General features: G+C 47.6%; 61 protein-coding genes and 1 pseudogene (3 of these 62 running past the window's edge). 54 read left to right on the forward strand and 8 right to left on the reverse strand.

The features are described from left to right. The 11 genes from mgtE to ilvA all read left to right on the forward strand — a co-directional run. Positions 1 to 564, forward strand: partial view of a magnesium transporter gene (mgtE, locus tag HDCHBGLK_RS14655; protein WP_173695774.1) — the final stretch only. The gene continues 774 nt to the left of window position 1, outside the view; 564 of the gene's 1,338 nt are visible here — the last part of the coding sequence; its start codon lies beyond the left edge, outside the window; it ends in the stop codon at positions 562 to 564. 115 nt (positions 565 to 679) lie between these two features. After that, complete coding sequence (gene pta / locus HDCHBGLK_RS14660; protein WP_009248563.1) at positions 680 to 1,681, forward strand: phosphate acetyltransferase; 1,002 nt, start codon at positions 680 to 682, stop codon at positions 1,679 to 1,681. A gap of 37 nt (positions 1,682 to 1,718) precedes the next feature. Beyond that, on the forward strand, positions 1,719 to 2,909 hold the full coding sequence (locus tag HDCHBGLK_RS14665) for an acetate kinase (protein WP_004606187.1): 1,191 nt from the start codon (positions 1,719 to 1,721) through the stop codon (positions 2,907 to 2,909). A 66-nt stretch (positions 2,910 to 2,975) separates the two neighbouring features. Then, a complete protein-coding gene (locus HDCHBGLK_RS14670) occupies positions 2,976 to 3,503 on the forward strand; it encodes a YceD family protein (RefSeq protein WP_004606186.1) in 528 nt (175 codons plus the stop codon). A gap of 3 nt (positions 3,504 to 3,506) precedes the next feature. Next, on the forward strand, positions 3,507 to 3,686 hold the full coding sequence (gene rpmF / locus HDCHBGLK_RS14675; protein WP_004606185.1) for a 50S ribosomal protein L32: 180 nt from the start codon (positions 3,507 to 3,509) through the stop codon (positions 3,684 to 3,686). A gap of 160 nt (positions 3,687 to 3,846) precedes the next feature. Next, positions 3,847 to 4,869, forward strand: coding sequence for a phosphate acyltransferase PlsX (gene plsX, locus HDCHBGLK_RS14680; protein ID WP_009248562.1), 1,023 nt, complete (start codon positions 3,847 to 3,849; stop codon positions 4,867 to 4,869). Positions 4,870 to 4,903: 34 nt separating this feature from the next. Further along, the gene (gene acpP / locus HDCHBGLK_RS14685; protein WP_009248561.1) at positions 4,904 to 5,137 is read left to right on the forward strand and encodes an acyl carrier protein; all 234 of its coding nucleotides are present in this window, start codon (positions 4,904 to 4,906) and stop codon (positions 5,135 to 5,137) included. A 54-nt stretch (positions 5,138 to 5,191) separates the two neighbouring features. Further along, entirely contained in the window at positions 5,192 to 5,887 is a 696-nt protein-coding gene (rnc, locus tag HDCHBGLK_RS14690; protein ID WP_009248560.1) for a ribonuclease III, read from the forward strand. Between the two features lie 7 nt (positions 5,888 to 5,894). Then, positions 5,895 to 9,455 carry a chromosome segregation protein SMC gene (smc, locus tag HDCHBGLK_RS14695; protein ID WP_004606180.1) on the forward strand — a complete coding sequence of 1,187 codons (3,561 nt, stop codon included), beginning with the start codon at positions 5,895 to 5,897 and terminating at the stop codon, positions 9,453 to 9,455. A gap of 9 nt (positions 9,456 to 9,464) precedes the next feature. Continuing rightward, the gene (gene ftsY / locus HDCHBGLK_RS14700) at positions 9,465 to 10,409 is read left to right on the forward strand and encodes a signal recognition particle-docking protein FtsY (RefSeq protein WP_004606179.1); all 945 of its coding nucleotides are present in this window, start codon (positions 9,465 to 9,467) and stop codon (positions 10,407 to 10,409) included. A gap of 42 nt (positions 10,410 to 10,451) precedes the next feature. Further along, complete coding sequence (gene ilvA / locus HDCHBGLK_RS14705; RefSeq protein WP_004606178.1) at positions 10,452 to 11,666, forward strand: threonine ammonia-lyase; 1,215 nt, start codon at positions 10,452 to 10,454, stop codon at positions 11,664 to 11,666. Positions 11,667 to 12,012: 346 nt separating this feature from the next. Here ilvA and HDCHBGLK_RS14710 read toward each other — a convergent pair whose 3' ends face one another. Both HDCHBGLK_RS14710 and HDCHBGLK_RS20105 read right to left on the reverse strand, forming a co-directional pair. Next, complete coding sequence (locus tag HDCHBGLK_RS14710) at positions 12,013 to 13,440, reverse strand: MFS transporter (protein ID WP_004606177.1); 1,428 nt, start codon at positions 13,438 to 13,440, stop codon at positions 12,013 to 12,015. A gap of 31 nt (positions 13,441 to 13,471) precedes the next feature. Next, positions 13,472 to 13,692: pseudogene (locus HDCHBGLK_RS20105) on the reverse strand (hypothetical protein); the annotation flags it as partial. Positions 13,693 to 13,949: 257 nt separating this feature from the next. Between HDCHBGLK_RS20105 and HDCHBGLK_RS14720 the strand changes: the two are divergent. From HDCHBGLK_RS14720 to HDCHBGLK_RS14735, 4 genes are all read left to right on the forward strand, one after another. Further along, positions 13,950 to 15,269 (forward strand): hypothetical protein, encoded by a 1,320-nt coding sequence (locus tag HDCHBGLK_RS14720; protein WP_004606174.1) that lies wholly within the window; start codon positions 13,950 to 13,952, stop codon positions 15,267 to 15,269. 259 nt (positions 15,270 to 15,528) lie between these two features. Next, the gene (locus HDCHBGLK_RS14725) at positions 15,529 to 16,914 is read left to right on the forward strand and encodes a beta/alpha barrel domain-containing protein (protein WP_004606173.1); all 1,386 of its coding nucleotides are present in this window, start codon (positions 15,529 to 15,531) and stop codon (positions 16,912 to 16,914) included. Between the two features lie 16 nt (positions 16,915 to 16,930). Further along, on the forward strand, positions 16,931 to 17,584 hold the full coding sequence (locus tag HDCHBGLK_RS14730; RefSeq protein WP_004606172.1) for a GntR family transcriptional regulator: 654 nt from the start codon (positions 16,931 to 16,933) through the stop codon (positions 17,582 to 17,584). Positions 17,585 to 17,606: 22 nt separating this feature from the next. Further along, a complete protein-coding gene (locus HDCHBGLK_RS14735; RefSeq protein ID WP_004606171.1) occupies positions 17,607 to 18,803 on the forward strand; it encodes an NADP-dependent isocitrate dehydrogenase in 1,197 nt (398 codons plus the stop codon). A 117-nt stretch (positions 18,804 to 18,920) separates the two neighbouring features. On the opposite strand, the gene HDCHBGLK_RS14740 is transcribed toward HDCHBGLK_RS14735, so the two are convergent. Then, complete coding sequence (locus tag HDCHBGLK_RS14740; protein ID WP_004606170.1) at positions 18,921 to 19,124, reverse strand: helix-turn-helix transcriptional regulator; 204 nt, start codon at positions 19,122 to 19,124, stop codon at positions 18,921 to 18,923. Between the two features lie 157 nt (positions 19,125 to 19,281). Here HDCHBGLK_RS14740 and HDCHBGLK_RS19040 point away from each other — a divergent pair, with 157 nt between their 5' ends. From HDCHBGLK_RS19040 to HDCHBGLK_RS14750, 3 genes are read left to right on the forward strand one after another with little or no spacing between them, the layout of a single operon-like run. After that, entirely contained in the window at positions 19,282 to 19,458 is a 177-nt protein-coding gene (locus HDCHBGLK_RS19040) for a DUF6472 family protein (RefSeq protein WP_004606168.1), read from the forward strand. A 27-nt stretch (positions 19,459 to 19,485) separates the two neighbouring features. Further along, entirely contained in the window at positions 19,486 to 20,214 is a 729-nt protein-coding gene (locus tag HDCHBGLK_RS14745; protein WP_039909537.1) for a flavodoxin family protein, read from the forward strand. Further along, entirely contained in the window at positions 20,211 to 20,909 is a 699-nt protein-coding gene (locus HDCHBGLK_RS14750; RefSeq protein WP_004606166.1) for an alpha/beta fold hydrolase, read from the forward strand. Before HDCHBGLK_RS14745 ends, HDCHBGLK_RS14750 begins: the two co-directional genes overlap by 4 nt. A 17-nt stretch (positions 20,910 to 20,926) precedes the next feature. On the opposite strand, the gene abc-f is transcribed toward HDCHBGLK_RS14750, so the two are convergent. After that, positions 20,927 to 22,843 (reverse strand): ribosomal protection-like ABC-F family protein, encoded by a 1,917-nt coding sequence (gene abc-f / locus HDCHBGLK_RS14755; protein ID WP_039909536.1) that lies wholly within the window; start codon positions 22,841 to 22,843, stop codon positions 20,927 to 20,929. Between the two features lie 127 nt (positions 22,844 to 22,970). Between abc-f and HDCHBGLK_RS14760 the strand changes: the two genes are divergently transcribed. The 30 genes from HDCHBGLK_RS14760 to HDCHBGLK_RS14905 all read left to right on the forward strand — a co-directional run bounded on the left by HDCHBGLK_RS14760 (position 22,971) and on the right by HDCHBGLK_RS14905 (position 50,924). After that, positions 22,971 to 23,615: a redox-sensing transcriptional repressor Rex gene (locus HDCHBGLK_RS14760; RefSeq protein ID WP_004606164.1), complete on the forward strand. Its 645-nt coding sequence runs from the start codon at positions 22,971 to 22,973 to the stop codon at positions 23,613 to 23,615. A 90-nt stretch (positions 23,616 to 23,705) separates the two neighbouring features. Further along, on the forward strand, positions 23,706 to 25,223 hold the full coding sequence (locus tag HDCHBGLK_RS14765; protein ID WP_004606163.1) for a bifunctional ADP-dependent NAD(P)H-hydrate dehydratase/NAD(P)H-hydrate epimerase: 1,518 nt from the start codon (positions 23,706 to 23,708) through the stop codon (positions 25,221 to 25,223). Beyond that, a complete protein-coding gene (gene alr / locus HDCHBGLK_RS14770) occupies positions 25,207 to 26,373 on the forward strand; it encodes an alanine racemase (protein WP_004606162.1) in 1,167 nt (388 codons plus the stop codon). The genes HDCHBGLK_RS14765 and alr overlap by 17 nt, the downstream gene beginning before the upstream one ends. An 85-nt stretch (positions 26,374 to 26,458) precedes the next feature. Continuing rightward, on the forward strand, positions 26,459 to 26,806 hold the full coding sequence (locus HDCHBGLK_RS14775; protein WP_004606161.1) for a type II toxin-antitoxin system PemK/MazF family toxin: 348 nt from the start codon (positions 26,459 to 26,461) through the stop codon (positions 26,804 to 26,806). Positions 26,807 to 26,830: 24 nt separating this feature from the next. Next, positions 26,831 to 27,625 carry a hemolysin family protein gene (locus HDCHBGLK_RS14780; protein ID WP_004606160.1) on the forward strand — a complete coding sequence of 265 codons (795 nt, stop codon included), beginning with the start codon at positions 26,831 to 26,833 and terminating at the stop codon, positions 27,623 to 27,625. 60 nt (positions 27,626 to 27,685) lie between these two features. Then, positions 27,686 to 28,417, forward strand: coding sequence for a YebC/PmpR family DNA-binding transcriptional regulator (locus HDCHBGLK_RS14785; RefSeq protein WP_004606159.1), 732 nt, complete (start codon positions 27,686 to 27,688; stop codon positions 28,415 to 28,417). Between the two features lie 30 nt (positions 28,418 to 28,447). Then, complete coding sequence (locus HDCHBGLK_RS14790) at positions 28,448 to 29,209, forward strand: CFI-box-CTERM domain-containing protein (protein WP_004606158.1); 762 nt, start codon at positions 28,448 to 28,450, stop codon at positions 29,207 to 29,209. A 19-nt stretch (positions 29,210 to 29,228) separates the two neighbouring features. Further along, on the forward strand, positions 29,229 to 30,509 hold the full coding sequence (locus HDCHBGLK_RS14795; RefSeq protein WP_004606157.1) for an O-acetylhomoserine aminocarboxypropyltransferase/cysteine synthase family protein: 1,281 nt from the start codon (positions 29,229 to 29,231) through the stop codon (positions 30,507 to 30,509). 51 nt (positions 30,510 to 30,560) lie between these two features. Then, positions 30,561 to 31,259 carry a ClpP family protease gene (locus tag HDCHBGLK_RS14800; protein WP_009248552.1) on the forward strand — a complete coding sequence of 233 codons (699 nt, stop codon included), beginning with the start codon at positions 30,561 to 30,563 and terminating at the stop codon, positions 31,257 to 31,259. Positions 31,260 to 31,322: 63 nt separating this feature from the next. Beyond that, a complete protein-coding gene (locus tag HDCHBGLK_RS14805; protein ID WP_004606155.1) occupies positions 31,323 to 33,713 on the forward strand; it encodes an FtsK/SpoIIIE family DNA translocase in 2,391 nt (796 codons plus the stop codon). A 27-nt stretch (positions 33,714 to 33,740) separates the two neighbouring features. Further along, positions 33,741 to 35,411 (forward strand): formate--tetrahydrofolate ligase, encoded by a 1,671-nt coding sequence (locus tag HDCHBGLK_RS14810; protein ID WP_004606154.1) that lies wholly within the window; start codon positions 33,741 to 33,743, stop codon positions 35,409 to 35,411. A 62-nt stretch (positions 35,412 to 35,473) separates the two neighbouring features. Continuing rightward, positions 35,474 to 36,799 carry a chitobiase/beta-hexosaminidase C-terminal domain-containing protein gene (locus HDCHBGLK_RS14815; RefSeq protein WP_009248549.1) on the forward strand — a complete coding sequence of 442 codons (1,326 nt, stop codon included), beginning with the start codon at positions 35,474 to 35,476 and terminating at the stop codon, positions 36,797 to 36,799. Positions 36,800 to 36,966: 167 nt separating this feature from the next. Then, entirely contained in the window at positions 36,967 to 37,854 is an 888-nt protein-coding gene (locus HDCHBGLK_RS14820; RefSeq protein ID WP_004606152.1) for a sulfide/dihydroorotate dehydrogenase-like FAD/NAD-binding protein, read from the forward strand. Continuing rightward, on the forward strand, positions 37,854 to 39,242 hold the full coding sequence (gltA, locus tag HDCHBGLK_RS14825) for an NADPH-dependent glutamate synthase (protein WP_004606151.1): 1,389 nt from the start codon (positions 37,854 to 37,856) through the stop codon (positions 39,240 to 39,242). Before HDCHBGLK_RS14820 ends, gltA begins: the two co-directional genes overlap by 1 nt. A 160-nt stretch (positions 39,243 to 39,402) precedes the next feature. Next, complete coding sequence (locus HDCHBGLK_RS14830; protein WP_009248547.1) at positions 39,403 to 40,179, forward strand: ZIP family metal transporter; 777 nt, start codon at positions 39,403 to 39,405, stop codon at positions 40,177 to 40,179. A gap of 215 nt (positions 40,180 to 40,394) precedes the next feature. After that, on the forward strand, positions 40,395 to 40,874 hold the full coding sequence (gene rlmH / locus HDCHBGLK_RS14835) for a 23S rRNA (pseudouridine(1915)-N(3))-methyltransferase RlmH (RefSeq protein WP_004606148.1): 480 nt from the start codon (positions 40,395 to 40,397) through the stop codon (positions 40,872 to 40,874). Between the two features lie 122 nt (positions 40,875 to 40,996). Next, positions 40,997 to 41,719, forward strand: a complete 723-nt coding sequence (locus HDCHBGLK_RS14840; protein ID WP_004606147.1) for a CAP domain-containing protein — start codon at positions 40,997 to 40,999, stop codon at positions 41,717 to 41,719. Positions 41,720 to 41,902: 183 nt separating this feature from the next. Continuing rightward, positions 41,903 to 42,817, forward strand: coding sequence for a S66 peptidase family protein (locus tag HDCHBGLK_RS14845; protein ID WP_009248544.1), 915 nt, complete (start codon positions 41,903 to 41,905; stop codon positions 42,815 to 42,817). A gap of 44 nt (positions 42,818 to 42,861) precedes the next feature. Beyond that, the gene (locus tag HDCHBGLK_RS14850) at positions 42,862 to 43,932 is read left to right on the forward strand and encodes an endonuclease/exonuclease/phosphatase family protein (protein WP_039909583.1); all 1,071 of its coding nucleotides are present in this window, start codon (positions 42,862 to 42,864) and stop codon (positions 43,930 to 43,932) included. Between the two features lie 180 nt (positions 43,933 to 44,112). Continuing rightward, complete coding sequence (locus HDCHBGLK_RS14855) at positions 44,113 to 44,436, forward strand: hypothetical protein (protein WP_004606144.1); 324 nt, start codon at positions 44,113 to 44,115, stop codon at positions 44,434 to 44,436. Positions 44,437 to 44,524: 88 nt separating this feature from the next. Then, positions 44,525 to 44,830, forward strand: coding sequence for a sporulation protein YqfC (gene yqfC / locus HDCHBGLK_RS14860; RefSeq protein ID WP_050755131.1), 306 nt, complete (start codon positions 44,525 to 44,527; stop codon positions 44,828 to 44,830). Between the two features lie 14 nt (positions 44,831 to 44,844). Further along, on the forward strand, positions 44,845 to 46,110 hold the full coding sequence (locus tag HDCHBGLK_RS14865) for a sporulation protein YqfD (protein ID WP_004606142.1): 1,266 nt from the start codon (positions 44,845 to 44,847) through the stop codon (positions 46,108 to 46,110). A 3-nt stretch (positions 46,111 to 46,113) separates the two neighbouring features. Beyond that, positions 46,114 to 47,106 carry a PhoH family protein gene (locus HDCHBGLK_RS14870; RefSeq protein WP_004606141.1) on the forward strand — a complete coding sequence of 331 codons (993 nt, stop codon included), beginning with the start codon at positions 46,114 to 46,116 and terminating at the stop codon, positions 47,104 to 47,106. Then, positions 47,103 to 47,597, forward strand: a complete 495-nt coding sequence (ybeY, locus tag HDCHBGLK_RS14875; RefSeq protein ID WP_004606140.1) for an rRNA maturation RNase YbeY — start codon at positions 47,103 to 47,105, stop codon at positions 47,595 to 47,597. Before HDCHBGLK_RS14870 ends, ybeY begins: the two co-directional genes overlap by 4 nt. Before the next feature lie 13 nt (positions 47,598 to 47,610). Continuing rightward, positions 47,611 to 49,281 (forward strand): putative polysaccharide biosynthesis protein, encoded by a 1,671-nt coding sequence (locus tag HDCHBGLK_RS14880; protein WP_004606139.1) that lies wholly within the window; start codon positions 47,611 to 47,613, stop codon positions 49,279 to 49,281. 79 nt (positions 49,282 to 49,360) lie between these two features. Further along, the gene (locus HDCHBGLK_RS14885) at positions 49,361 to 49,741 is read left to right on the forward strand and encodes a hypothetical protein (RefSeq protein ID WP_004606138.1); all 381 of its coding nucleotides are present in this window, start codon (positions 49,361 to 49,363) and stop codon (positions 49,739 to 49,741) included. A 75-nt stretch (positions 49,742 to 49,816) separates the two neighbouring features. After that, positions 49,817 to 50,038 carry a DUF896 domain-containing protein gene (locus HDCHBGLK_RS14890; RefSeq protein ID WP_004606137.1) on the forward strand — a complete coding sequence of 74 codons (222 nt, stop codon included), beginning with the start codon at positions 49,817 to 49,819 and terminating at the stop codon, positions 50,036 to 50,038. Beyond that, entirely contained in the window at positions 49,986 to 50,573 is a 588-nt protein-coding gene (locus HDCHBGLK_RS14895) for a 5-formyltetrahydrofolate cyclo-ligase (protein WP_009248537.1), read from the forward strand. Before HDCHBGLK_RS14890 ends, HDCHBGLK_RS14895 begins: the two co-directional genes overlap by 53 nt. A gap of 14 nt (positions 50,574 to 50,587) precedes the next feature. Continuing rightward, positions 50,588 to 50,770 (forward strand): DUF4250 domain-containing protein, encoded by a 183-nt coding sequence (locus tag HDCHBGLK_RS14900; RefSeq protein WP_039909535.1) that lies wholly within the window; start codon positions 50,588 to 50,590, stop codon positions 50,768 to 50,770. Continuing rightward, entirely contained in the window at positions 50,736 to 50,924 is a 189-nt protein-coding gene (locus tag HDCHBGLK_RS14905; RefSeq protein WP_039909534.1) for a hypothetical protein, read from the forward strand. Before HDCHBGLK_RS14900 ends, HDCHBGLK_RS14905 begins: the two co-directional genes overlap by 35 nt. A 203-nt stretch (positions 50,925 to 51,127) precedes the next feature. Here HDCHBGLK_RS14905 and HDCHBGLK_RS14910 read toward each other — a convergent pair whose 3' ends face one another. Together HDCHBGLK_RS14910 and HDCHBGLK_RS14915 are read right to left on the reverse strand one after the other, a co-directional pair. Further along, positions 51,128 to 52,885: a recombinase family protein gene (locus HDCHBGLK_RS14910; protein WP_004606133.1), complete on the reverse strand. Its 1,758-nt coding sequence runs from the start codon at positions 52,883 to 52,885 to the stop codon at positions 51,128 to 51,130. A 217-nt stretch (positions 52,886 to 53,102) separates the two neighbouring features. After that, on the reverse strand, positions 53,103 to 53,507 hold the full coding sequence (locus tag HDCHBGLK_RS14915) for a helix-turn-helix domain-containing protein (RefSeq protein ID WP_004606132.1): 405 nt from the start codon (positions 53,505 to 53,507) through the stop codon (positions 53,103 to 53,105). 179 nt (positions 53,508 to 53,686) lie between these two features. Between HDCHBGLK_RS14915 and HDCHBGLK_RS14920 the strand changes: the two genes are divergently transcribed. Beyond that, positions 53,687 to 53,905: a helix-turn-helix domain-containing protein gene (locus HDCHBGLK_RS14920; protein ID WP_130574617.1), complete on the forward strand. Its 219-nt coding sequence runs from the start codon at positions 53,687 to 53,689 to the stop codon at positions 53,903 to 53,905. Positions 53,906 to 53,931: 26 nt separating this feature from the next. Here HDCHBGLK_RS14920 and HDCHBGLK_RS14925 read toward each other — a convergent pair whose 3' ends face one another. Next, positions 53,932 to 54,342, reverse strand: coding sequence for a hypothetical protein (locus tag HDCHBGLK_RS14925; RefSeq protein WP_004606130.1), 411 nt, complete (start codon positions 54,340 to 54,342; stop codon positions 53,932 to 53,934). Positions 54,343 to 54,419: 77 nt separating this feature from the next. Here HDCHBGLK_RS14925 and HDCHBGLK_RS14930 point away from each other — a divergent pair, with 77 nt between their 5' ends. Further along, the gene (locus HDCHBGLK_RS14930) at positions 54,420 to 54,605 is read left to right on the forward strand and encodes a hypothetical protein (protein ID WP_004606129.1); all 186 of its coding nucleotides are present in this window, start codon (positions 54,420 to 54,422) and stop codon (positions 54,603 to 54,605) included. Between the two features lie 14 nt (positions 54,606 to 54,619). On the opposite strand, the gene HDCHBGLK_RS14935 is transcribed toward HDCHBGLK_RS14930, so the two are convergent. After that, complete coding sequence (locus HDCHBGLK_RS14935; RefSeq protein ID WP_039909533.1) at positions 54,620 to 54,799, reverse strand: hypothetical protein; 180 nt, start codon at positions 54,797 to 54,799, stop codon at positions 54,620 to 54,622. Between the two features lie 73 nt (positions 54,800 to 54,872). Between HDCHBGLK_RS14935 and HDCHBGLK_RS14940 the strand changes: the two genes are divergently transcribed. After that, positions 54,873 to 55,169, forward strand: coding sequence for a hypothetical protein (locus HDCHBGLK_RS14940; RefSeq protein ID WP_004606127.1), 297 nt, complete (start codon positions 54,873 to 54,875; stop codon positions 55,167 to 55,169). A 331-nt stretch (positions 55,170 to 55,500) separates the two neighbouring features. Beyond that, a complete protein-coding gene (gene dcm / locus HDCHBGLK_RS14945) occupies positions 55,501 to 56,697 on the forward strand; it encodes a DNA (cytosine-5-)-methyltransferase (RefSeq protein WP_130574618.1) in 1,197 nt (398 codons plus the stop codon). A gap of 10 nt (positions 56,698 to 56,707) precedes the next feature. After that, positions 56,708 to 56,888 carry the 5' portion of a hypothetical protein gene (locus tag HDCHBGLK_RS14950; RefSeq protein ID WP_004606124.1) on the forward strand. 2 nt of this gene lie beyond the right edge of the window, so only the first 181 of its 183 coding nucleotides appear in the window; the start codon lies at positions 56,708 to 56,710; its stop codon straddles the right edge of the window (only 1 of its three bases is visible, at position 56,888). Then, positions 56,877 to 56,888: the start of a hypothetical protein gene (locus tag HDCHBGLK_RS14955; protein ID WP_004606123.1), read on the forward strand. It continues 363 nt past the right edge of the window; only the first 12 of its 375 coding nucleotides appear in the window; its start codon is at positions 56,877 to 56,879; the stop codon falls past the right edge of the window. The genes HDCHBGLK_RS14950 and HDCHBGLK_RS14955 overlap by 14 nt, the downstream gene beginning before the upstream one ends.

Below are 56,888 nucleotides of genomic sequence, written 5' to 3' on the forward strand. Positions count from 1 at the left end.
GGTGTCAATCCGAATGAGGAGACTTACTTTGGCACGACGGTATTGGAGCATGTGAAGAGCCGCATTCCCTGGCTTCTGTTTCTGATGCTGTCCGCCACGGTGACGCAGATGATTATGAACAGTTATGAGGCGGCCCTTGCGGTCATGCCGCAGCTGGCCGGATTCATTCCCATGCTTACCGGTACCGGAGGCAATTGCGGCTCCCAGAGTTCCACGCTGGTCATCCGGGGTCTGGCGGTCGGTGAGATCGAGTTTAAGGATCTGTTCAAGGTCATCTGGAAGGAAGTGCGCATCGCGGTTTGCATCAGCCTGATTCTTTCCGTGGTTAACGGCCTTCGGATTCTGCTGATGGGACAAGGGGATGCAATGATGGCATTTACCATCGGGCTTACCATGGCTTGCACGGTAGTGATCGCCAAAGTGGTAGGCTGTACCCTGCCTCTTCTGGCAAAGAAGGTGGGACTGGATCCTGCTATCATGGCTACGCCGCTGATTTCTACCCTGGTAGACATCAGTACCATCAGCGTATACTTTGCCATTGTCAGCACGGCATTTGCCCTGTAGGAGATTGTATGCAAAAATAGACAGAAGATTCTATAAAGAGACCTTGTTTGCAAGGTCTCTTTGTATTATAATAGAAATACTGAGAAAATATGGAATGGAAAGGAGTCTATCAATCATGGGATTTATAGATGAAATCAAAGCAAAAGCAAAAACGAACAAAAAGACAATCGTACTTCCAGAGACAGAAGACATCAGGACTTATGAAGCTGCTGAAGCAGTACTGAAAGAGGGGACCGCCAACCTGATTCTGGTCGGAAGCGAAGAAGAGATCGCTAAGAACAAAGGTTCTTTCGATATTACCGGAGCAACGATTGTAGACCCTGCAACATATGAAAAAACGGATGCATACATCGCAAAACTGGTAGAACTCAGACAAAAGAAGGGAATGACAGAGGAGCAGGCAAGAGAACTGCTGCTTACCAACTACCTGTATTACGGAGTCATGATGGTTAAGATGAAGGATGCAGACGGCATGGTATCCGGAGCATGCCACTCGACAGCAGATACCTTAAGGCCATGCCTGCAGATCCTGAAGACGAAGCCGGGAACCAAACTGGTATCTGCATTCTTCGTAATGGTAGTACCGGACTGTGATATGGGCGCAGATGGAACATTTGTATTTGCGGATGCAGGCCTGGAGCAGAATCCAGATCCTGAGAAACTGGCAGCCATTGCCCTTTCTTCCGCAGAATCTTTCGGGCTTCTGACAGAGAAAGAGCCGATAGTCGCTCTGCTTTCACATTCTACAAAGGGAAGTGCAAAGCATGCGGATGTTGACAAAGTCGTAGAGGCAACCCGCATCGCCAAGGAGAATGCTCCGGAGGGACTGCTTCTTGACGGAGAATTCCAGCTGGATGCAGCCATCGTTCCATCCGTAGGAGCGTCCAAGGCTCCGGGAAGCCCGGTAGCAGGCAAGGCCAACGTACTTGTGTTCCCAGATCTGGATGCCGGAAATATCGGATACAAGCTGGTACAGAGACTTGCAAAGGCAGAAGCTTACGGACCTCTGACACAGGGAATCGCAGCGCCTGTCAATGACCTGTCCCGCGGATGCAGCGCAAAGGATATCGAAGGCGTAGTTGCGATCACGGCTGTTCAGGCAATGGCAGAAGAGTAAATAGAACGGAAAATAATAAAAGAGAGGTATAGAGCAAATGAATGTATTAGTTATTAACTGTGGAAGTTCATCTTTAAAATTCCAGCTGATCAACTCTGATTCTGAAGAAGTTCTTGCAAAGGGACTCTGCGAGAGAATCGGAATCGACGGAAGTCTTACTTACCAGCCGCAGGGCGGGGAGAAGGTGAAGACGGATAAGGCTATGCCGACCCACACAGAAGCAATCCAGTTCGTGATCGACGCTTTGACGGACGCTAAGACCGGAGTTGTAAAAAGTCTTGACGAGATTGGGGCAGTCGGACACCGCGTGGTACACGGCGGAGAGAAGTTTGCAAGTTCTGTAGTAATCACGGACGAGGTTATGAAGGCGATCGAAGAGTGCAATGACCTGGCTCCGCTTCACAACCCGGCAAATCTGATCGGAATCAATGCCTGCCAGAAATTAATGCCTGGCACGCCGATGGTAGCGGTATTTGATACGGCATTCCACCAGACAATGCCGGAGGAAGCGTATATGTACGGACTTCCTTACGAATACTATGAGAAATACAAGGTAAGACGCTATGGCTTCCATGGGACAAGCCACAGTTTCGTATCAAAGAGAGCGGCAGAACTTGCCGGAAAGCCATATGACCAGCTTAAAACGATCGTATGCCACCTCGGAAACGGCGCCAGCATCTGCGCTGTAAAGAACGGCAAATCCGTAGATACGTCCATGGGCCTTACGCCTTTGGAAGGCCTGGTAATGGGAACCCGCTCCGGAGATATTGATCCGGCCATCTTAGAGTTCATCGCTAAGAAAGAGAATCTTGATATTGCGGGGCTGATGAACATGCTCAATAAAAAGTCCGGAGTATATGGACTTTCCAATAATCTCTCCAGCGACTTCCGTGATCTGGATGCGGCTGCAAGCAAAGGCAACAAGCCGGCAGCCATCGCGCTGAAAGTATTTGCCTACCGTGTTGCAAAATACGTAGGAAGTTATGCGGCAGCCATGAACGGAGTAGACGTGATCGCGTTTACTGCCGGCGTTGGCGAGAATTCAGGCCCGGTACGCGCGGATATCATGAGTTATCTTGGATATCTTGGAATCCAGCTGGATGGGGCGGCTAATGATTCACGCGGAGAAGAAGTTACTATCTCAACGCCAGATTCAAAAGTACAGGTAATGGTAATTCCTACAAATGAGGAATTGGCAATTGCACGGGAAACAGTTGCATTAGTTTAGAAGATTGGTGTTGACAAAATCATTCTACATGATATAATAGTCTAGGTGTGAATAGGAGTATTAGTTATGATATTAGACCTATCCAATGTTCTGTCCGAACAACATAGCACAATTGAAGAGTCCGTTCCTATCGAGATGACAAGTTTCCGGTCAGAAGCAGGAACGTTTCCCATTATTTGGAAGTCTCCTTTGGCTCTGTGCATCGAATACGCAGGCGATCAGGAACTTAAGATAGCAGGAAAGGGCGAAGTTCGCGTGACGATTCCCTGTGACCGCTGTCTTGCAGATGTGGAAGTGGACATACCTCTTGATTTTAAAAGAAAGGTATGCTTAGACCTGGAGAATGTGGAGCGGATGGAGGAACTAGACGAAACCAATTATATTGACGGATATAACTTTGACGTAGACCAGTTAGTTTACAACGAGTTATTAGTAGGGTGGCCGACAAAAATTCTGTGTAGCGAAGATTGTAAAGGGATTTGCAATGTATGTGGTCAGAACCTGAATGAAGGTACCTGTAACTGCGAAGATACGGGCCTGGACCCTAGAATGTCAGTTATCCGCGATTTATTTAAGAATTTTAAGGAGGTGTAACCTATGTCAATTTGTCCAAAGAATAAATCTTCTAAAGCAAGAAGAGACAAAAGAAGAGCAAACTGGAAGATGAGTGCTCCAAACCTGGTAAAATGCAGCAAATGCGGCGAATTAATGATGCCTCACAGAGTCTGCAAGGCTTGTGGCTCATACAACAAAAAAGAAATCATTCCTCAGGACTAATGAGGAAGGCAAAATGCCCCGAACAGGCGCTATCTGTTCGGGGCATTTTTTGGTATTTTTCGGCAGTACTGCCTGTCAGTTCCTATTTTCTTTATAAAATCATTGATTTTTATAATAATGTCTAGTAGAATTAATCCTAGCAATGCTAGGAGGAATAGAAATGTCTGATATTACAAACATAGCACTGGATGCTATGGGCGGGGACAATGCCCCGGCAGAAATGATAAAAGGGGCTATGGACGCCATAGCAAAAGAACCTTTAATGAAGGTATTCCTGGTTGGACGGGAAGACGTCATTCAAAAGGAACTTGCAAATTATCAATATAATAAAGAACAGATCGAGGTGGTAAACGCTACCGAAGTGATTGAGACGGCAGAACCTCCGGTAAATGCCATCCGCAGGAAGAAAGATTCCTCCATTGTGGTAGGAATGAAGATGGTAAAGGAAGGTAAGGCCGATGCCTTTGTATCTGCCGGAAGTTCCGGCGCGATCCTGGTTGGCGGCCAGGTATTGATAGGAAGGATCAAGGGCGTGGAACGTCCGCCTCTTGCACCGTTGATCCCAACGGAGAAAGGGGTGACTCTGCTGATTGACTGCGGAGCCAATGTGGATGCCCGCCCGTCCCATCTGGTCCAGTTTGCAAAGATGGGATCCATCTATATGGAGCATGTGCTAGGCATTCAGAACCCCAGAGTAGGGATCGTCAATATCGGAGCGGAAGAAGAAAAGGGAAACGCTTTGGTAAAAGAGACATTTCCGCTTTTGAAAGAAGAAAAAGGAATTCATTTCATCGGAAGCGTGGAGGCAAGAGAGATTCCTCACGGGCAGGCGGATGTGGTAGTCTGCGAGGCTTTTGCAGGAAATATCATACTGAAACTATATGAAGGCGTAGGCGCAGTCCTGATCCAGAAGGTAAAAGAAGGGATGATGACAACCCTTCGCAGCAAGATAGGCGCCCTGCTGATCAAGCCGGCGCTTAAGGCGACGCTTAAGACTTTCGATGCCAGCGAGTATGGCGGAGCGCCGCTTCTTGGACTAAACGGCCTTGTAGTGAAGACGCATGGAAGCGCAAAGGCAAAAGAGGTAAGCAATACGCTGACCCAGTGCGTAACCTTCAAAAGACAGAAGATTAACGAAAAGATTAAGGAATGTATTCAATCGGATGGGGCATCCGTTGAATAAATACGACACTATGTATGAGAAAAGGAGAATTGGTATGGAATTTGAAAAATTGCAGGAAATCATCGCGGACGTGCTGAACGTCGAGACGGATGATATTACGATGGAGACTACATTTGTAGATGATCTGGGAGCGGACTCCCTGGATATCTTCCAGATTATTATGGGAATAGAAGAGACATTTGATATTGAGATCGACAACGAGGATGCTGAGAAGATCATGACGGTAGGCGACGCTGTCGAACAGATTAAAAACGCAACAAATAACTAGGCATTTAGAGGATGAAAAAGCCCGGTAGGGCTTTTTCATTTTATGGGGAAGATTATGAATCAGGAATTGAAAGAATTAGAGAAGAAGATCGGATATACATTCAAGGATTTGCAGTTGTTGAAAAAGGCCATGCTTCATAGTTCCTATGCAAATGAGAAGCACCTTCCCAAATACGAGTGCAACGAAAGGCTGGAGTTTTTGGGAGATGCGGTCCTAGAACTGGTTTCCAGCGAATTCTTGTTCTATGAGCATGAGAAGATGCCGGAAGGAGAACTGACCAAGACGAGGGCAAGCATGGTCTGTGAGCCGGCGCTGGCTTTCTGCGCCAGGGAACTGTCCTTAGGAGAGTACTTGCTGCTTGGGAAGGGAGAAGAGGCTACCGGCGGAAGGAAGAGGGAGTCTATCACATCGGATGCGATGGAGGCGCTGATTGGAGCCATATATATTGATGGTGGTTTTGCTAGTGCAAAAGAGTTTATACATCGGTTTATTCTACAGGACCTGGAGGATAAGAAACTCTTTTTTGATAGCAAGACTATCCTGCAGGAGATCGTCCAGGCAAACTTTAAAGAGACAATTTCCTATCGGCTGGTGAGGGAAGAAGGCCCGGATCACGATAAATCTTTCCATGTAATGGTATACATCGGGGAAGAGGAGTATGGTCTTGGAAAGGGCCGTACAAAGAAGGCCGCGGAGCAGGAGGCCGCCTACCAAAGCATCCTGAAACTGCATGAGAAAAACATAAAGTAGGTGAAGAATGTATCTAAAAAGTATAGAGGTGCAAGGATTCAAGTCTTTTGCACATAAGATAAAATTTGATTTCCATAACGGTATTACTGGGATCGTAGGCCCCAACGGAAGCGGGAAGAGCAACGTCGCCGATGCTGTGAGATGGGTGCTGGGAGAACAGCGCATCAAGCAGCTTCGGGGCGGAAGCATGCAGGATGTCATCTTTTCTGGAACTGAAAACCGCAAGCCGCTCAGTTATGCGTCGGTTGCGATCACCTTGGACAACAGCGACCATCAGCTGCCGATCGATTTTGAGGAAGTCACGGTAGCGCGCAAACTGTACCGGTCAGGGGAGAGCGAGTATCTGATTAATGGAAGTGCCTGCCGTCTCAAAGATGTAAATGAACTGTTTTATGATACTGGAATCGGCAAGGAAGGATATTCCATCATCGGCCAGGGACAGATTGATAAGATATTAAGCGGCAAGCCGGAAGAACGCCGGGAACTTTTTGATGAAGCCGCAGGCATTGTCAAATTCAAGCGGCGCAAGAACATGTCGGTAAAGAAACTGGAGGAGGAACGCCAGAATCTTCTGCGTGTCAACGACATACTGGCGGAACTGGAAAAGCAGGTTGGACCACTGGAGCGCCAGGCAGAGACAGCCAGGGAATACCTGAAGAAGAAAGAACAATTAAAGACTTACGATATTAACATGTTCCTGCTGGAGACGGACCGTATACAGGACCAGATAAGGCAGATCGACGGAAAACTTACTGTTACCAGAAGCGAGCTGGAAGCAGCCAGCCAGCAGTATGAGGACATGAAGACAGAGTATGAGGCGGTAGAGGAGCAGGTGGATAGCATTGACGCATCTATTGAGAAGGCAAAAAGCCAGTTGAGCGAGACCACCATGCTCAAGCAGCAGTTGGAGAACCAGATCGAGTTGCTCAAAGAGCAGATCCACAGCGCCCGCATGAATGACGCCCACTATGACCAGCGTGCAAGGGCCATTGATTCCGAGATTGATATCCGGGAGAAGCAGCTGAAAGAGCTGGAAGCCGAGCAGGATGCAATCCATGCCCAGCTGGAAGAGAAGACGAAGCAAAAAGAGCAGGCCAAGGCCGAACTGATTGAGGTGCAGACCAGGATTGCCACCATTACGGCATCCGTTGAAAAGAATAAGGGCGATATTATCGAACTGCTGAACAGCCGGGCCTCAACTAAGGCGAAGATTCAGCGGTATGACACGATGCTGGAACAGATCCAGGTGAGAAAAGCAAGGACGACCCAGCAGATGATTGAAGCCAGGAGCGAGATTCAGGAGCAGGAAGAGCGCCTGGAAGGATTTCAAAAGGAGTTAAAGGAAGTATCTGCAAAGATCATCGTCCTGTCTGAGGAGAATAGCAAGTATGAAGCGAAGATCCAGGAACTTCAAGCCTTGCTTGCCAGGCAGACAGAACAGTTCCGCATTGGACAGACCGCGTACCACAGGGAACAGTCAAGGCTGGAATCACTGAAGAATATTACGGAGCGTTATGACGGATATGGCAACAGCATCCGGCGGGTAATGGATAACAAGGACAAGGAGCCTGGGCTATTAGGCGTCGTGGCAGATATTATCAAAGTAGACAAGGACTATGAGATTGCCGTGGAGACGGCGCTTGGAGGCAACATTCAGAATATCGTCACTTTGGATGAAGAGACTGCAAAACGAATGATCCAGTACTTAAAGAAGAACAAGTACGGACGTGCCACCTTCCTTCCTCTTACTAGTATCCGCGCAAACGGCGGTATCAGCAGACAGGAGGCGTTAAAAGAGCCGGGCGTCATTGGAGCAGCTAATACGCTTGTCAAAGTGGACGCCAGATATCAGACCCTGTCAGACTATCTGCTTGGCAGGACGCTGGTGGTAGATCACATCGACCATGGGACGGCCATTGCCAAGAAGTACAATCAGTCGCTAAGGATCGTGACCCTGGAAGGCGAACTGATTAATCCGGGAGGCTCCATGACCGGAGGCGCATTCAAGAACTCCAGCAACCTGCTTAGCAGGCGGCGGGAGATTGAAGAATTCGAAAAGACGGTCAAGCAGCTGAAACGGGAAATGGATGAGATGGAAGCCTCCTCGGAACGCTTGCGGAGGGAACGGGCCGGATATTATGAGAAGATGGATGAGATCAGCGGCAAGCTGCAGAGAGATTATGTCATTCAGAATACGGCTAAGATGAATGCCGAACAGGCTTTGGCAAAGATCAAGAATGCTAAAGAGATGTCCGAGACGGCGCAGAAGGAAGCAGACGAGCTGGATGCGCAGATTACGGATATCATAGATAACCAGGAATCCATCAATGTAGAACTGGATACATCCGAGACGCTGGAACAGGAACTGACCCGGCAGATTGAAGCAGAGCAGGAAGTACTGAATGGAGTACACGAGGAGGAGGCCGGGAAGCTTAAGAGCAATGAGGCGATTCATCTGGAATTTGCAAGCTTGGAGCAGAAGTTCACGTTTGTGATGGAGAATACCTCGCGTATCCGGGAAGAGATTGAAAAGTTCCAGTCAGAACTTGCAGGACTGGAAGAAAGCAAAGGCGGGACATCCAAAGAGATCGAGGATAAAGAAAGCCGGATTGCGGACCTGCGGCAGACGATTGAGGATTCTAAGGATCTGTTTGCCGAGATTCAGTTGGAGATTGAAAAGTTCAAGCAGGAACGGGAGGACTTGAATCAAAAGCACAAAGTATTCCTACAGAAACGGGAAGACCTGTCGAAGCATATGTCTGACCTTGACAAGGAAATCTTCCGTCTGGACAGCCAGAAGGAAGGCTACGAGGCAGCCTCGGAGAAGCAGATCAATTACATGTGGGAAGAATACGAGATCACATTTAACCGCGCAAGAGAACTGCGGGATACAAACCTTACAGACTTGTCAAAGATGAAGAAGCGCATCCTGGAACTCAAAAGCGAGATCAAAGGGCTTGGCAATGTCAACGTCAATGCGATTGAAGAATATAAGAATGTATCTGACCGCTATGAATTCCTGAAAGGCCAGCATGATGACCTGGTGGAGGCAGAGGCTACCCTGGAGCAGATTATAGAAGAACTAGATATTGCAATGCGCAAGCAGTTCCAGGAGCAATTCCAGCTGATCGCGAAAGAATTCGATACCGTATTTAAGGAACTGTTCGGAGGCGGAAAAGGAACGCTGGAACTGATGGAAGATGAGGATATACTGGAAGCGGGCATACGGATCATTGCCCAGCCTCCGGGGAAGAAACTGCAGAACATGATGCAGCTCTCCGGCGGCGAGAAGGCCTTGACAGCCATTGCCCTGCTTTTTGCGATCCAGAACCTGAAGCCATCGCCGTTCTGCCTTCTGGACGAGATCGAGGCGGCGCTGGATGACAACAATGTAGGCAGGTTTGCCCAGTATCTGCATAAATTGACGAAAAATACACAGTTTATTGTCATCACCCACAGAAGGGGAACCATGACGGCGGCCGACAGGCTATATGGAATCACCATGCAGGAGAAAGGCGTATCCACGCTGGTATCCGTAAGCCTGCTGGAAGACGAATTAGATCAATAGGAGGACTATATGGCAGAAGAACAGAAAGAAAGCATGGGCTTTTTCAAGCGCCTGGTGTCTGGCCTTGGAAAGACCAGGGATAATATCGTATCAGGCATCGACAGCATTTTCAGCGGCTTTTCCCATATTGACGATGATTTTTATGAGGAACTGGAAGAAGTGCTGATTATGGGGGATCTGGGAGTTACCGCGACCTATGATATCCTGGAAGACCTGAAGGCTAAGGTAAAAGAGCAGCATATCAAAGAGCCATCTCAGTGCAGGCAGCTTTTGATTGACAGCATCAAAGAACAGATGGACGTAGGAGAGACAGCCTACGAATTTGAAGATCAGACATCCGTAGTGATGGTGATTGGCGTCAACGGCGTAGGCAAGACCACCACCATTGGCAAGCTGGCTGGAAAACTGCGGGCACAGAATAAGAAGGTAGTACTGGCGGCGGCAGACACTTTCCGCGCTGCTGCGGGAGAGCAGTTAAAGGAATGGGCTAACCGGGCCCAGGCTGACCTGATCGGAGGACAGGAAGGATCCGACCCGGCATCCGTGGTCTACGACGCGGTGGCCGCCGCCAAGGCAAGGCATGCGGACGTGCTGCTGTGCGATACGGCGGGACGGCTTCACAATAAGAAGAACTTGATGGAAGAATTGAAGAAGATGAACCGTATCATTGACCGGGAATATCCGGAGGCCTTCCGGGAGACCCTGGTGGTGCTGGATGCTACCACGGGACAGAATGCCCTGCAACAGGCCAGGGAATTCAATGAAGTTGCAGATATTACGGGAATCATACTGACCAAGATGGACGGAACGGCCAAAGGAGGAATCGCGGTTGCCATACAGGCTGAACTGGGAATTCCGGTAAAATATATCGGCGTAGGGGAGACCATCGAAGATTTACAGAAATTTGATGCAGACACTTTTGTCAATGCACTTTTTCAGACAAGCATAGAGTAATGATAACCCAGCCAAACCGAGAGAGAAAGAGAGGGAATTGCAATGTTAACATTGGACAAATTTGAACAGGCAAGTGAAATTGTAAAAAAGGTAACCACCCCTACAAAACTGGTCTACAGCGAATATTTAAGCAGCCAGTCTGGCGGAAAAGTATACCTGAAGCCGGAGAATATGCAGTATACCGGGGCATACAAGGTGCGCGGGGCATATTACAAGATCAGTACAATGAGCGAGGAAGAACGGGAGAAGGGGTTGATTACCGCATCCGCAGGCAACCATGCCCAGGGCGTGGCATACGCTGCCCAGAAGTTTGGATGCAAGGCAACCATCGTTATGCCCACGATCACGCCTCTGATCAAAGTGAACCGTACCAAGAGTTACGGGGCAGATGTCGTGCTTCACGGCGATGTCTATGATGATGCCTGCGCGCATGCGATCCGGCTGGCAGAGGAGAACGGCTATACGTTCGTCCATCCGTTTGACGACCTGGATATCGCTACCGGCCAGGGAACCATCGCTATGGAGATCGTGCAGGAACTTCCTACGGTGGATTACATACTAGTACCAATCGGCGGCGGCGGACTCGTCACCGGCGTGTCTACCCTGGCAAAGATGCTGAATCCAAAGATCCAGGTGATCGGCGTGGAGCCGGCAGCGGCGGCCAGCATGACGGCGGCTATCAAGGCCGGAGGGCCTGTAACGCTGGATAGCGCCAATACGATCGCAGACGGAACTGCAGTAAAGCGCGTAGGAGAAACCATCTTCCCATACGCCCAGAAGAACATTGACCGTATTCTGACGGTGGAAGATGATGAACTGATCGGCGCTTTTCTCGATATGGTAGAGAACCATAAGATGATCGTAGAGAATTCAGGACTTCTTACGGTTGCGGCGTTAAAGCAGCTGGATCTGAAGGGAAAGAAGGCAGTGTCCGTACTAAGCGGCGGCAACATGGATGTGATTACCATGTCTTCCATCGTACAGCATGGCCTGATCCAGAGAGACAGGATCTTCTCCGTATCCGTACTGCTTCCGGATAAGCCGGGCGAGCTGGTGAGAGTTGCGGCAACGATAGCCAACGCCCAGGGCAACGTCATCAAGCTGGATCATAACCAGTTTGTAAGCACCAACCGTAATGCGGCTGTGGAACTGCGTATTACGATGGAGGCATTTGGAACCGAGCATAAGCATGAGATTATGAAAGCGCTGGAGGATGAAGGATTCCGTCCTCGCGAAATCGGCGCTAAGCTTTATTAAAAATGGCGCCTGAAAATTTAGCGATTCTTATCATAGGCGGTCTGGGAGCCTTACTGCTGGTGATCGGAATCGCTATAGCGGCGGTCCCAAAAATAAGATCCGTCATTGTACAAAGATGACAGCCGAGCGGGTGATATTTTCCTTCCTAATCGCTTTTTTAATTGCATCATGAATTATCTGCTATCATGCAGAAAAACAGCGGGTTTGTCGGTTAAAACCGATTTTTAATCCCTCTTACATACGAGAAGAGCATTCCTGCAGCAATTTTGGCTTTCAATACCAAGTTTCCTTGCAGGAATGCTCTCTTTGTCTCATTTCAGGTGTACATGGAATTCATTAACAGGATTTATGCTGCTTTTGCCTGGGCATTCATCTGTTTTCTTACTACTAAGAGAACAATTGCCAGCCCAACGATACTTACCAATGCTGAAATCAAGAATACCGAATTAACGCCAGCTGCAATATTAGATACGCTCTGCGGATCTGCTTTTGTATTGATATCATAGGCGATACCAAATACAGCCGCCGCAATCAATCCGGACAATGAGTTTACAAAGTTTACCAGAGAAGTCCCAACGCCCAGTTCCTTCTGCTCCAGCGTTGCCTGTGCTGCAGGGGTGATAGAAACTGCCCGGAAGCTCTCTGCGATACCTGTGATGGCGATCGCCACAAAATAAATCATAACAGAAGTATTCGTTGTCGTAAATCCAAGTACGGCAAGCGGCACGCCAACAAGCAACGTCGCAATCACCATGGATTTCCATACATTTTGCGCTTTCTTACCAACCCATGCGCCGGCAATCAGCGGCAGGACTATTGTAATGATAGTGCGAGGCATCTGAAGAGCACCAGATACCGCGGTTGAACTACCGATCACTTTTTGCACTGCCAGAGGTGCAAAAGTATTCATTGCATTCATATAGAAATAGCAGATGAATCCGACAACTAACAATGAGATATAATTTTTATTTTTGAACAAATGCATTGGTATAACTGGCTCCTGAGATTTGTTCTCAACTTTCACAAATATAAACACAGCAATGATCCCGATGATAAATCCTACGATGATTTTCACATCTCCCCAACCGATTCTAGGACCATAATTAAGGGCAAGCAGGATACCGGATAATGCGATTGTAAGAGCTACGATACCAGGAACATCTACATTTACTTTGCCTTCCTGCTTCTTATTTGGAAGATTCATTCCAATCAAGAGAACGCCGATAATTAACGGAATCGCTGGGAACATAATCGCAATATTCAAGAATCCCATATCTGTTAAAATACCGGCGATAATACTTCCCACGAAGCCACCAACTGCAATAGAACTGGATAGCAGGCCCATCGCTTTTGGAACATCCTTTGGTTCATTAATCTCACGAACGAGAATATATGGCGCTGCGGTAAAGGCTCCCTGTGCGGCTCCAAGAAGAAGCCGTAAGATCATAAACGGTATCAGTGCTCGGACGAAGCCCATTCCGATACCGCAGACAGCACAGATTGTCCCAGAGATAATTACGATATTCCTTCTACCCAGTAAATCTCCTAGTTTCCCTCCAATGGGCGTCATAATCGCAAGACCAAGGGAAGAAAAGATGGTAAGTAATGAGAAATAGTTCATGGCATTCATCTCTTCCAAAACTGGTGCCTGCAAGGTTGCAAGGCTCAAGCCGAACATTGCGATAGAGAGCATCAGACAAATACATCCTAGTTGTACCATATTTTTCTTCGCTTTCGGCAATGGAATTGCTACATTAGTTTGTACATCAGACATAATATTTTTCTCCTCATTCCTGAATTTTTTTCTATTGATGGTTCTTTAACCACTGGGTTGCGCAGTGCGCCAGACAGGATACTTCAATTGGGCATACTTCTTCATTGAACTGTACCTTTGGGTTATGAGTATTGTGCTCTCCTCGTTCATCCGTATAGCCTGCACACAGATAAGAGGAGCTACTTCTGAGGTCATCTCAATTTCCACAGAACCTCCATACACAGCTGCCGTCTTCACTGCCACTTTTTTCATATAGGTTCCGTTGCTTTTTCGAAATAATTCATATGCTCCTCCTTATTTTTTTTAGTACACTGTTTATACTTTTGTTAATTATAGAATATTTAAAGAACAGTAATACACTTAGAATATTACAATATTCATTTTTTGACGTCAATAATATTCAGATAACTTTTGAAACTAAATCAATAATTTTGTAACATTTGACGATTTTGGAAGAAGAGAATTGATTTTCAGAATACTTTAGGTTAAGATAGACAAGGGGTGATATAATGAAGACTAGAATAATAGTAATTACCAGCCATTTCCTGCATAATCCCATTCGGGAAATCCTTTCCCGCATTAAGGCAGACTGTGAAATTAAATTGGTAACTTATGATAATTTCACCAATATTCCAGAGGTATATGATACTTATGCCGCTGATGCTGATGCCTTTCTTATAAGTGGTAAAATCGCTATGTATGCAATAAAGGCAGTGGAGCACGAGATTATGCGACCCATGGTTTCTCTGGATATTGATCTTGCAGGACTTTACAAAAGCATTTTGGATTTGCTGCTTGAGAATCGGAATCAGGATCTGAAACGAGTTGTTCTTGATTTTTTAATTCCAATTGGAAATGAGATTACTGCGGATGCATTTCTAAAAGAACTTGGAATTCGTCCGATTTCTCCTCTTATTGAAAGATGGATTAATTCACTTGACAGCGCACAGATTCAGGCAATCGAAGAGCAGACCATCCAGAAGGCCATTCATCTGTGGAACCAGGATGCCATCGACCTGGTAATCTGTCAATACAGTAATATTATACCTGCATTGGAGGAACATGGAATTGCTTACTTTTATCCCTATCCGTCAGATATCCGACTGGAAGGACTGATTGAAGAACTTCTTTGTAAAGTAGAATTGGAGCATATGCATGCAAATCTTCCGGTTGTCATCAATGCAGTTCCTTATGATTCTGAACTGTGCAACTCAGATAATCTAAGTCTGATCGATCGCTATATTAAGGAATTTCTCAGGAAAAACTTGATGGAATGTACTTCCTATAAAAGCAAGGATCACTGTTCTGCCATAACCACCGTACAGATGATGGATCATCTTACGGGGAGATGCAGAAAATGCAAACTCAGCATCTATCTGGAAGCAAAACTTGGCTTCAAAGTTGCTGTCGGATACGGTATTGGAATCAATCTTGATATGGCTATTAAAAATGCGCTCTCTGCCAGCAAAGAAGCAATATTTGCCGGAGGTAGTTTTATCATGAACGAAAAAGGGGATTTGATCGGATCTCTCTGCTCCGATAATCCGACGATCATGGAGAAACATTATATTCAAGAGGTGGGTGCTATCGCAAAAAAATGCAGCCTTTCCACTATTACTGTCAGGAAGGTGATTGCATGCATGAAGATGAATGAATCAGATACAATTACAACGCAGGAACTGGCCAGTCGTTTGGGAGGAACCATACGCAACGCCAACCGGATTCTCCATAATATGGAGAAAGGTGGTGTTGCCAGAATTGCTTATGCACGGACAACCAACACGAAAGGGCGTCCAACGAAAGTTTATGAGTTGCATCTTGACCTGTAGAAGATATTTTTTGTGACGACATAATCTAGTTAAAAAAAGGGCCTCTTTTTCGGGAAAGTTATAATGGGCAGTGTGATTCGCTGGAATCACACTGCCCATTATGGCAAATAAGCAGGATCATATTTTAGCAACAACGGATTAGAAATCCCTGTATTTTTTCATCCAGATATTGACAAAAAGTGTATAATTGTATACAATTATACATATTGAGTTTAATGCTTTACTATAACATAATGCCTATAAAGGAGAGAGAAAGAAAATGGAAGATAGGAAAGTGTATCTGGATAAACATTCGAACCTGCTGCAATTAGAAGAGCATATGTACCCCTTGGTGGATATTGAAAAGCCCAACATCTTCCGCAACCTTTTCCGCTATGACGAGATCCCCAAGATTGCGTTCAATGACCGTATAGTGCCTCACAGCATGCCGGACGAGATCTGGATCACAGATACGACTTTCCGTGACGGACAGCAGTCCAGAGCGCCTTACAGCACGAAGCAGATCGTGGAGATCTACGATTATCTCCACCGTCTTGGAGGCCCGAATGGGAAGATCCGCCAGTGCGAGTTCTTCCTGTATAGTAAAAAGGACCGCGATGCCGTCTATAAATGTATGGAAAAAGGCTATGATTTTCCTGAGATTACCAGTTGGATCAGAGCCAGCAAGAAGGACTTTCAATTGGTAAAAGACATTGGGCTTAAGGAAACGGGCATCCTGGTCAGCTGTTCGGATTACCACATCTTCTTCAAGATGAAGATGACCAGGCTGGAGGCCATGAACCATTACCTGTCTGTCGTCAGGGAATGCCTGGAGACGGGGATCAGCCCGAGATGCCATCTGGAAGACATCACCAGGGCAGATATCTATGGTTTCGTAATTCCGTTCTGCCTGGAATTGATGAATCTGATGAATGAGTATAAGATTCCCGTGAAGATCCGTGTCTGCGATACGATGGGCTATGGTGTGAATTATCCGGGAGCGGTGATTCCAAGGTCTATCCCGGGAATCATCTATGGACTGAGGATACATGCAGGAGTTCCCAGTGAATTGATCGAGTTCCACGGACACAATGACTTTTATAAAGCAGTGAGCAATTCTACGACAGCATGGCTGTATGGAGCATCCGGAATCAATTGCTCCTTGTTCGGCATTGGAGAGCGGACAGGGAACACGCCTCTTGAGGCCATGGTATTTGAATATGCGCAGATAAGAGGAACCCTGGACGGCATGGATACGCGGGTGATTACGGAACTGGCAGAATACTACGAAAAAGAGATCGGATATAAAGTTCCCGCCCAGACACCGTTTGTAGGAAAGAACTTTAATGTGACAAAAGCAGGAATCCATGCGGACGGTCTATTGAAAAATGAGGAAATATATAATATATTTGATACAGATAAGTTCCTGAACCGGCCTCCGCTGGTGGCTGTGTCTAATACTTCCGGGCTTGCGGGAATTGCCCACTGGATCAATACTTACTTCAAACTGTCGGAAGAAAAGGCTGTGGACAAGAATTCCAAACTGGTGAAGAAGGTCAAAGAGTGGGTTGATGCAGAGTACGAGAACGGCCGCGTGACATCGCTGACGGATGAGGAACTGCTGAAGGTCATTCATGAGACATGCCAGGAAGTAGGCGTAATCTAATTGGGGAGATGTAGGAATGGAAGAGTATCATGACCACTCATTGCGTGGAAGAGTATTTCAAAAAATCAGGGAGGATATCTTGACAGGCGTCTACAAAGAGCATGACGAACTGCGGGAAGTAAGTATTGGGGAAGAACTGGGTGTAAGCAGAACTCCGGTCAGAGAGGCACTGCGGCAGTTGGAACTGGAAGGACTGGTGACGATTGTGCCGAACAAGGGAGCCTATGTCACGGGAATTACCCCTCAGGATGTGCATGACATCTACAAGATCCGTTCTCTTTTGGAAGGGCTTTGTGCCAGATGGGCGACGGAACACATCACAGGCAGGCAGATCGAAGAACTGGAAGAGATCATTCTTCTGTCAGAATTCCACCTGCGCAAAAAGAGTGCCGAGCAGGCCGAACAGGTGTCGGAACTGGATGGAAAGTTCCATAAAGTCTTGTACGAAGCCTCTAATAGTCGTATACTGGAACACGTATTATCCGATTTCCATAAATATGTCCAGATGGCAAGGATGATGTCCGTAGGAGCCAAAGACAGGGCCGAGCGCTCCATAGAAGAGCACAGGGACATCTTAAAGGCGATCAAGGATAAGGATCCCGATAAGGCAGAGTGGCTGGCAAATCAGCACATCATGAAGGTAATGGAAAATCTTCATATGGAAAACTAACAATAGAAGGAGAGCATGCAAGATGGCAAAGATTAAGATGACAACACCAATTGTCGAGATGGACGGCGACGAGATGACCAGGATCCTCTGGAAGATGATAAAAGAGAATCTTCTGGAGCCTTTTATCGAACTGAATACGGAATATTATGACTTGGGACTGGAGCACAGGAATGAGACCAACGACCAGGTTACGGTGGATGCCGCCAATGCGACGAAAAAATACAAGGTCGCGGTAAAATGCGCGACCATTACTCCCAATGCGGCACGCATGACAGAGTATGATTTGAAAGAAATGTGGAAAAGCCCCAACGGCACCATCCGCGCGATCCTGGATGGAACCGTATTCCGCGCGCCAATCGTGGTAAAGGGAATCGAGCCGTGCGTGAAAAACTGGAAGAAGCCGATCACCATTGCCAGACACGCATACGGCGATGTATACAAAGGCTCTGAGATGAAGATCCCGGGGGCCGGAAAGGTAGAACTGGTCTATACGGCCGAGGATGGCACTCAGACGAAGGAACTGGTACATAATTTTACGGGCGAGGGAATCGTGCAGGGAATGCATAACGTGAGCCAGTCCATTGCAAGTTTTGCAAGAAGCTGCTTTAACTATGCCCTGGATACGAAGCAGGATCTGTGGTTTGCGACAAAAGACACAATCTCCAAGAAGTATGACCATACGTTCAAGGACATTTTCCAGGAAATCTATGATGCGGAATATGATGAGAAGTTCAAAGCGGCAGGCATCGTTTATTTCTATACCCTGATCGACGATGCGGTTGCCCGCGTTATGAAGTCGGAAGGCGGATATATCTGGGCATGCAAGAACTATGACGGGGATGTGATGAGCGACATGGTTTCTTCTGCGTTCGGCTCTCTTGCCATGATGACTTCCGTACTGGTATCGCCGGACGGCTATTATGAGTACGAGGCTGCCCATGGAACCGTGCAGCGCCATTACTATAAGCATTTGAAGGGCGAGGAGACGTCCACCAACTCTGTGGCTACCATCTTTGCATGGACGGGAGCGCTCAGGAAAAGAGGCGAATTAGACGGTAATTCTGAACTGATGGAATTTGCCGACAGGCTGGAGAAGGCGACCATTGATACCATCGAATCCGGAAAGATGACGAAGGATCTGGCCTTGATCACTACGATTGAGAATCCTACGGTGCTAAATAGCGAGGAGTTTATTAAGGCTATCGGGGAGAGACTTTAAGTGGCTTGATTTGTTTTTTCGAGGACGGACGTTGCGGGAAAGGTTGGCATGCTATCCAGTATGCCAAAGACGAAGTACAGGATTATGCCTATAGCCAGCAGTAGGATTTTATTTCTTTCATTTTGATTCCTCCTCGTAGATAAAAATATCTTCAATATTCCTGTGGAAATACCGGGCGATCTTAAAAGCCAGAATGATGGAAGGATTGTATCGTCCGTTTTCCAGGGAGCCGATGGTCTGCCTGGAGACTTCCAGGATATCGGCCAGTTCTTCCTGTTTAAGCCCGTGTTCTCTGCGGATTTCTTCCAGCCTGTTTTTCAAGAATATCCCTCCTTATCTAATGTCAGGTTTACTTTCCATAATTCCAGTATAGCATGCAATACATAAATGTCAAGTTTGCTTTCCATAACTTCCTGCCAAGGTGGTTGAGCGGAAGATAAAATTGTGCTATACTTTTTTCCTGGAAGGAGACTTGGATATGAAAAGTAATTGCGAGTCCTGCGCTCATTATGAATATGATGAAGACTATGAATGCTACACATGCCAGATGAATCTGGATGAAGACGAACTTTATAAATTTGTGAACAATACATATCATGACTGTCCCTATTACAGTTATGGGGACGAGTATGCAGTTGTCAGGCACCAGATGTAAATGCAAAAGAAAAGGGGAGAGGACAAGATGAATATACTGATGATTAATGGCACGATGAGGAAAGGATCTACTTATCAGGTCGGGAAATTGGCGATTGAAGAGATCATGCAGGAAGGGGACCAGCTCACAGAACTGTTCCTTCCCAAAGACATGCCGGAATTCTGCCGGGGATGCGCTGCCTGCATCCGGAAGAGCGAGACGAGATGCCTGGACTATCTTATGTACATGAAGCGGTTTACCAGAATGATCGACGAGGCGGATCTGCTTATATTTACTTCTCCGGTATATGTGATGCACGTATCCGGCGCGATGAAGGCTCTGCTGGATCATTATGGATACCGGTGCATGATTCACCGCCCGGAAGCATCCATGTTTGGCAAGCAGGCTATCTGCATCGTTACGGCTGCCGGAGGCGGCATAAGGTCTGCGCTTAAAGATATCAAAGACAGCCTGCTGTATTGGGGCGTAGGCAGAATTTACACCCTTGGAGTCAAGGTGGGAACCTCCGGCTTTGAACATATGGAACAGGCGGCAAAGGATCAGGTGACGGAAAATATCCGGAAGCTTGCCCTAAAAATACACAGAGAGCCAGCCGCTGTAAAGCCGGGGCTTAAGACAAAGATTTTATTCTATATCATGCGCAAGGTGGTTCGGGATGGAAACAATCCGGCTGACCAGAAGTATTGGGAAGAAAAGGGATGGCTTGCCAAGGAAAGGCCATGGAAGAACAAGACTGGCCAGCAGGTGGAAGAATGATGGATATCAGACTTTATTATGAAAAGGCAGGGGATGGGGAGCCGTTGATAATGCTTCATGGCAATGGAGAAGACGGGACTTATTTTAAGCATCAGATGGAATATTTTTCAAAAGATTACAGAGTCATTGCAATTGATACCAGAGGCCACGGAAAATCGCCGCGAGGAGAGAAGCCTTTTACAATCAGGCAGTTTGCAGAAGATTTGAACGGATTTATGGAAGAACAGGGGATGGAAAAGGCGCATCTCTTGGGATTCAGCGACGGCGGCAATATCGCGCTCGCTTTTGCGCTCAGGTATCCGGGAAAAGTGGAGAGCCTGATTCTTAATGGAGCCAATCTCTGCCCTGCGGGCGTAAAGCCAAGCGTGCAGATTCCGATCGTCCTGGGGTATAAGATCACATCCTTTTTTGGCAGGTTTCATCATAGATCCAGGCAGAAGGCCGAGATGCTGGGGCTTATGACGACCCAGCCTGATCTAAGTCCACGGCAGTTAAAAGAAGTGAAAGCCAGAACCCTGGTGATCGTAGGGGAAAATGATATGATTAAGGACAGCCACTCTTTGCTGATTTGTGAAAGCCTGCCAAATGCCAGGCTTGTAAGAATAAAAGGAGATCATTTTATAGCGGCTAAGAACCCGGAAGAGTTCAACCGGGCAGTCAGCCGCTTTCTAAGAAATTGTGATTCTATTGTTTGAGCAAACCGTATTCTGCTTTATTCCGCAAGTTCTTCCCATTTCTGGTAGAGTTCCTCCAATTCCCCAGCGATCCTGGCCTTTTCTGAGGCCAGTTCCTGGCATTTGACGGAATTGGTGAAGATCTCTTCTTGCATCATCAGGGAGTCGATCTCGCCGTCCCGCTCTTCCAGCAGCGTGATGCGCTCCTCTGTCTTTTTCAATTCATTCTGGCGCTTGCGTTCCTTTGCCTGGGCTTCTTTTTGCTCCTGCCAGCTTAATTTGGCTTCGGATACAGTTTCTTTGGCCGCAGCGGCATCCGCGTCAGGATCGCCAGCGTAGGCGGCTGTCAATTCGTCCTTTTTTTCCAGATAATAATCATAATTGCCGATGTAATTGACAAAGGTCCGGTTGACAAGATCCAAGATTCTGGTGGCAGTCTGATTGATAAAATACCGGTCATGGGACACGTACAGCACCGTTCCGGTATAATCATTCAATGCCCGTTCCAGAATTTCCTTGGAAACGATGTCCAGATGGTTGGTAGGCTCATCCAGGATCAGGAAGTTGGCCTCCGAGAGCATCAGCTTCGCAAGGGAGACCCTGCCCCTTTCCCCGCCGCTCAGATCGCCGATACGTTTGAATACGTCGTCTCCGGTGAATAGAAATGCAGCCAGGACATTGCGTATCTCCGTGTTGGTCAACGTAGGGTAGTCGTCGGATATTTCATCGAATATGCTCTTTTCCATATGGAGTACATGGTGCTCCTGGTCATAATATCCCACATTTACATTGGTGCCCAGGGTAAATGTGCCGCTGTCGGCCGCAAGGACCTGATTCAGTATCTTAAGCAAGGTTGTCTTGCCGGTACCGTTATCTCCGATAATGGCAACGTGCTCTCCGCGCTTGATCTCGAAACTTACATCCGAGAACAAGGGCTGGGAAGGAAAGGACTTGCTTAAGTGCTCGACGTTTAGTACGTCATTGCCGCTGGTACAGGATGGCTCCAGCGTCAGGTGGATTTCCGTGCTTGCCTCCACCGGCTTTTCTACCGGCTTCATTTTTTCCAGCATTTTTTCCCGGCTTTCTGCCCGCCGGATGGATTTCTCCCGGTTGAAAGAGCGGAGTTTCTCAATGACGGCTTCCTGGTGCTTGATTGCCTGCTGCTGGTTCAGGTATTCCTTTAGCTGCGCATCCCGGATCTGCTCTTTTTTCTGGGCATATTCGCTGTAATTGCCCAGATAGGTCATCAGTTTTCCCTGCTCAATCTCCAGAACCTTGGTTACGACCCGGTTCAGGAAATACCGGTCGTGGGACACGATCAGTACGGCGCCCGGGTAGTTCAGCAGATAGGTCTCAAGCCATGCGATGGAATTCAGATCCAGGTGGTTGGTTGGCTCGTCCAATAACAGGATATCGGGACGGGTCAGCAGGAGCTTGCCTAAAGAAACCCGGGTTTTCTGCCCTCCGGACAAGGTATCCACTGGCTTCTTAAAGTCGCTTTCCATAAAGCCGAGTCCTTTGAGAACTCCGGTGATCTCGCTTTCATAGGCATAACCGTTCGCGCGCTCGAAAGCCGCCATAAGACGGTTATACGTCTCAAGGCGGGAATCCAGGGCGTCGCCGCTTAGATGCTTCAGTTCCAGTTCTATAGTGCGGATCTGCTTTTCCATTGCAATGATATCTGCCTTTGCAAGCCGGACTTCTTCGTATATGCTGTTGCCGCTCATCATCTCCTGATGCTGGGCCAGATAGCCCAGGCTTTTGCCTTTGGTAAGGATGACATCCCCGCCGTCAGACGGCAGTTCCCCTACGATTATTTTTAAGAGAGTGGACTTCCCGGCGCCGTTTGGACCGACCAGGGCAGCCTTCTCATTATCCTCTATATGAAAAGATCCATCGGCCACGATTACCTCTTCGCCGAAGGATTTATTGATCCCGTGACATGCTAATATCATAATATCCTCCTTCATACGCATCCGTTTCCATTATATCGAAAATAGGACAAAATACAACTAAAAGTTTGACTTTGCAACCACAATTCTATATAATGATTCTTAGAACAAAATGGGAAGGTGAATATGAGTGGAAGATAGAGGGATTTCTCAGGCGGTGATTCGCAGGCTGCCAAGATACTACAGATATTTAGGCGAATTACTCGAAAATGGTGTGGAGCGTATCTCCTCGAATGATTTAAGCAAGCGGATGAAAGTTACTGCATCTCAGATTCGTCAAGATCTTAACAACTTTGGTGGATTCGGACAACAGGGCTATGGCTACAACGTAAAGTATTTATATACAGAGATAGGCAAGATTCTGGGATTGGAAGAAGACCATAATATTATCATTATCGGAGCGGGTAATCTGGGACAGGCATTGGCCAACTACGCGGCATTTGAAAAGCGTGGATTCATATTGAAAGGAATCTTCGATGTGAATCCGAGACTGGAAGGCGTATCCATCAGAGGCGTGCCGATCCGTATGATGGACGGGCTGAAGACTTTCGTACAGGACAATGACGTAGAGATTGCCGTGCTGACGATTCCAAAGGATAAAGCGATTGAAGTGGCGAACATGCTGGTGGAGAATGGCGTGCGTGCAATCTGGAACTTTGCGCACACAGACCTGAATCTGCCGGAGTATGTCATTGTGGAAAACGTCCACTTATCAGAAAGTCTTATGCAGTTATCCTACAATATCAGCAGATATAACGAAGAACATAAGAAATAGCAAGACGAAAACGTGTAATGACAGGCATGTGCAGACAGGCTGGTCTTTACACGTTCTTTTATATGTTCAATTATTGATGGAGGTGATGGAATGAGATATCTGGCCAGCAGCCGGCAGATGAAGATGGCAGATCAGTATACCATGCAGGAACTGGGAGTTCCATCAATGGAACTGATGGAACGAGCAGCCTTAAAATGCGTGGAAGTAATGGAAGCGCAAAGGTTGGATCTAAGCAGGCCCTGCATCGTATGCGGCTCGGGAAATAATGGCGGCGACGGATTCGCCATCGCGCGTCTTCTGAACCAGAAGGGATACCCCGTAACCGTCTGCTTTGTGGGAAATGAATCCCACCGCACGGAAGAGACCAGGAGCCAGATGCGGCTATTAAAAGAAACAGGCGCCGATATCTGCAACGAGTATAAGCCTGGCGAATATAGTATCATAATAGATGCTATTTTCGGAGTCGGGCTTGGCAGGGAAATCATTGGACGCTATCTCAAGGTTATCCGCCAGATGAACGAGGCGAATGCCATTAAATTCGCTGTGGATATCCCATCCGGCGTTTCTGCGGATGAAGGATGCATATTGGGAGTGGCATTTCAGGCGGATATTACTGTGACATTCCAGATGGAAAAGGTGGGACTTGGCCTGTATCCGGGAAAAGGATACGCCGGCAAGGTCATCGTGGCAGATATCGGAATAGATACGGATAAGACCGTAGCCGATATAGGCGTGGCTTATACTTATGAACCGGAGGAATTCCGGAAACTGCTGCCTAGAAGAATGGAAGATTCTAACAAAGGAATGTATGGCAGACTGCTGATCATAGCCGGGAGCAAGGGCATGTCAGGGGCTGCCTACCTGAATGCAAAGGCGGCTTATAAGGCAGGGGCAGGGCTGGTACAGATCTATACGCCCGAAGATAACCGAATCATCCTGCAGGAGCTTCTTCCGGAGGCGATTGTTAAGACCTACGACTTTTTTGACGAGGGAGAACTTATCCGCCTGCTGAAATGGGCAGATACGGTATGTATCGGCTCAGGGATGGGAACCAGTGAAAAGTCTAAGAAAATACTGAAGACGGCGCTGGAAAATCTAAGCGTCCCATGCCTGATCGACGCGGACGGCCTGAATCTGATCGCGGAGCACAGGAAATATATGGACCGGATTCCCCATGATCATTTGATTATCACGCCTCATATGAAGGAGATGTCCCGGCTTACGGGCATCAGCGTTTTAGAACTGAAAAGCCGCAGGATGGAGATCCTAAAGGAGTTTACAGAAAAGCACCATATAACCTGCGTTTTAAAGGACTCCAGCACCGTGGTGGCATCCCCCGGGGAACGCGCCTATATCAACCGCTCCGGCAACGCTTCCATGGCGAAGGCAGGCGCAGGAGATGTGCTGGCTGGCATCGTGGCCGGGCTTATGGCCCAGGGGATGGACTGCCAGGAGGCAGGGATCCTGGGGACCTACCTGCACGGCCGGGCAGGGGATCTGGCCCGTCGGGAAAAGGGCAGCTACAGCGTGATGGCGGGAGATTTAATAGAATATTTAAGTGAAGCATTTAAGGAACAGGAGGAAAAAAATTATGAACAATTATACTAGAATCTGTGCAAGGGTGGACTTGGATGCAATAGAATATAATATGGAGATGATGAAGAAGAACATCAAAGAAGGAGTGCAGATGATTTCCGTCATCAAGACGGATGGATATGGCCATGGCGCACTGCAGATCGCAAGGATGCTGGAGGGCAAGGAATATTTGTGGGGCTATGCGGTTGCTACGCCAGATGAGGCAGTCGTTTTGCGAAAAGGCGGAATCAAGAAGCCGATCTTAGTTCTTGGATGCATTTTCCCGGATCAGAGAAAGGCTATGATCGAAAATGAGATCCGGATGACCGTCTATACCGAAGAGATGGCAAAAGAGGTCTCTGAACTGGCAGGAAGCATGGGAAAACAGGCATATATCCATATCAAGCTGGACACAGGCATGTCCCGGCTGGGATTCCTGATTGAGGATGAGAGCGTCGATAAGATCGAGTCCATCAGCAGGATGCCCAACCTGATTATGGAAGGCATGTATACGCATTTTGCCAAGGCAGATGAGACGGATAAGACGTTTACCCATTCCCAGATGGACGGCTATCTGTGGATGAAGAAAGCCCTGGATGAAAGGAGGGTGACGTTCAAGTTCTATCACTGTTCCAACAGCGCGGGGATCATAGACGTCAAAGAGGCGAATCTGGATCTGGTAAGAGCCGGTATCTCTACATACGGGCTTTATCCTTCCAGCGAAGTAAAGAAAGAAAATGTGCCGCTGAAGCCTGCGATGGAACTGATCAGCCATGTGGCCCATGTCAAGTGGGTGAAGGAGGGGACCCCTGTAAGTTACGGCGGAACCTTTATTACCAAGCGTCCTACCAAGATCGCGACCATACCGGTAGGCTATGGGGATGGATACCCGAGAAGCCTCTCCAACAAAGGCTATGTCCTGATCCATGGAAAGAAGGCTCCCATCCTTGGCCGGGTATGCATGGATCAGTTCATGGTAGATGCGACGGAGATTGACGACGTAAAGTACGCTGACAAGGTTACGTTAGTAGGCTGCGACGGGAACGAGAAGCTTCCGGTGGAAACCTTAAGCGATCTGTCCGGACGGTTTAACTATGAGTTCGTCTGCGACCTTGGAAAGAGAATCCCAAGAGAGTTCATCCGTCACGGCGAGGTTGTGGAACAGATGGATTGGTTTGCTTAATTGCCTGATTTGCAAACTCTATGGAATACATCCGAAAAAGATGGAAATACTAATTTTATCTTAGAAAAATCGGAGTGTGAATAGAGTGCAAGTAAGACGCGGAGATATATTTTATGCAGATCTAAGCCCGGTTGTCGGGTCTGAGCAAGGCGGCATAAGGCCGGTTCTGATCATACAGAATGATGTGGGCAACAGACACAGCCCGACGGTCATCTGTGCCGCCATTACTTCAAGGATGAATAAGGCAAAACTGCCGACGCATGTGGAGATTGATGCAAAGAAATATCAGATTGTCAAGAATTCAGTCATTCTGCTTGAACAGGTAAGAACCATTGACAAGCAGCGGCTGAAGGATTTAGTATGTCATTTGGATAAAGAAATAATGAACAAAGTAGATGAGGCTTTAAAGATCAGTTTTGAGCTTCATACATAGAAAAGGAGTTTGAATTAGCAAGTTATGGAAGAGGGCGGTTTATTTCACCGGATGAAGCGAATATTCCAGGTGGAAGAAGAGATGGACGAAGACACGGTTAAGGAGGCAGCCGGTCTGATTCGCAATATATTCCGATATATGGATAAGGACGCGAAAGATATTATGACCCACCGCAAGAACATTGTTGCGGTGGATGGCAATGAGCCACTGGAAGTGGCGCTGAAGTTCATGCTGGAGGAGAGTTACTCCAGATTCCCAATATACGGAGAAGACATTGACGAGATTGTAGGAATCATACATCTCAGGGAGGCGATGACCTGCTATCTGGATGAACGATTAAGGCCGGTACCTGTGAAGGATCTGAAGGATTACATAAGGCCGGTTACATTTATTCCGGAGACGAAGAGCATTGACACCCTGTTTAAAGAGATGCAGGCGGAGAAAAACCATATCGTCATCGTCCTGGATGAGTATGGACAGACTTCAGGACTCGTGGCCATGGAAGATATCCTGGAAGAAATCGTTGGAAATATCCTGGATGAGCATGACGAGGAGGAAGTGCTGATTACAAAAAATGCCGACGGCAGCTATACCGCAAACGGCATGATGGATCTGGAAGACTTGGAAGACGTGATTTTCGTAAAATTTGAAAAGGAAGAGTATGAGACTCTGAACGGATTCCTGATAGACCAGCTGGACCGAATTCCCGGGGAAGATGAGCAATGCGTGGTCGAATACGAAGGATATCGCTTTACAGTCCTTTTTGTTGATAATAACACAATCCAGAGAGTTAAGATTGAAAAACGCAGCGAAGAGTGATAAAATAGGAAAAGTGCGAATATACAACGAAATGATAAGATATAAAGTGAGGTATGAACTATGTCAGGACATTCAAAATTTGCCAATATCAAGCATAAGAAAGAGAAGAACGACGCGGCAAAAGGGAAGATATTTACGAAGCTTGGAAAGGAACTTGCGGTAGCGGTCAAGGAAGGCGGAAGCGCCGATCCGGCTAATAACAGCAGGCTGCGTGACGTAATCGCGAAGGCGAAAGCCAATAACATGCCGAATGATACGATTGAAAGAAATATTAAGAAAGCCGACAGCGATGCCAATGCGGCAAATTACGAGCATATTACATATGAAGGCTATGGGCCAAACGGTACGGCGATCATCGTGGAGGCTTTGACAGACAATAAGAACCGTACGGCCTCCAATGTAAAGAATGCGTTCACAAAAGGCAACGGAAATGTTGGAACGCCCGGCTGCGTATCCTTCATGTTCGACAAGAAGGGACAGATCGTAGTAGATAAAGAAGAGTACGAAGGCGATTCCGACGAGCTTATGATGCTGGCTCTGGATGCCGGAGCAGAGGACTTCGTGGAGGAAGAAGACAGTTACGAGATTCTAACTGATCCGGAAGACTTCAGCGCAGTGCGTCTTGCAATGGAGGAGGCTGGCATTCCTATGGCGGCGGCAGAAGTAACTATGATTCCCCAGACTTATGTGGAACTTACGGATGAGAAGGATATCGCAAGCATCCAGAAGACTCTGGACATGCTGGATGATGACGACGACGTCCAGGATGTATACCACAACTGGGATGAATAATCCGCTTTGACGGGCAACGGAGGAAGACAGATGGAAGATACGAAGAAGGCGCTGGAATCTTTATTTGATGAGATGCTGGGCAATATCAAATACTTTAAGAAGAAATCCTACCACTCCCTTTTTGAAAGCCTTTATGAAGGGCATAAGGAACTATTCGCCTCTATTGCCAGGATGTGCGAGGAGGCCAAAGAGGAGGACAAGGAAGGGCTGATAGCGGAACTGGCGTCAGTGATACCAGAATATGCCTATCTGAAGATGCAGGAAGTCCCGAAAAGGAAGAAAGAGATGTTTTCCGTGGATTATAATATGGCTATGGCCGTGTATATAATTCCGCTGCTTACCTATTCCCGGGACCCGGAGTGCGAAAGAATCGCTGACCGGATGGTGGAACTGTGGAATAAGAAGCAGATTACATCCATGAAACTAGGAAGATCTTCTTTTGAGGATATCGCCGGAGGGTTCCGGAAAGGCTTCTGCTATATCACGACTGCGGTGTGCGAAAGCCAGAACAAGCCGGATGACTGCTATGAACTGATGATTCTCAGGCACTACCGTGACAGTTACCTGATGCAGACCGAAGAAGGAAAGCGTATCGTAGAAGAATATTATGAGATCGCTCCGCGTATCGTACTTGCGATCGGCATGCAGAATGATTCTTCCAGGATCTATGAAGGGATTTACAGGGATTATCTGACTCCATGCATCCATTTTGCCGAATCCGGAAAGAATGAAGAATGTAAAAAACTGTATATGGACATGGTGCGCCATCTGCAGACCAAATATCTATCTTGAAATTCACAGGAGGAAATAAATGAGCGATTATAAGATTGAGACAAAATGCATCCAGTCCGGCTACCAGCCGGGAAACGGCGAGCCGAGGGTGCTGCCTATTTACCAGAGTACGACATTCAAATACGATTCCAGCGACCAGATGGGAAGATTGTTTGACTTGGAGGAGAGTGGGTATTTCTATACGCGGCTCCAGAATCCTACCAATGACGCGGTAGCGGCAAAGATCTGCGATCTGGAAGGCGGAGTCGCTGCCATGCTGACTTCATCCGGACAGGCGGCAAGCTTCTATGCCATCATGAATATCGTGGAGGCTGGCGATCATATCGTGTGCGCTTCTGCCCTTTATGGCGGTACATATAATCTCTATGCCCATACGATTAAGAAGATGGGCATTGACGCTACCTTTGTGGATCCAGACTGCACGGAAGAAGAACTGGACAACGCGTTTCGAGAGAATACCAAGGCGGTATTCGGAGAGACCATTGCAAATCCGGCATTGGTCGTGCTGGATTTTGAAAAGTTTGCAAAAGCAGCCCATTCCCATGGGGTTCCGTTTATCGTAGACAATACATTTGCAACGCCGATCAACTGCCGGCCGTTCGAATGGGGAGCGGATATCGTAACCCACTCTACCACCAAGTACATGGATGGCCATGCATCCTGCGTCGGCGGAGCGATCGTAGACAGCGGCAACTTTGACTGGGACGCATATGCGGATAAATTCCCGGGACTTACCACGCCGGACGAGACATATCATGGAATTGTGTATACGAAGAAGTTTGGCAAAGGCGCATACATTACAAAGGCAACCTCCCAGCTGATGCGGGACTTGGGCTCCATCCAGGCGCCGCAGAATGCGTTTCTTCTGAATATCGGCCTTGAGACGCTGCATCTGAGAGTGCAGAGGCATTGCGAGAATGCCTTGAATGCGGCCAAGTATCTAGAGGGGCATGAAAAGGTGGCCTGGGTATCAAGCCCATCCCTTCCGGGAGACAAGTACTATGACCTGGCGAAAAAATATATGCCGAACGGAACCTGCGGGGTGATTACATTCGGCCTGAAGGGCGGACGTGACGCGGCTGTACGGATGATGGACAGCCTGAAGATGATCGCCATCGTAACACATGTTGCAGATGCCAGAAGCTGCGTGCTTCATCCGGCAAGCCATACGCATCGCCAGATGAACGACCAGGAGTTAAAAGAAGCAGGCGTTCAGCCTGATCTGATTCGATTCAGCGTGGGAATCGAGAATATTGAGGATATCATCGCTGACCTTTCGCAGGCACTGGAGCAGGTATAAAAATTGCAAATACCTTCATACTAAATGAAAAATGTATGGAGGTATTTTTTAATGGCAGAGTCAGAACGCGAAGAGAAAAAAACGGAACAGATTAAGGAAGTGGGCAGCATTAATCTGAATGAAAATAAGGACAGGCACAGAATCAAGCTGCTGACGATCATAGGGGAGATAGAGGGCCATGAGGCGGTAGCCGGAAACACGAAGGCCACGAAGTACGAGCACCTTCTTCCTATGCTGGCGGAAGTAGAAGACAGTGAAGAGATTGAAGGAGTCCTGATTCTTCTGAACACCATGGGAGGGGATGTGGAGGCAGGACTGTCAATTGCGGAGATGATCGCATCTTTGAGCAAGCCCACAGTGTCCCTGGTACTTGGAGGCAGTCACTCTATCGGAGGCCCATTAGCCGTCTCCGCAAAGTATTCCTTTATTGTCCCAAGCGGTACTATGATCATCCATCCGGTCCGCTCCAACGGCATGTTCATTGGAGTGGAGCAGAGCCTTCGCAATATGATCAGGACCCAGGATCGGATCACAAGGTTCCTTTCCCAGCACTCCCACATGACCCAGGAGAGAATCGAAGAACTGATGCTCAATCCTACGGAACTGGTGAAAGACGTAGGGACGCTTCTGGAGGGAGAGGAAGCTGTCAAAGAAGGGCTGATAGATGAAGTGGGCGGCATGAGCGAGGCATTGAATAAATTGCACGAAATGATCGACCAAAGCAGACAGAAAAAGTATGAAAATATGTAATGACAGCCCTTTTTAAAAATGATATACTATAAACAGTATTGCCAGTAATAAGGGGGAAGTATAATGGCTGCTAAGTCCAAGAAACGCAAGAGTATAAAGCAGACAAAGAAGAACACGCAGCAGAGTTTTGTCAGGGACGAGATCATAATCTGGGTCACGCTTGCAGTCAGCATTCTAATGCTGATCAGTAATTTTGGAATCGGCGGTTTTGTAGGGGAAGCGATTTCAGATTTCTTATTCAGGATATTTGGATGGATAGCATTTGTAATGCCATTTATCCTGTTTGGAGCGGTTGCTTTTGTCATTTCGAACAAAGGCAACCTTCATGCATATATGAAAGTGGCGACATGCCTGATCTTGATGGCTCTGGTCTGCACTTTTCTGCAGCTGGTGGATGAGAAAGGCGGGATGCTGGGAAATATCCTTGTGGATGCCCTGGCACCTGCCATCGGCATTGCCGGTACATATGTGGTAGACGTTATCCTGATGATCATCTGCCTTGTGGTCATTACCGGGAAGTCGGCCCTAAAGGGGGTAAAGGCTCAGGGAGGCAAGGCATACGACAAAGCCAGGAAGGATGCCGAGCGCAGGCGCGAGCAGGCGCAAGAGCGGAGGAAGCTTAAGGAAGCGCAGCCGAAGCAATCCAGGTCTGGAAAGCGAAGCGAGAAGCATGTGGAGGGCGTCTCTTTTGACACCACGATAGCGAAGAAGTCGCCGAATGTAAAGGAATTGACCATTGACCCGATGGAAGAGGACATGATGCAGGAACCGGACACGTACGCTGCGAAGGAGCCAGGATTCGTAATCAACCGGGGCGACATGCCATCCGCAGTTTCGGAGCCGGAGGCAGATCCGGTGATGGAAGCGGCGCCTTTTGATGAGACGCCGGTCCCGAAGAAAAGGGGCAAGATGGCCTCTGCAGATGTGGCAAGCCAGGTGGCGGATGTGGCTGCCAGTGTAGCCGCAAGTGCTACGAAGCCAAAGAAAGCCTATCAGTACCCGCCTATATCCCTGCTAAAGCGGGGCAGCAAGCAAAGCGGAGAATCGGATGCCCGCCTGCGGGAGACGGCGATGAAGCTGCAGCAGACGCTGCAGAATTTTGGCGTTAGCGTGACCGTTACCAATGTCAGCTGCGGGCCGTCGGTCACCCGTTACGAACTTCAGCCTGAGATGGGCGTGAAGGTGAGCAAAATCGTGGGGCTTGCAGATGACATCAAGTTGAATCTTGCGGCCGCGGATATCCGGATCGAAGCCCCGATCCCCGGGAAAGCAGCCGTGGGAATCGAGGTGCCGAATAAGGAGAACTCGGCGGTGATGCTCCGGGATCTGCTGGAATCCAAAGTGTTTAAGAACAGCGTGTCCAAGATATCATTTGCCGCAGGTAAGGATATCGGAGGCAAGGTGGTCGTGGCGGACATCGCCAAGATGCCTCATCTTCTGATCGCGGGTGCGACCGGCTCAGGCAAATCTGTCTGCATCAATACGCTAATTATGAGTATTCTGTATAAGGCAACCCCGGAGGAAGTCAAACTGATCATGATCGATCCGAAGGTGGTGGAGTTAAGCGTATATAACGGCATCCCGCATCTTATGATTCCGGTGGTGACAGACCCCAAGAAAGCGGCAGGAGCGCTGAACTGGGGCGTGGCGGAGATGACCCGCCGCTATCAGGCTTTTGCAGAATATAACGTAAGAGACATGAAGGGATACAATGAAAAAGTGGCATCTATGCCGCCGGTGGAAGGAAAGGCGCTGGAGCGGATGCCGCAGATCGTGATTATCGTAGATGAGCTTGCCGACCTTATGATGGTGGCTCCCGGGGAAGTGGAGGAGGCCATCTGCCGTCTGGCACAGCTGGCGAGAGCGGCGGGAATTCATCTGGTGGTGGCAACACAAAGGCCATCGGTCAATGTCATTACAGGACTTATCAAGGCGAATATGCCGTCAAGGATCGCTTTTTCCGTATCCTCCGGCGTAGACTCCAGAACCATTATCGACATGAACGGTGCCGAGAAACTGTTGGGAAAAGGAGACATGCTGTTCTATCCGTCCGGATATCAGAAGCCGGCCAGAGTACAGGGCTCCTTTGTTACGGACAAGGAAGTGCAAAGCGTGGTAGAGTACCTCAAGAATCACAACGGGGATGTTACATACGATGAGGAAATAGTAAACCACGTCAATACAAGTTCTGCGGCAGGAATGTCCGGGGGACTTGGAGCGGAAGGTGATGACCGCGACGTGCATTTTGTAGATGCGGGCCGCCTCATTATAGACAAGGACAAGGCATCCATCGGGATGCTGCAACGTACGTTTAAAATAGGCTTTAACCGCGCGGCTCGGATTATGGACCAGTTGTTCGAGGCAGGCGTTGTAGGCCCGGAGGAGGGAACCAAGCCAAGAAAGGTATTGATGTCCCCGGAAGAGTTTGAACGATATGTGGAGGAAAACGTCTAAAAAAACAAAAGAAAGGATTGGTAGCCGATGAAAACAGATATCCAGATAGCACAGGAAGCACAGATGGCCCATATCAAGGATGTGGCCGCAACAGTTGGTATTGAAGAGGAAGAATTAGAATTTTATGGAAAGTATAAGGCAAAGCTTTCCGATGATGTATGGGAGAAAGTCAAGGACAAGCCAAATGGCAAACTGGTCCTGGTAACGGCAATCAACCCGACTCCGGCGGGAGAAGGGAAGACTACCACTACCGTTGGACTGGGACAGGCGCTGGCAAAGTTGGACAAGAAGGCAATCATTGCGCTTCGGGAGCCATCATTAGGTCCATGCTTTGGCATAAAGGGAGGGGCTGCCGGCGGCGGATATGCCCAGGTTGTTCCTATGGAAGATTTGAATCTGCATTTTACCGGAGACTTCCATGCAATTACTTCTGCCAATAACCTGCTGGCAGCCTTGCTTGATAATCATATCCAGCAGGGGAATAAACTGCAGATCGATCCCCGCCAGGTAGTATGGAAACGCTGTCTTGATATGAATGACCGCAATCTGCGTAATATCGTAGTCGGACTTGGAAGCAAGATGGACGGAATGGTAAGAGAAGATCACTTTGTCATTACGGTTGCATCCGAGATTATGGCAATCCTTTGCCTGGCGGATGATATCCATGACCTTAGAAGACGGCTTGGCAGAATTATCGTAGCCTATAACTTTAATGGAGATCCAGTGACAGCGGAGGATCTTAAGGCAACGGGAGCTATGACGGCGCTTCTGAAAGACGCCATCAAGCCGAACCTGATTCAGACCCTGGAGCACACTCCGGCATTGGTACATGGCGGGCCATTTGCCAATATTGCCCATGGATGCAATAGCGTAAGGGCAACGAAGATGGCGCTTAAATTAAGCGATATCACGGTTACGGAAGCCGGATTCGGCGCAGACTTAGGCGCGGAGAAATTCTTTGATATCAAGTGCAGAAAGGCAGGCTTAAAGCCGGATGCGGTAGTTTTGGTTGCAACTGTGCGCGCTTTGAAGTATAATGGTGGAGTTGCAAAAGCGGATCTGTCCGAAGAGAACCTGGAAGCGCTTAAGAAAGGCATTGTGAATCTGGAAAAGCATATTGAGAATATCCAGAAATACGATATCCCTGTAGTTGTGACATTGAATTCGTTTGTCACAGATACAAAAGCGGAGAATGAATTCATCCGCCAATTCTGTCAGGAGAAAGGCTGCGAATTCGCACTTTCTGAAGTGTGGGAAAAGGGCGGCGAAGGCGGAATCGCTCTTGCCAACAAAGTATTAGATACTTTAGAGAATAAAGAAAGCCATTTCCATACATTATATGAAGATGAGTTATCATTGGAAGAAAAGATAGAGACTATATCCAAGGAAATCTATGGAGCAAGGGGAGTCATCTATGAGCCGGCAGCGAAAAAGCAGCTGGCCAAGATCGCATCCATGGGATTTGGAAATTTGCCGGTCTGCATGGCAAAGAATCAATACTCATTATCAGACGATGCGAAAAAGCTGGGACGTCCTACGGATTTCGATATTCATATTCGTGAAGTATACGTCAGCGCGGGTGCGGGATTCGTAGTTGCGCTTACCGGTGCCGTCATGACAATGCCGGGACTTCCGAAAGTACCTGCTGCAAATGGGATTGATGTATCAGAAGAAGGTAATATTGTAGGATTGTTTTAAGGGGATTATAAAAGAAATGATAACGATGTATGATAAAACTGGCAGTAGGAGGTTATCATAAGATGAAGTGCAGGTATTGCGGACACGAGATACCGGATGGAATGTTGTATTGTGAAGAATGCGGGAAGGAAGTCCGCATTGTTCCTGACTATAATCCGTTAGATGATATGCTTACCGCTCAGGTGAAAGGTGCCATCAGTGGGGAGAATGATTATTCTGAAGATGACATCTATGAATCAGTAAGAAATACGACTGCTATGGGAAGAAGCACCGGCGCAGGAAGATATACGTCCGCAGGGCGCGGGACGGGGACAGGACGAAACGGAGCCCCGGGCAATACTGCAGGGCGCAGCGCTGCCGGCCGCAATACTGCAGGCCGTAATACTTCCGGACGCAGGAATACTTCAGGAGGCAGTCTTCCTGAGCGTGAGAGAAGGCGCAGGCAGGCGGAACGCAAGAAAGCATTGCGCCGCAAGAGAAGACAAAGAGCGCTTATTATACTGGCAGTGCTGGCAGTCGCAGTTATAGCGGCTTGTTTTGCCATATATCAGACATCCTATGCGGGAATCGTGAATAAGGGGTATAAAGCAATAGAAAGTAAGGAGTACGACAAGTCAGCGCAATATTTCCAGAAGGCAATTGCTAAAAATGGGAAAAAAGCGGAAGCTTATGCAGGGCTGGCGAAAGTATATACGAAGCAGGACGATCTGGATAAAGCGGAGTCCGTCTTCCTGAATGCTATTGACAAGCAGCCAAAGAATACAGATATATATGAAGCCTGCGTCCAGTTCTATATGGACACGGATCAGAAGGCAGAGATCTCGCTGCTACTAGAAGATGCGCAGGATAATGTCAGGGAGACGCTTGCGGGATATATCGTGAAAGGGCCGAAGTTCAGCCTGGATGACAGCGAGACATTCGAAGATGTACAGGAACTTTCCTTAAGCGCGGGAAATGGATGCACCATCTACTACACCACGGATGAGACGGATCCAACGGTAAAGAGTACGAAATACGCGGAGCCAATTCAGATCGGCGAGGGCGAGACCGTAGTTTCGGCAATTGCTGTCAACAAGAAAGGAATTCCCAGCCTTCCGGTGAAGAAGACCTATACGGTGGAACTGCCGATCGAAGACGCACCGGCCGTATCACCATCTACAGGGCAGTATGAATCTGCCACGCAGATAGAGATTAAGGTTCCGGAAGGATATGAGGCCTACTATACGATGGACAAAAGCGATCCGACCACCGCTTCCACCAAGTATGTCGGGCCGATAGACATGCCGGAGGGAGAGACCATATTCAAGGCTATTCTGGTCAATGCGAAGGGACGTACCAGCGGAGTGACTACTCGCAATTATGTGCTGGAACTTTCACAGGGAGAATAGAGACGGTAAAAAGAGAGCAGTCTGTTGAGACGGTTATGAAGGGCGCAGAGGCAATGCGTGCTTTTGAGCCAGCTGTTTTTGCGGATGTATAGATGTCGAAAGATACTTGATATTTTCGCCCGGATACATTATGATGAAATGAGTATTAAATATTAGGAGGAAATAAGATGTACAAGATAGTAAAAGCCGAGAAACTGGCTGCTGTGATTTATCTTATGGATGTAGAAGCGCCTCGTGTGGCAAGACATTGCCAGCCGGGGCAGTTTGTCATCGTTAAGATGGACGAAAAAGGGGAAAGAATCCCTCTTACAATCTGTGATTATGACAGAGAAGCAGGCACTGTAACGATTGTATTCCAGCCCGTAGGCGCATCTACCACGAAGATAGCCGGATTACAGGCCGGAGATTATTTCCGCGATTTCACGGGACCGCTTGGACGTCCTTCTGAATTCGTAGGCGAAGATATCGAAGACTTGAAGAAGAAGAAAATCCTGTTTGTAGCCGGCGGCGTCGGAGCGGCACCAGTATATCCTCAGGTTAAGTGGATGAAAGAGCATGGAATCGATGTGGATGTTATTGTTGGCTCTAAGACAAAAGATATGCTCATCCTGGAAGATGAGATGAAGGCGGTTGCAGGCAATTATTATCCATGTACGGATGATGGTACATATGGTCATGCAGGAATGGTCACGACGAAGATCGAGAAATTGGTGGAAGAAGGCAATCACTACGATGTGTGCGTTGCGATCGGCCCGATGATCATGATGAAGTTCGTCTGTCTGCTGACTAAGAAGCTGGAGATTCCGACAATCGTCAGCATGAATCCGATTATGGTAGACGGAACAGGCATGTGCGGCGCCTGCAGGCTTCATGTAGGTGATGAGATCAAGTTTGCCTGTGTAGATGGTCCGGAATTTGACGGACACCTTGTTAACTTCGATGAGGCTATGAAGAGACAGCAGATGTACAAGACGGAAGAAGGACGTGCAATGCTGAAATCACAAGAAGGCGACACTCACCATGGTGGATGTGGCCATTGCGGAGGTGACAACTAATGGCAGATGTGTTAAAAAGAGTGCCTGTCAGAGAGCAGGACGCAAAAGTAAGAGCGACAAACTTTGAAGAAGTATGCTATGGATATAATATGGAAGAAGCCATGGAAGAGGCAACCCGCTGCCTGAACTGCAAGAACGCGAAATGCATTCAGGGATGTCCTGTGGCGATCAACATCCCAGGATTTATTTCCAAGGTAAAAGACGGGGACATTGAAGGTGCATATAAGGTAATCGGCGAGTCCTCCGCGCTTCCGGCTATCTGTGGACGCGTATGCCCGCAGGAGTCACAGTGCGAATGCAAGTGCATCCGCGGAATCAAGGGAGATCCGGTATCAATCGGAAAACTGGAAAGGTTCGTTGCGGATTATGCCCTGGAGCATGACATCAAGCCACAGAAGGCAGAGAAGACCAACGGACATAAAGTGGCAGTCATCGGTTCCGGCCCATCTGGCCTTACCTGTGCCGGAGACCTGGCGAAACTGGGCTATGAAGTGACCGTATTTGAAGCGCTTCATGAACTTGGCGGCGTTCTGGTATACGGAATTCCGGAATTCCGTCTTCCAAAGGAAAAGGTGGTTAAAAAGGAGATTGAGAAAGTAAAAGAATTGGGCGTTAAGTTTGAGACGAATGTAGTGATCGGAAAGTCCACTACCATCGACCAACTGATGGAGGAGGAAGACTTTGAAGCCGTATTTATTGGTTCCGGCGCAGGCCTTCCGATGTTCATGGGAATTCCAGGCGAGACAGCCAACGGCGTATTCTCTGCTAATGAATACCTGACCAGGAGCAACCTGATGAAGGCCTTCGATGATTCCTATGATACACCGATCGTAGCAGGCAAGAAGGTTGCGGTAGTAGGCGGCGGAAACGTTGCCATGGATGCTGCCAGGACGGCACTGCGTCTTGGCGCGGAAGTACATATCGTATACCGCCGAAGCGAGGCAGAACTTCCTGCCAGAGTGGAAGAGGTGCATCATGCTATGCAAGAAGGGGTTATCTTCAATCTTCTGACGAATCCGAAAGAAATCCTTGTGGACGACAATGGATGGGTAAAAGGCATGAGAGTCGTCAAGATGGAATTGGGCGAGCCGGATGCATCCGGCAGAAGGCGTCCGGTAGAGATTCCAGGCTCCGAGTATGAGATAGAGGTCGATACGGTGATCATGTCTCTTGGGACATCTCCAAATCCGCTGATCGCTTCTACGACCAAGGGACTTGAGACCAATAAGCGTAAGTGCATCGTGGCTGAGGAAGAAAACGGCCAGACATCCAAAGCCTGCGTATATGCCGGAGGGGATGCCGTTACAGGCGCTGCCACCGTAATCCTGGCCATGGGTGCAGGAAAGGCTGGCGCAAAAGGAATCCATGAACTTTTAAAAGATAAATAAAGCCGGGAACAGTTGTATCGGATAGGGGCCAGGCGCTTTACAAAGCGCAGGGGCCCTATTCTTCGTTTTTCAGGTCCATAAAATCGAATTTTCCCCCTGTACCCATAAGGACGGATATGGTATGATGAGGGGGAATGTTATAGGAAATGAGGTTATAAATATGACGATATTTTGGGGCTTGATCATCCCTTTTATAGGAACTACCGCAGGCGCGGCATGCGTCCTGTTTATGAAAAATGAACTGAAGCCGGTAATCCAGAAGGCGCTGCTTGGTTTTGCGGCAGGAGTCATGGTGGCTGCTTCTGTGTGGTCTTTATTGATTCCCGCCATGGATATGTCCGGTCATATGGGAAAGTTCGCGTTTGCGCCTGCTGCCATTGGCTTTATAATGGGAATTGTATTCCTGCTTCTTCTGGACCGCATTATTCCGCATCTTCATATCGGAAGCGATGAATCCGAAGGGCCGAGAAGTACGTTGAAAAAGTCCACCATGCTGGTGCTTGCCGTTACCATCCACAATATCCCGGAAGGAATCTCCGGGGGAGCCGTATTTGCCGGTCTCCTTACGAATAACGCCAATGTTACCGTAGCAGGCGCCTTCGCCCTGTCAATCGGCATTGCCATCCAGAACTTGCCGGAAGGGTTCATCGTGTCCCTTCCAATCCGGAGCGAGGGCCATGGCAGGGGCAAGGCCTTCCTGTATGGATCCCTGTCAGGCATCGTGGAGCCGATTGCCGGAGGGATTACCATATTGCTGGCAGCATACATCACGCCCATTCTGCCATATCTTTTGGCCTTTGCGGCAGGAGCCATGATCTATGTAGTGGTGGAGGAACTCATTCCGGAATCCGCGGAAGGAGAGCACAGCAATATCGGGACGATCGGATTTGCCGTAGGATTCGTATTGATGATGATATTGGATGTGGCGTTAGGATAGGAGGCATTATGCGAAAGAAAATTTCAAACTACCTTGCTGATTTTTCTGGCTGCGGGGCTGATACCGCCTATACAGGTATTCCGCATGGTTCAGAAAGCAACGTACTTTCGTAATTTTCACAGGCAATGCATGAATGAAAGTCAGCCCCGGCAGGGGAGAATCGTGAATATTACCAGCAAAGTTTCGAAGTACTTAAGTAAGAGAGGAACAGATATATGAGGATTACTTTGGTAACGGTAGGTAAGATCAAAGAGAGATACCTGAAAGATGCGATTGCGGAATACAGTAAAAGGCTGGGCAAGTATTGCAAACTAGAGATTATTGAAGTTGCGGATGAGAAGACTCCTGAGAATGCAAGCGCCACGGTGGAAGATATGATCCGGCAAAAAGAAGGGGAGAGGATCCTTAAGTACATAAAAGAAGACGCCTATGTCGTTGCTCTGGCAATCGATGGCCAGATGCTTTCCTCCGAGAAACTGGCAGAGAAGATTAAGCTTCTGGGCATACAGGGAACCAGCCATATTGCGTTTATCATCGGAGGCTCCATAGGCTTAAGCCAGGAGGTTCTAAGCCGTGCCCACTATCAGTTAAGTTTCTCTAAAATGACATTTCCCCATCAGCTGATGCGGGTGATACTGCTGGAGCAGGTATACAGGAGCTACCGGATCATTACCGGAGAGCCATATCACAAATAATCTTTAATTACCAATTATTACTTGTACTATTATTAATGTTCTTGTGTTACTATCTTACTTGTAACAAAAATGTAATAAATCGATAATGAAATTGTAACATTTATCGACAACAAGGAGGTAACATGAAGAAATTATCAGTATTAGCAACGATTACAGCCATGGGGATTGCAGGCAGTGCAGCGCTTCCGACTCAGGCGGCAGATATGAACCAGGTTTACGATCAATTAAAGACGAATGGATATGCAGTGATCGGCGGACAGGTAAATAGTCCGGAAGATCTGAAAAACATTATATCCGGCTTAAATGATAAGTATCCTGGCATGAATATTAACTGGGGAGACTGTCCGGTTATCACGCCGCCGGGAGAAAATACTCCGGATACCGATCAGCCGGATTCTGACGGTGGGAATACCGGTACGCCGGATATTGATCAGCCTGGAGATGACGGCAATCAGCCGGGAACGGAAGAGCGCAGTTTTGCGGAAAAAGTGGCAGACCTTGTAAATGCCGAAAGGGCAAAAGCCGGGCTGGATGCTCTTATAATTGATAAAGGGATTGAATCCGCGGCTCTTGTAAGGGCGAAGGAAATCGAAACTTCATTTTCCCACACAAGACCAAATGGCAGTTCTTTCAGCACCGTTTTAACAGAGAATGGCATTACATTCAGAGGATCAGGCGAGAATATAGCATGGGGACAGCGTACGCCGGAAGAAGTTATGAACGGATGGATGAACAGCGAAGGACACAGGGCCAATATCCTGAATCCAAAGTTTAAGAAAATCGGAGTAGGATTCTATCAGAATGCAGAGGGGAGAAATTATTGGACCCAGTTATTTACTTACTAAAGCCGGATTTTGGCAAATCCTTACGAATTGAGTGAATAATAGAAAGCATGGCGGTTTTACCGCTGTGCTTTTTCTGTACATGAAAAACTATGGACTATAATGAAAGAAAAGAATAGGCAGAAATTATTTGTTAAATGTGCTATACTGTTGCTTAAGAGAGTCATAAGGAGAGGTCTTCAAACTATGGAATCCAAAGAAGAAAAATTAAATCCGATATACCCGGAAGGTCTTAAGGCAGGAGACCAGGTGTGCATCATTGATCCAGCCAACGCATTTACCGAAAAGGCATTGGATGCGGCCACATCTCATCTTGAGGCGCGGGGATTAAACGTTACCGTGTCAGAAGATATGGCATTTCGCAGAGGGACGCCAAAGGAGCGTGCAGAGAAGTTTAATAGAGTGATCGAAGATCCCAATAATCGTGGGATTTTCTGCATATGGGGAGGATATGGCACCATACCTTTGCTGGATAAGATCAATTATGACGCGTTAAGCAAGAATAGGCCTGTATTTACCGGATTCAGTGACATTACGGCTATGCATCTGGCAATCGGTCAAAATACAGGACTGGTGACCTATCATGGCCCATCCTTCTTCAGCACAAGCCGGCAGCCCACGGAAACGGCACTGTGTAATTTCCTGGATGTGCTGGCCTCGCCTGGGAAAGAGCGGGAATTGAAGAATTTTAACGGAGAAGCCTTTGCAGTCTTGAAGGAAGGCGTCTGCGAAGGGCGTATTGCGGGAGGCAATATGACTCTGGTCAGCCGTCTGATGGGAACGCCTTATGAGATCGATGCCAGGGGAAAGATACTTTTTCTGGAGGAAGTAGGAGAGAAGCCTTACCGGCTACATGGGATGCTATACCAGCTGATACTTGCGGGCAAGTTTGAAGAGGCTGCCGGAGTCATCATAGGTAGCCTGACGGACTGCGATATCGAGGGGCGGCCAGGGAGCGCGGAGGCAATGGTAAGGGAAGTTTTGGGAGACTTGCAGATCCCAGTCGTTCTAAATGTGCGGGCCGGACATATCAAGGATCCGCTTACAATACCTATGAATGGACTGGCAAAAATCGACGGGGCAAGAGTCATCCTCTCATAGCAGAGGAATAAATGGAAGCAAAAAGGAAGCAGGAAAGGGAAAATATGATAAAAGAAAGAAAAGTACGGAAGATTATAGGAAGCGTGCTTCTGGCAATCGTTCTTCTGCTGGCGGCAGTTGTCGCCTATCTGACAATACGGGAATACAGGCCGGATCCGATTGAGGATATAGTGCCGGGGAAGGGGAACGCCAGGCTGAATAACGGGGATGCATTTACGATTCTTACGTATAACATCGGATATGCGGGCCTCAGCAAGGATGAAGACTTCTTTATGGATGGGGGTTCTAAGGTAGAGCCGGAGAGCAAGAAACTTGTGGAGGAAAACTTGAGTGGAATCACATCCATTCTGAAGGATCAGGAAGCGGATATTTATTTTCTACAGGAGGTGGACCGGGATTCCAAGAGGTCCTATCATATTGACGAACAGGCCTATTATGAGGAAGAACTTGGACTTGCGGGTATGTTTGCATGCAATTTCAAATGTGACTTTGTGCCTTATCCGCTGCCGCCGATTGGAAAAGTAACCAGCGGCCTGGTGACGATGACGGATCTGAATGTAAAAGAAGCATCCCGAATCTCGCTTCCCGAATCCTTCTCATGGCCGGTCAAGACTTGCAACTTGAAGCGATGCATGCTGGAGGCCAGGGTGCCTTTGGAAGGAACGGACAAAGAACTGGTGCTGATCAACTTCCATCTGGAAGCTTATGACAGCGGAGAGGGAAAGATTGCCCAGAGCAAGATGCTGGCAGAGAAACTGGAGTCAGAATACCAGAAGGGAAATTATGTGATTGCCGGCGGAGACTTCAATCAGACATTCGAGGGGATGGAAAAATATCCGATCCATAATAAAGATAAGTGGGTGCCTGGCGTCGTAGGCGCTGAGGACATTCCAGAAGGCTTCTCCTTTGCCGTATCCGACAATGTACCTACCTGCAGGCTTCTTGACGGGCCTTACAGCGGGAATTATGATGAATCCCAGGTATATGTACTGGATGGATTTATCGTTTCCGATAATATCAAAGTGAATAGAGTAGAAAACATTGATACGGATTTTGAATATACCGACCATCAGCCAGTGCGTATGGAAGCCATCTGCCTTAAGGATGGACAATAGATATATCTGCTCGCTGGACGACTTCGGCGCGGGATACTCTTCTCTTAATACCTTAAAAGACCTTGCATATCCCCAGGTGTAACTGCGAGGTTTGTAGAAACTTGCGATATATTTTCCTACATTCTGTCAGGAAAATCAGGTACAATATACTTGATATTGTTAGGAAGGGAAGTATAGAAAATGCGAGAAAAAGAATTGACAATCTGTATCTGGATTCATCATATATCAACATTTATCGGGCTGTTTGCCAGCCTGTATCATATCGCCGCAGGAAGGAAGCGGCCGGCGTTCAGGACCGGCGGCCTGATTCTTTTCGCCTCCTGCCAGGCCTTTGGCGCGTTTAAGATAGCTGTCGATCTGGCAAAAGGAAGATCCCGGCTTCGGAAAAGTTTCGAGAACATACATAGCCTGTGCAGGGATAAAAGGCAGGCAAGAGGCCTGCTGTGGGTGATGACCGCCTTGTCGGCCGTTTTTAAGACAAGTACGCCTTGCCTGTTAAGGTAAGAGTCAGCCTTTCAAAATCCAGGGTCGTCCATGCATAATCGCCGTCCTTTCCTCATAGATTACTATAAATTCTATGAATGGCGCTTTTATGAAGACGAAAAAAAAAGGACCAAGGCCAGAACCTGATGGCTATTCTTTCAAAAATAAAATGGCGGAATTATCCGAACTTCCCAAAGACGTGGCGCTTGGAATGCCAGTTCTTACGGTCTTAGGGCAGATGGAATTAAGCCTTGAAAATTACAGGGGGATCATCGAATATACCGATACGCTGGTAAGAATCCAGACGAAAAATGGACAGATCAGGGTGACTGGAAAGAGGCTCCAGGTGGCATATTATACCAATGATGAGATGAAAGTGAACGGACATATCGAGTCCATTGAATACCAGCATTAGAGGAGGAGACAATATTGCTGTTAAAAATCATCCGCTATATAAAAGGGTATATCCGCATCCGGGTCATAGGATATTCCGCAGAAAGATTTTTGAATGCATGCAGCCACAAAGGCATCTTTCTCTGGGGCTTGAAGCCGGTGGGCGGAGCTTACGAAATGAATATTACGATAAAGGGATTCCGGCAGTTAAAGCCGATTATCAGGAAGACAGGAACAAAAGTTGTAATTGTGAGACGGTTCGGTCTTCCTTTTTTTTTACACAAATATCGAAAGCGGAAACTGTTCTTCGGCGGAGCCTTTCTTTTCGTTGTTATGATTATAGCGATGTCCCGGTTTATATGGAATATCGATATTACAGGCAATCAGTCGCGGACCGATGAATCCATTCTGGAGTTTCTGGGCTCAAAAAATGTAGAGGATGGGATGCCAAAGTCGGATGTGGATTGCGCCCGTATTGTAAAGGATATCCGCAAGGAATATGATGACATCATATGGGTATCCGCGTCCATAAAAGGCACCCGCCTGATCATCCAGGTAAAAGAAAACGAGGATTCCTTGCCGGTGGTCAATAAGACGGAGGAGGAAAAAGAACAGGAAGCCAGGGAGAACGCTACGGACATTGTTGCGGACCAAGAGTGCGTCATAACGGACATCGTGCCCAGAAAAGGGATTGCCATGGTCAAAGAAGGTGACCAGGTGAAGAAGGGAGATATCCTGATATCCGGGCAGGTTCCAGTCAATAACGATGCCGGGGAGACGATCGCATACCAATATCACGAGTCTGACGCAGATATCCGGGGACAGACGGCCATTGCGTACGAAGACAGCCAGGAGGTTGTGTATCTGGAAAAGGAATATTTAGACGTACAGAAGGAAGAATACTATATTAGGGTCGGAGACCGATTTCTCAGACTGGCTACAATCAAGAACCAGTATGAGGAATGGGAAATGCATTCCAAGGAGCGGCAGCTTCGGATTGGCAAGAATTTTTACCTACCTGTATCCTATGGCATTCGGACTGCCAATCCTTACCGTTCCGAAGAGAAGAAGCATACAAAGAAGGAACTCCAGCAGATCTTAAGCCTTCGTTTCAAGCGTTATCTTGCAGACTTGGAGAAAAAGGGGGTAGAAATTATCGAGAATAGTGTTAAAATATACACAGGACCCGAAAAAGCCGAGGCAAAAGGCACGCTTACGGTCATCATGCCGATAGGCATGCAAGCCCCGTCTCAATTGCTGGAGATACCGCTAAAAGAAGAACAAGAAGAAACAGGAGAATAATGAATGGGATTAATTGAAGCGATCATGGCTATACCGGCCGAGCAGCAGAGTAATGTGTTCGGACAGTTTGATGCTTATGCAAAGAAAATAGAGAGGACGCTCCATGTGACTCTGATTGCCAGAGGGGAGAGCGTAAAGATTATGGGAGAGGCTTCTAGAGTGGAGCAGGCCAGGAAGGTCTTAAGCCAGCTGGCGGAACTGTCAAGCAGAGGGAATAACGTAGAAGAGCAGAACGTGGACTATACCCTTGCCCTCGTGATGGAGGACAGTCCGGACAGCGTTCTGGAAATTGACAAGGATGTGATATGCCATACGCTGCAGGGCAAGCCGATCAAGCCTAAGACTATAGGACAGAAGAAGTATGTGGATGCGATCCGCAAGAAAATGATCGTGTTCGGCCTTGGACCTGCCGGAACGGGCAAGACCTATCTTGCCATGGCTATGGCGATTACGGCATTTAAGAATAACGAGGTGGGCAGAATCATCCTTACCAGGCCTGCCATAGAGGCGGGAGAGAAACTGGGATTCTTGCCCGGAGACCTGCAGAGCAAGATTGATCCCTATCTGCGCCCGCTTTATGATGCGCTTTATCAGATCATGGGGGCGGACAGTTTCTTGAAAAACTCTGAAAAAGGCCTGATTGAAGTGGCACCCCTGGCTTATATGAGAGGACGGACGCTGGACAACGCATTTATTATACTGGATGAAGCCCAGAATACGACCCCTGCCCAGATGAAGATGTTTCTTACCAGGATCGGATTCGGCTCCAAAGTCGTCATTACAGGAGATGCCACCCAGAAGGATCTGCCTTCGGGCCAGGTATCCGGCCTTGACGTGGCGATCTCGGTGGTGAAGAACATCGAGGATATTGGCATCTGTACGCTTACCAGCAAGGATGTTGTCCGCCATCCTCTGGTGCAGAAGATCGTAAAGGCTTATGAAGATTATGAGAGCAGAGGCAAGAACAAAGGCAGGGATAAAAGGAGAAGATCATGACACTATACTTTGAAGAAGAAGGGGAGGCAAGGCTTCCCATAGAGTGTGAAAAGATAGCAAGACAGGTGATAGAGACAACCCTTGATTATGCCGGATGTCCGTATGAGTGGGAAGTCAGTCTTCTGCTGACGCAGAACGAAGAGATCCGCAAGATGAACCGGGACTTCCGCGGCATTGACAGGCCAACGGATGTGCTGTCCTTTCCGATGACTGACTATCCTGTGCCCGGACAGTTTGGGTTTTTAGAAGAAAGTGATGACTGCTTTCATCCGGAATCGGGAGAACTGATGCTGGGCGATATCGTGATTTCCAAAGAGAAGGTATTATCACAGGCCGAAGAATTCGGTCACTCTGCTTTGAGAGAATATGCTTTTTTAATTGCTCATTCTGTGTTACACTTAATTGGATACGACCATATGCAGGACGAGGAGCGTCAGATTATGGAACGTAAGCAGAAAGAAATTATGGAAAGATTAAATATATTACGATAAGATGGAGTAGTGTATGGCTGAACAACGTAGAAAGAAAGAGAAGAATTTCCTGGTCCAGGGCTCTATCCTCGCGATTGCGGGGGTGATTACAAAGATTATCGGGGCCGTGTACCGGATTCCTCTTACCAATATAGCAGGCGCGGAAGGAATCGGATATTACAGCGTGGCCTTCTCTATTTATTCTGTGGCATTAATGCTGACATCCTACAGCCTTCCTCTGGCTGTGTCCAAGTTGGTTTCCGCCAGGGTGGCAGTGGGGGAATACCGGAATGCCTATAAGGTATTTAAGGGGGCTATGACATTTGCCCTGCTGGCAGGCGGATTTGTATCCCTTCTGATCTTCCTGGGGGCGGATTTTATCGCTTCCCATATTATGCATATGGATATGAGTGCCTATGCGCTTCGTGTCCTGGCCCCCTGTATCCTGATTGTCGCTCTTTTGGGCGTGCTGAGGGGATTTTTCCAGGGAAATGGCTCCATGGTTCCCACTGCCATCTCCCAGGTGGTTGAGCAGGTGGTGAATGCAGTGGCATCCATAGCCGGAGCTTACTTCCTTCTGCAGGCAGGAAAGAGCATTGCCGAGACCAGAGGGAAGAAGTCCTATGGCCCGGCATACGCGGCGGCCGGAGGTACGGTCGGAACCGTTGCGGGAGCCTTGGCGGCGCTTCTGTTCGTTGCGCTGATATTCTATGCCTATAAGCGAATCTTCAAGCGCCAGATGAAGCGGGACCGGACCCGCCGGAGGGAAAGCTACAAGAAGATATACAAGGTTCTGTTTATCACCATCGCGCCGGTCATCTTAAGCGCGACGGTCTACAATATCAGTGATTTTATTGATACGGCAATGTTTAATAACATTATGGCTGCCCAGGGATTTAAAAAGGTGGAATATGCGGAACTCCTTGGGATGTTCGGAGGCCAGTATACAACGATGATCAATGTACCCTTGTCCATATCAAGCGCCCTGGCTGCCTCGCTGATTCCAAGTCTGGTAGCGACCGTGCAGACCGGGAACCGTAAGCAGATACATAACAAGATTAATATGGTATCCAGATTCAACATGCTGATCGCGATTCCATGCGCGGTAGGCTTCGTGATTCTGGCCAAGCCGCTTCTGGATCTTTTGTATTTTACCCAGGATAATACGAAGCCGGCACTGATGCTCCAGCTTGGAGCGCTGTCCGTCGTATTCTTCTGCCTGTCGACGGTTACAAACTCGGTGCTGCAGGGACTGGACGATATGATGACCCCGGTGCGCAATGCCGCCATTTCCCTGGTGATCCACGTGATTGCCCTGTTCCTCATGATGGTGGTATTCAAATGGAACATATATGCGGTAGTCCTAAGCAAGATTGTATTTTCCGGCGCCAGCTGCATCTTGAATGCCCATTCGCTGCGGGAGCGCATCGGCTATGTCCAGGAGCGTAAAAAGACGTTCGTGATTCCGGCGATTGCTGCAACCGTGATGGGAGTCGTGGCCATTGTGGTACATCTGCTGTTTGAACTGTTTGCAGGCGCAAGGATTGCAACGGTTGTGGCAGTGCTGGCGGCAATGGTCGTATATGGCGCCGTACTGGTGCTGCTTGGCGGCGTGACGGAAGAGGAACTTCTGGATATGCCAAAGGGAGCCTCCGTGGCATCTCTATGCAGGAAACTGCATCTGATCCGCGGCCAATATAGGTAAAGATCGTGTAAAAATTGTCCGCAAACTGTATAAATCCGGCAAAACAAACCGATACTGTACTAAAAAAGGAGTTGTCCTTATGAAAAATAAGTATGGTATTGGTTTTTTTGCGGCTGCGATTATTGCAGTGCTGGCGGTATCCAGCGCATATCAGCTGAGTTATCAGAAGGCCAAAGAACGCGCGCAGACGCAAGTGACAAAAGAACAGGAGGAGCCTGCTACGTCCAAATCGGAGCCGACAGTCTCTGCGGATGGACAGGCGCTAAAAGAAGACTGCTACTATCTGATGGAAGTCAACGGTTACGTGGTCGTATATCTGAGTGATAAGAAGACCGCCTACGAATATACGGATATCCTGTATGATGAACTTCCGGCAACCATCAGGGAGGAGATTCGCAACGGAAAATACATGGAAAGCACAGAGGAACTTTATGGCTTTTTAGAAAATTATTCGAGCTAGAAGTGGACTTCCAAAGTAAGATAGTGTAATATAAGTACGTAATTTCCGAATGAATCAAGAAGGAAGGACAAAACTATGGAAGAACAGAAGATTGCAAGAATCAATGAATTATATCATAAATCCAAAGCAGAGGGCCTGACGGCCGAGGAGTCAAAGGAACAGCAGATTCTGCGCAGGGAGTATATTGACTCATTTAAGAGAAATCTGCGCAGCCAGTTAAACAATATTTCCATTCAGGAGAAGGATGGAAGCATTACAGATTTGGGTGAGAAGTTTGGAAAGCAAGAAGGACATTAGGCATCGGGTTCTGGAAGCCCGAAAAGAAATCGGTCCCTTGAAATGGCAGAAAGCCACGGAAGGGATAACGGCTGCGGTGACTTCCCATATGCGTTTCCGGGAGGCCACGGATATCTACTGCTATGTAGACCATCAGGGAGAAGCAGGCACCAGGCTGATCATAGAAGAAGCCTGGCGGCTGGGAAAAGACGTCTGGGTGCCCAGGGTATTGGGACGCAGGATGGAATTTTTCCATATAGAGAATTTCAGCCAGCTGCACCCCGGCACGATGGGGATTCTGGAACCTGAGGAAGGCGCTTTGGCTGACGGAGCAGACGCGCTTGTCATTATGCCGGGCGTGGCCTTTGACCGTGACAGGCGCAGGATCGGCTATGGCGGCGGCTATTATGACAGATATCTTGCCGCGCATCCTTGCCTTCCCACCATGGCAGTCGCATTTGACTGCCAGGTGCTGGATGAAGTGCCCTATGATGAATACGATATCAGGCCGCAGATCCTGGTGACGGAGACCAGCGTATACGAGGACGGCAAATAGAAAGGATGATGCTTATGCAGATAGGACTTCCCAAAGAGCCTATGCTACTATTAAGCGTAGTAAATACGAAAATCAGAGATTACTATCATTCGCTGGATGCACTATGCGAGGATATGCAAGTAGAGAGAGAAGAGATTACAAATATACTGAAAGGAATTGATTATGAATACGACGAATCCAGACATCAGTTTGTCTAGCGCGGCGCCATGCGAGGAACCGAAGCGCCAGTATTATTACATAGAAAAGGCCAGAACCTACATTCAGAAGAAGTCCCTGGAGATCGGCCGTCCGCTGACCTTCTGCGTGACCACCTTCGGCTGTCAAATGAACTTCGTACCCGTGACGGCTTAAACCCGCATAAATAAAGGATTTTTCAAAACCCCAACTTGTAAGAATGATTTACAAGTTGGGGTTTTCTTTGTCCTGCTGCCCGCCGGAAGAATAAAAGCGATAGTTCCGAAAATACGGCATAAAATACCAAAAACCGGCCTTTCGTTCCGAAAAATGCCGGTTTTGATACGTTTTAGCCCGGTTTTGATACAGATCGGGCCGTTTTAATCACGGTATAAGAATTTGTGCGTCAGCCCATTCTTGAAGGTAATTTCCACCGGCCGGCCGTTTTGGATCACGATCCGTTCGATAACAAGATTTAAAAATTCTTTCATAGTTTCATCACCGACAAGCGGCGCGAAGTCGCTATACTGGATATGTTCGCCGGTCTGGATCTGGTGAGCCAGAAGAAAAGAAGACGCGGACTTTATGAAGGCCAGTTCCCCGGCGTCGGTGGAAAACGTCGCTTCGTTAAGGTCCTTCATGCGGTTTTCTGCCGCGATCCGTTCCGTTTCAAGGGCTAATTTTGTTTCAAGGTATTCTTTTTCGCCCATGGCCTGATCGTCGAAAAGAAAAGCCTTTTTCAGACGTTCAAGGGCGCGTTCTATGCGGGTGATCTTCTGTTTCAGTTCTTCCACTTCGCCGGTATTGATACACCCGGAAGGAGCGGCCAGAAGATCAGGAACGTAAGCAGCGCCGCCGGTAGCAGGACGCCCGGAAAGTAACGCAAACGTGGCGTTCAATCCTTCGGAAGCGATACCGGCCACGGCTTCAAATTCTGGCCCGGTCAAAAGCAGTTGTTCCAGTTCTTCCGGCGAACTGATTTTGGAACGCATACTGGCAACCCGAACCATGCCGGAAATATAGTTGAAGACAAACGGCCCTAAAACAACGTCACTGCAGCCGGGAGAATTACAAGCGCGCTTCCGGTACCGGGCGCCGCACCGGTAAAGGGAAGGCGAAAAGCCGTTTTCCCGTGTTTTGTCCTTCTTTATCACCTGAAAGAAGGCGCCGCAGTCGCCACATACCAGAAGACCGGCGAAGGCGTGGACGTGGATCCGCTTATGTGAAAAGCCTGCAGAACGTTTCTTCGCGGCGTTTTCGTCCATAATGGCGTTGCAGCGGTCCCATTGTTCCGGCGGCACAAGGGGCGGGAAGACGCCTTCAAGGTATATTACTTCTTCTTCCGGTTTCTTCCGTCCGCGGGCGCTTTCCCGGTAATTATACCGGTAGTCGCCGCGGTTAATGGGATTTCTGATAAAGTCGGCGACGGTTTTTGAAGTCCATTCCCCGCCGCGCTTCGTCGGTATGTCGTGGGTGTTGTTGTAGTCCCTGACCTTACACGTCGATCGTGTTTCTTCGTACATATCATACATGAGCCGACCGAAGACGGCTTCAACTTCACTATGTTTCGGGAATTTGGCTTCTTCGTCCCAATCCCACCCAAACGGGACGCGGGCGCCGTTCCACTGGCCGGAGAGGGCGCGGCCGATCATAATATCCATGACACGCTCCGAAGCAAGTTTCCGTTCCAGTTCTGCAAAAACAAGAATAATTTTCAGGACCGCTTCACCGATCGCCGAAGACGTGTCGAATTGTTCGTTTAATGAAATAAAGGTAACGCGGTTATACTTGAAGTCGTCGTACATCAAAGAGAAGTCAACAAGATTTCGGGAAATACGGTCAATTTTATAGACGATAACGTGGGAGATCTGACCGGCGCGGACTTTCTTCATCATGCGTTCAAAGGCGGGGCGGTTGGTATTCTTCCCGGACTTTCCGGCGTCCTCAAAAATTTCAATCCGGCTTTCGTCGATATGCAAAACGTGTTTACAGTAGTTCTTCAATTCCTTTTTCTGAAAAGGAAGGCTGTCTTTGTCCACCTGATAGCCGGTTGAAACGCGAACGTATAAAGCGACGGTTCGCAGATCCGGCGCGGCAGCAGGCACAAGACCGGCCTTTCTCAATGCTGCATAAGCCATAAAATCACACCTTCTTAAAAATGGGCGTAAAAAATAAGCCCTTTCAAAAGTTGGGGGCCTATGCTATAATAACACTTGTTCAGGGCGTTATCATAGCGCAGCCCCGCGGGGTTGACGGGTAACAATCTATTTAAAGCGCTTCACGGTTGCAGCCGTGGGGCGTTTTATTTTTCAAATTTCAGTTCTATAATATTTCCCTTTTCTTTAAAGCGGTATTTTACGCCATTTTTTCGGCGTCCCCTTTTTCGACATAACCGAGATCCAATAATTCGTCGGCACGTTCACAAAGTTTCTGTTTTCCTTCGCGATTTAATTTACGGTATGTAATAATCAAATTCTTTTCGCTTTCCTTTAAATCAAATGTCGATTGTTTAGGCGGGACATAATCAGAAAGCCCGATCAAAACGTCTGCTTCAACGCCGAAGAATTTCGACAACTGAACAATAACAGACAAAGGAATTTTCCTTGTACCGGTTTCATATCCGGCATAGGTACTTTGTAACATTCCTAATTTTTCGGATATTTCATATTGAGATAAACCGAGTTTATTTCTCATAGCGGCGAGATTTCGCCCGAAACGTTCGTATTCTTCGCCGTGTGTCTTCGCCGGTGTCTTAGTCATTCGATACACCCCCTTTCGTTGTATGAATACATTATAAACGCAAAAATGCGTTTTGTAAAGAGTAATAAACGCAAAATGCAATAATTTAATTTAAAATTGTGCTTGACACAAACGCGAAACGCGTTTATGATATATACAACAAATAAACACAAATTGCGCTTAAGAAAGGAGAAATGAAAATGGCGAAACCACTTGTAAATGTATTCCCGAAATTAAAAGCGAAAATGGCATACAACGGAAACACTACAACGGATCTTGCAGAGGTTTTAGAGATCAGCGAAGACAGTGTAAGAAGAAGACTTCGCGGCGACGTAGAATTTGAATTGCCGGAGATCGTAAAACTGATGAAGTTTTATAAATGCACATTTGAAGAAATCTTCGGGGAAAAGGCAGCGTGAAGCCGCCAAAAAGGCGGCTTCATAAATTAAATATCGCAGGCGTTAAGAATAAAAGTTTTGAAATTATCCAATTCAGAAAGATCGGAAATTTTGGCTTTCCAGTGTAATTGCTTCTTATTTGATTGAGCAGAAAAAAGAGGGTTTGAAAGATTTTCCTTCATATCTTCCGCGGAAAGCCTGATAGAAAGCCATTTTGTACGATCGGTAAATTTGAAGCGAAGGAAATCATTATTTTCACCATAGAAAGCACTTGTATAATTATCGCTTAATTTTTCAAGGTGAATTTTTGAGACTTCGGAAGGTGGGAAGAAATTCAAAATAATTTCAATAGCGCGGGTTTCAATCGGATTTAAGGAAACTTCGCGCGGTTGGGTTAGTATGACATTTTTATTTTCAAAATCATAACCAATAGTAATAACGCCAGAAACAGAGGACATATAAACACCGCCTTTCGTTTTCTTTCTATCATACCACGAAGGCGGCAGCAGGACAACAACGGAAAGGAGCGCAGATCGTGAAAAAAGCAGAAGAAATTGTAAAGATCGCCGGAGAAGTAGCGGAAGAAGCGTTGAAGGTTGCCGAAGAAAAAGGGCTGACGCTTTGTGAAGTGCTGCAGGTGCCGGAAACAATGAAAGCAAAGATTTTATATGAATTACGACAGCAGGAAACGCCGTTCAAAAGGGAAAAGCCCCGAACATAAGCCGGGGCAAAAGGTTATTTACTGATTTGTGCATTATCAATAATACGAAGCGCCTTTGACAGTTCTTCTTGTAAGACCTCATACACGGCCAGTAAATGAGGATCCGGAATTAAAGACTTGTCAATTCTGCAATTTGTATTATGGACGAACGCAGCGGCAGTATTGCCCTTTTCGTATTCCATAAGATCAGACACAGAGAACACCCCCTTTCATACCGTGATTATAACACGGCAGCGGGAAGCGGGACAATAAAACGGAGAAGACGCAATGATCGAAATAATCATTTTCCGGCCGACAATGAAACGCGCGCTTGAAACGTGGGGACTATTCAGAGAAGCGGCCGAAGCAAACGCAGAAGCGAAAGTAACCAGATACACGCCGAAGATTATAACGAAGAGATACCGGATCCGCTTCCGAAGCGACGGACAGCAAAACGAAGGGTTACGGGCAGATATAACGGTACCGTTCGATCCGGTTATGATGAGCCATTCACAGTTCGGCCGGGAGTATTGCACACTGTCAAGCATTTTGGAGTTATTGAAGCAGGAAGACGGCGAAACATAGTAGCAGGACAACGAAAACACGGCCAGATCGGCCATTTTATAAAGTCTGTATATTTCGGTGTAGGTCAACAGGTTTTCGGCCCGGTTTTTAATGTGAAAGCGGGGCAGCGGTGGAGAACAAAAACGCTTTAAAAGGTTCCATGTCGGACAACAAGTTTTCGGCTTTTAATGTGAAAGCCGGTAAGGTTTGGACGTTCCCGAAAAAAGACGCCCGCCGGATCGTGTGAAAGCCGGTTGAAAAGCACACACCCGAAAAATACAGATTTTATAAAATGGCTGATTTTGTCAGAAAAAAGCAGCACGAAACAGAGCAACGGAAAGGAAATCTAACTATGAAAGTATTATCACTATTTGACGGGATAAGTTGCGGGAAAGTAGCACTTGAACGCGCGGGAATACAGATTGAAGAATATGTGGCGTTTGAGATCGACAAATACGCGATCAAAATCAGCAAGAAAAACCACCCGGACATTATACAACGGGGAGACGTAACAAAAGCGGACTTTTCGGAATTTGAAGGTTTTGACATTGTGATCGGCGGTAGTCCGTGTCAGGGGTTCAGTTTCGCAGGGAAGCAGTTAAATTTTGAGGATCCGCGAAGCAAATTATTTTTTGAATTTGTAAGAGCGGTTGAACAGGTAAAACCGAAGTATTTTCTTCTTGAAAACGTGAAAATGAAAAAAGAGTTTGAAAACATTATTTCGGAATATTTGGGAGTAGAGCCGATCGAAATAAATTCGGGGCTTGTTTCGGCACAGTCGAGAAAACGGCTTTACTGGACGAACATTCCGGGCGTAACGCTTCCAGAAGATAAGGGAATTATGCTGAAAGACGTTGTTCACGAAAACGAAGAACAGAAGCCGGAAGGATTGGGAAAATATATTGTTCCATTCGATAAAAGCCTGCAGATCTTAGATAAAGAAGTACAGAAAGGAAAAATCGGGTATTTCAGAAAAGACAGTCAGGCGAACCGGGTATATTCGATCCACGGAAAAGCCGTCACCCTATGCGGGGAAGCGGGCGGCGGAGCCGCAAAAATGGGACAATATCTTTTCGGGTGCTTGACGCCGGACAGGATCGAAAAGCGGCAGAACGGACAGCGCTTTAATGAAGGGAATAAATTCTATACGCTGACAGCACAGGACAGACACGGAGTTTTAATCGACGGGTACATAAGAAAACTAACACCGGTAGAATGTGAGCGATTGCAAACGCTTCCAGACAATTACACAGACGCGCCGGGAGTGACAGACGCGCAGCGTTATAAATGTTTGGGGAATGGTTGGACGGTTGACGTTATAGCACACATTTTGAAAGGCTTAAAAACCGGAAACGGCCAGGAAAAGGACCAGGCCGTCAGAGATTGGAAGGCAGCAGAAAACGCCATAAACAAATCACTTGAAGATTTTTCAAATTTAGGGCCGGCGGGAATGTTTGGAGTGAAGATATTAACACCGCTTCGGGTGAGGTATGACAAAGGAGAACGGACGGCAGATTTATTTAATGCAATAGTCGAAGCGACAAGATAGGGGCGGGAAAATGATAGAAAGAAAAGTAATATTTGAAATCACCGGCGACGGGCTGACCGAGGAAGAAGTCGGCCGGATCCGTCAGGTGATCCGACACCTGAACTATAAACGGGGACGCAGAAAGAAACCGCGCCTTCGTTATAGATACAATTTTAATAAACCGAAAGGAGATCTAACACATGAGTTTAATT

It is taken from the genome of [Clostridium] scindens ATCC 35704 (assembly GCF_004295125.1).
In the GTDB taxonomy this organism is placed as follows: Bacteria; Bacillota; Clostridia; order Lachnospirales; family Lachnospiraceae; genus Clostridium_AP; species Clostridium_AP scindens.

Coding starts and splice junctions, on each gene's coding strand:
- HDCHBGLK_RS14915 (WP_004606132.1), bottom strand. CDS start 53,507: ATGACTAAGACACCGGCGAAGACACACGGCGAAGAATACGAACGTTTC.
- rnc (WP_009248560.1), top strand. CDS start 5,192: ATGAATCAGGAATTGAAAGAATTAGAGAAGAAGATCGGATATACATTC.
- HDCHBGLK_RS14850 (WP_039909583.1), top strand. CDS start 42,862: ATGATAAAAGAAAGAAAAGTACGGAAGATTATAGGAAGCGTGCTTCTG.
- HDCHBGLK_RS19040 (WP_004606168.1), top strand. CDS start 19,282: ATGAAAAGTAATTGCGAGTCCTGCGCTCATTATGAATATGATGAAGAC.
- HDCHBGLK_RS14810 (WP_004606154.1), top strand. CDS start 33,741: ATGAAAACAGATATCCAGATAGCACAGGAAGCACAGATGGCCCATATC.
- ftsY (WP_004606179.1), top strand. CDS start 9,465: ATGGCAGAAGAACAGAAAGAAAGCATGGGCTTTTTCAAGCGCCTGGTG.
- yqfC (WP_050755131.1), top strand. CDS start 44,525: ATGAAGACGAAAAAAAAAGGACCAAGGCCAGAACCTGATGGCTATTCT.
- HDCHBGLK_RS14830 (WP_009248547.1), top strand. CDS start 39,403: ATGACGATATTTTGGGGCTTGATCATCCCTTTTATAGGAACTACCGCA.
- ilvA (WP_004606178.1), top strand. CDS start 10,452: ATGTTAACATTGGACAAATTTGAACAGGCAAGTGAAATTGTAAAAAAG.
- HDCHBGLK_RS14900 (WP_039909535.1), top strand. CDS start 50,588: ATGCAGATAGGACTTCCCAAAGAGCCTATGCTACTATTAAGCGTAGTA.
- HDCHBGLK_RS14735 (WP_004606171.1), top strand. CDS start 17,607: ATGGCAAAGATTAAGATGACAACACCAATTGTCGAGATGGACGGCGAC.
- HDCHBGLK_RS14890 (WP_004606137.1), top strand. CDS start 49,817: ATGGAAGAACAGAAGATTGCAAGAATCAATGAATTATATCATAAATCC.
- HDCHBGLK_RS14940 (WP_004606127.1), top strand. CDS start 54,873: ATGATCGAAATAATCATTTTCCGGCCGACAATGAAACGCGCGCTTGAA.
- HDCHBGLK_RS14765 (WP_004606163.1), top strand. CDS start 23,706: ATGAGATATCTGGCCAGCAGCCGGCAGATGAAGATGGCAGATCAGTAT.
- HDCHBGLK_RS14785 (WP_004606159.1), top strand. CDS start 27,686: ATGTCAGGACATTCAAAATTTGCCAATATCAAGCATAAGAAAGAGAAG.
- HDCHBGLK_RS14670 (WP_004606186.1), top strand. CDS start 2,976: ATGATATTAGACCTATCCAATGTTCTGTCCGAACAACATAGCACAATT.
- abc-f (WP_039909536.1), bottom strand. CDS start 22,843: ATGATATTAGCATGTCACGGGATCAATAAATCCTTCGGCGAAGAGGTA.
- alr (WP_004606162.1), top strand. CDS start 25,207: ATGAACAATTATACTAGAATCTGTGCAAGGGTGGACTTGGATGCAATA.
- HDCHBGLK_RS14855 (WP_004606144.1), top strand. CDS start 44,113: ATGCGAGAAAAAGAATTGACAATCTGTATCTGGATTCATCATATATCA.
- HDCHBGLK_RS14905 (WP_039909534.1), top strand. CDS start 50,736: ATGAATACGACGAATCCAGACATCAGTTTGTCTAGCGCGGCGCCATGC.
- HDCHBGLK_RS14725 (WP_004606173.1), top strand. CDS start 15,529: ATGGAAGATAGGAAAGTGTATCTGGATAAACATTCGAACCTGCTGCAA.
- HDCHBGLK_RS14745 (WP_039909537.1), top strand. CDS start 19,486: ATGAATATACTGATGATTAATGGCACGATGAGGAAAGGATCTACTTAT.
- HDCHBGLK_RS14790 (WP_004606158.1), top strand. CDS start 28,448: ATGGAAGATACGAAGAAGGCGCTGGAATCTTTATTTGATGAGATGCTG.
- pta (WP_009248563.1), top strand. CDS start 680: ATGGGATTTATAGATGAAATCAAAGCAAAAGCAAAAACGAACAAAAAG.
- HDCHBGLK_RS14665 (WP_004606187.1), top strand. CDS start 1,719: ATGAATGTATTAGTTATTAACTGTGGAAGTTCATCTTTAAAATTCCAG.
- gltA (WP_004606151.1), top strand. CDS start 37,854: ATGGCAGATGTGTTAAAAAGAGTGCCTGTCAGAGAGCAGGACGCAAAA.
- HDCHBGLK_RS14800 (WP_009248552.1), top strand. CDS start 30,561: ATGGCAGAGTCAGAACGCGAAGAGAAAAAAACGGAACAGATTAAGGAA.
- HDCHBGLK_RS14880 (WP_004606139.1), top strand. CDS start 47,611: ATGGCTGAACAACGTAGAAAGAAAGAGAAGAATTTCCTGGTCCAGGGC.
- HDCHBGLK_RS14885 (WP_004606138.1), top strand. CDS start 49,361: ATGAAAAATAAGTATGGTATTGGTTTTTTTGCGGCTGCGATTATTGCA.
- HDCHBGLK_RS14815 (WP_009248549.1), top strand. CDS start 35,474: ATGAAGTGCAGGTATTGCGGACACGAGATACCGGATGGAATGTTGTAT.
- HDCHBGLK_RS14845 (WP_009248544.1), top strand. CDS start 41,903: ATGGAATCCAAAGAAGAAAAATTAAATCCGATATACCCGGAAGGTCTT.
- HDCHBGLK_RS14710 (WP_004606177.1), bottom strand. CDS start 13,440: ATGTCTGATGTACAAACTAATGTAGCAATTCCATTGCCGAAAGCGAAG.
- HDCHBGLK_RS14795 (WP_004606157.1), top strand. CDS start 29,229: ATGAGCGATTATAAGATTGAGACAAAATGCATCCAGTCCGGCTACCAG.
- HDCHBGLK_RS14840 (WP_004606147.1), top strand. CDS start 40,997: ATGAAGAAATTATCAGTATTAGCAACGATTACAGCCATGGGGATTGCA.
- smc (WP_004606180.1), top strand. CDS start 5,895: ATGTATCTAAAAAGTATAGAGGTGCAAGGATTCAAGTCTTTTGCACAT.
- rpmF (WP_004606185.1), top strand. CDS start 3,507: ATGTCAATTTGTCCAAAGAATAAATCTTCTAAAGCAAGAAGAGACAAA.
- rlmH (WP_004606148.1), top strand. CDS start 40,395: ATGAGGATTACTTTGGTAACGGTAGGTAAGATCAAAGAGAGATACCTG.
- HDCHBGLK_RS14870 (WP_004606141.1), top strand. CDS start 46,114: ATGGGATTAATTGAAGCGATCATGGCTATACCGGCCGAGCAGCAGAGT.
- HDCHBGLK_RS14920 (WP_130574617.1), top strand. CDS start 53,687: ATGGCGAAACCACTTGTAAATGTATTCCCGAAATTAAAAGCGAAAATG.
- plsX (WP_009248562.1), top strand. CDS start 3,847: ATGTCTGATATTACAAACATAGCACTGGATGCTATGGGCGGGGACAAT.
- HDCHBGLK_RS14805 (WP_004606155.1), top strand. CDS start 31,323: ATGGCTGCTAAGTCCAAGAAACGCAAGAGTATAAAGCAGACAAAGAAG.
- HDCHBGLK_RS14780 (WP_004606160.1), top strand. CDS start 26,831: ATGGAAGAGGGCGGTTTATTTCACCGGATGAAGCGAATATTCCAGGTG.
- dcm (WP_130574618.1), top strand. CDS start 55,501: ATGAAAGTATTATCACTATTTGACGGGATAAGTTGCGGGAAAGTAGCA.
- HDCHBGLK_RS14820 (WP_004606152.1), top strand. CDS start 36,967: ATGTACAAGATAGTAAAAGCCGAGAAACTGGCTGCTGTGATTTATCTT.
- HDCHBGLK_RS14750 (WP_004606166.1), top strand. CDS start 20,211: ATGATGGATATCAGACTTTATTATGAAAAGGCAGGGGATGGGGAGCCG.
- HDCHBGLK_RS14730 (WP_004606172.1), top strand. CDS start 16,931: ATGGAAGAGTATCATGACCACTCATTGCGTGGAAGAGTATTTCAAAAA.
- HDCHBGLK_RS14910 (WP_004606133.1), bottom strand. CDS start 52,885: ATGGCTTATGCAGCATTGAGAAAGGCCGGTCTTGTGCCTGCTGCCGCG.
- HDCHBGLK_RS14895 (WP_009248537.1), top strand. CDS start 49,986: ATGGAAGCATTACAGATTTGGGTGAGAAGTTTGGAAAGCAAGAAGGAC.
- HDCHBGLK_RS14925 (WP_004606130.1), bottom strand. CDS start 54,342: ATGTCCTCTGTTTCTGGCGTTATTACTATTGGTTATGATTTTGAAAAT.
- acpP (WP_009248561.1), top strand. CDS start 4,904: ATGGAATTTGAAAAATTGCAGGAAATCATCGCGGACGTGCTGAACGTC.
- HDCHBGLK_RS14720 (WP_004606174.1), top strand. CDS start 13,950: ATGAAGACTAGAATAATAGTAATTACCAGCCATTTCCTGCATAATCCC.
- ybeY (WP_004606140.1), top strand. CDS start 47,103: ATGACACTATACTTTGAAGAAGAAGGGGAGGCAAGGCTTCCCATAGAG.